The sequence below is a fragment of the Methylobacillus pratensis genome (assembly GCF_054072455.1).
This window is the reverse complement of the sequence record NZ_JBSUSR010000007.1, coordinates 169,868-221,192: the sequence shown is the minus strand read 5'-3', so window position 1 is coordinate 221,192 and position 51,325 is coordinate 169,868. Positions and strand designations below refer to the sequence as shown.

At 59.1% G+C, this 51,325-nt stretch carries 47 protein-coding genes and 1 tRNA gene (1 of these 48 only partly in view); 34 read left to right on the top strand and 14 right to left on the bottom strand.

What is annotated here, in order from left to right:
* From ACW4YW_RS14345 to ACW4YW_RS14335, 3 genes are all read left to right on the top strand, one after another.
* Window positions 1-2,024, top strand: a 2,024-nt coding sequence (locus ACW4YW_RS14345) for a phospholipase effector Tle1 domain-containing protein (protein WP_457138171.1), incomplete at its 5' end; no start/stop codon positions are given.
* Between the two features lie 11 nt (window positions 2,025-2,035).
* Window positions 2,036-2,494 (top strand): hypothetical protein, encoded by a 459-nt coding sequence (locus tag ACW4YW_RS14340; protein WP_457138170.1) that lies wholly within the window; start codon window positions 2,036-2,038, stop codon window positions 2,492-2,494.
* A gap of 38 nt (window positions 2,495-2,532) precedes the next feature.
* The gene (locus ACW4YW_RS14335) at window positions 2,533-2,859 is read left to right on the top strand and encodes a hypothetical protein (RefSeq protein WP_457138169.1); all 327 of its coding nucleotides are present in this window, start codon (window positions 2,533-2,535) and stop codon (window positions 2,857-2,859) included.
* A gap of 112 nt (window positions 2,860-2,971) precedes the next feature.
* Here the strand turns inward: ACW4YW_RS14335 and ACW4YW_RS14330 are convergent, their stop codons facing one another.
* Window positions 2,972-5,047 (bottom strand): TonB-dependent siderophore receptor, encoded by a 2,076-nt coding sequence (locus tag ACW4YW_RS14330; protein WP_457138168.1) that lies wholly within the window; start codon window positions 5,045-5,047, stop codon window positions 2,972-2,974.
* Between the two features lie 155 nt (window positions 5,048-5,202).
* Window positions 5,203-6,243 (bottom strand): NADP(H)-dependent aldo-keto reductase, encoded by a 1,041-nt coding sequence (locus ACW4YW_RS14325; RefSeq protein WP_457138167.1) that lies wholly within the window; start codon window positions 6,241-6,243, stop codon window positions 5,203-5,205.
* Between the two features lie 137 nt (window positions 6,244-6,380).
* On the opposite strand from ACW4YW_RS14325, the gene ACW4YW_RS14320 reads away from it, so the two are divergent.
* The 8 genes from ACW4YW_RS14320 (at window position 6,381) to ACW4YW_RS14285 (ending at window position 13,417) form a co-directional block, all read left to right on the top strand.
* The gene (locus ACW4YW_RS14320) at window positions 6,381-7,109 is read left to right on the top strand and encodes a peptidase (protein WP_457138166.1); all 729 of its coding nucleotides are present in this window, start codon (window positions 6,381-6,383) and stop codon (window positions 7,107-7,109) included.
* An 86-nt stretch (window positions 7,110-7,195) separates the two neighbouring features.
* Entirely contained in the window at window positions 7,196-9,136 is a 1,941-nt protein-coding gene (locus ACW4YW_RS14315; protein WP_457138165.1) for an ATP-dependent DNA helicase, read from the top strand.
* Window positions 9,137-9,146: 10 nt separating this feature from the next.
* The gene (gene tsaB / locus ACW4YW_RS14310) at window positions 9,147-9,842 is read left to right on the top strand and encodes a tRNA (adenosine(37)-N6)-threonylcarbamoyltransferase complex dimerization subunit type 1 TsaB (RefSeq protein ID WP_457138164.1); all 696 of its coding nucleotides are present in this window, start codon (window positions 9,147-9,149) and stop codon (window positions 9,840-9,842) included.
* Window positions 9,839-10,300: a ribosomal protein S18-alanine N-acetyltransferase gene (rimI, locus tag ACW4YW_RS14305; protein WP_457138163.1), complete on the top strand. Its 462-nt coding sequence runs from the start codon at window positions 9,839-9,841 to the stop codon at window positions 10,298-10,300. The genes tsaB and rimI overlap by 4 nt, the downstream gene beginning before the upstream one ends.
* 10 nt (window positions 10,301-10,310) lie before the next feature.
* Window positions 10,311-11,306: a uracil-DNA glycosylase family protein gene (locus tag ACW4YW_RS14300; protein ID WP_457138162.1), complete on the top strand. Its 996-nt coding sequence runs from the start codon at window positions 10,311-10,313 to the stop codon at window positions 11,304-11,306.
* A 113-nt stretch (window positions 11,307-11,419) separates the two neighbouring features.
* Window positions 11,420-12,013, top strand: a complete 594-nt coding sequence (locus ACW4YW_RS14295) for a LemA family protein (protein ID WP_309564334.1) — start codon at window positions 11,420-11,422, stop codon at window positions 12,011-12,013.
* A gap of 18 nt (window positions 12,014-12,031) precedes the next feature.
* Window positions 12,032-12,904: a TPM domain-containing protein gene (locus tag ACW4YW_RS14290; RefSeq protein ID WP_457138175.1), complete on the top strand. Its 873-nt coding sequence runs from the start codon at window positions 12,032-12,034 to the stop codon at window positions 12,902-12,904.
* 3 nt (window positions 12,905-12,907) lie between these two features.
* Window positions 12,908-13,417, top strand: coding sequence for a TPM domain-containing protein (locus tag ACW4YW_RS14285; protein WP_457138161.1), 510 nt, complete (start codon window positions 12,908-12,910; stop codon window positions 13,415-13,417).
* 76 nt (window positions 13,418-13,493) lie between these two features.
* Here ACW4YW_RS14285 and ACW4YW_RS14280 read toward each other — a convergent pair whose 3' ends face one another.
* Complete coding sequence (locus ACW4YW_RS14280; protein WP_457138160.1) at window positions 13,494-14,024, bottom strand: hypothetical protein; 531 nt, start codon at window positions 14,022-14,024, stop codon at window positions 13,494-13,496.
* Window positions 14,025-14,272: 248 nt separating this feature from the next.
* Between ACW4YW_RS14280 and ACW4YW_RS14275 the strand changes: the two genes are divergently transcribed.
* From ACW4YW_RS14275 to ACW4YW_RS14260, 4 genes are all read left to right on the top strand, one after another.
* Entirely contained in the window at window positions 14,273-14,680 is a 408-nt protein-coding gene (locus ACW4YW_RS14275; RefSeq protein ID WP_457138159.1) for a hypothetical protein, read from the top strand.
* 95 nt (window positions 14,681-14,775) lie between these two features.
* The gene (locus tag ACW4YW_RS14270) at window positions 14,776-16,497 is read left to right on the top strand and encodes a proline--tRNA ligase (RefSeq protein WP_457138158.1); all 1,722 of its coding nucleotides are present in this window, start codon (window positions 14,776-14,778) and stop codon (window positions 16,495-16,497) included.
* On the top strand, window positions 16,497-17,123 hold the full coding sequence (locus ACW4YW_RS14265; RefSeq protein ID WP_457138157.1) for a lytic transglycosylase domain-containing protein: 627 nt from the start codon (window positions 16,497-16,499) through the stop codon (window positions 17,121-17,123). Before ACW4YW_RS14270 ends, ACW4YW_RS14265 begins: the two co-directional genes overlap by 1 nt.
* Before the next feature lie 9 nt (window positions 17,124-17,132).
* Entirely contained in the window at window positions 17,133-18,239 is a 1,107-nt protein-coding gene (locus ACW4YW_RS14260) for a hypothetical protein (protein ID WP_457138156.1), read from the top strand.
* A gap of 13 nt (window positions 18,240-18,252) precedes the next feature.
* Here the strand turns inward: ACW4YW_RS14260 and ACW4YW_RS14255 are convergent, their stop codons facing one another.
* Complete coding sequence (locus tag ACW4YW_RS14255; protein WP_457138155.1) at window positions 18,253-19,863, bottom strand: inorganic phosphate transporter; 1,611 nt, start codon at window positions 19,861-19,863, stop codon at window positions 18,253-18,255.
* Between the two features lie 99 nt (window positions 19,864-19,962).
* Window positions 19,963-20,991, bottom strand: coding sequence for a tRNA preQ1(34) S-adenosylmethionine ribosyltransferase-isomerase QueA (gene queA / locus ACW4YW_RS14250; RefSeq protein WP_457138174.1), 1,029 nt, complete (start codon window positions 20,989-20,991; stop codon window positions 19,963-19,965).
* A gap of 33 nt (window positions 20,992-21,024) precedes the next feature.
* Here queA and ACW4YW_RS14245 point away from each other — a divergent pair.
* From ACW4YW_RS14245 to ACW4YW_RS14220, 6 genes are all read left to right on the top strand, one after another.
* Window positions 21,025-21,109, top strand: a tRNA-Leu gene (locus ACW4YW_RS14245).
* A 226-nt stretch (window positions 21,110-21,335) separates the two neighbouring features.
* Window positions 21,336-21,992 (top strand): PepSY-associated TM helix domain-containing protein, encoded by a 657-nt coding sequence (locus ACW4YW_RS14240; RefSeq protein ID WP_457138173.1) that lies wholly within the window; start codon window positions 21,336-21,338, stop codon window positions 21,990-21,992.
* 10 nt (window positions 21,993-22,002) lie between these two features.
* The gene (locus ACW4YW_RS14235; protein WP_457138154.1) at window positions 22,003-22,518 is read left to right on the top strand and encodes a DUF2271 domain-containing protein; all 516 of its coding nucleotides are present in this window, start codon (window positions 22,003-22,005) and stop codon (window positions 22,516-22,518) included.
* Between the two features lie 31 nt (window positions 22,519-22,549).
* A complete protein-coding gene (locus tag ACW4YW_RS14230) occupies window positions 22,550-23,356 on the top strand; it encodes a DUF4198 domain-containing protein (protein ID WP_457138153.1) in 807 nt (268 codons plus the stop codon).
* Between the two features lie 2 nt (window positions 23,357-23,358).
* The gene (locus ACW4YW_RS14225) at window positions 23,359-24,375 is read left to right on the top strand and encodes an FAD:protein FMN transferase (RefSeq protein WP_457138152.1); all 1,017 of its coding nucleotides are present in this window, start codon (window positions 23,359-23,361) and stop codon (window positions 24,373-24,375) included.
* A complete protein-coding gene (locus ACW4YW_RS14220) occupies window positions 24,372-25,952 on the top strand; it encodes a flavodoxin domain-containing protein (protein WP_457138151.1) in 1,581 nt (526 codons plus the stop codon). The genes ACW4YW_RS14225 and ACW4YW_RS14220 overlap by 4 nt, the downstream gene beginning before the upstream one ends.
* An 85-nt stretch (window positions 25,953-26,037) precedes the next feature.
* Here ACW4YW_RS14220 and ACW4YW_RS14215 read toward each other — a convergent pair whose 3' ends face one another.
* The 4 genes from ACW4YW_RS14215 to ACW4YW_RS14200 form a co-directional block, all read right to left on the bottom strand.
* A complete protein-coding gene (locus tag ACW4YW_RS14215; RefSeq protein ID WP_457138150.1) occupies window positions 26,038-27,456 on the bottom strand; it encodes a GGDEF domain-containing protein in 1,419 nt (472 codons plus the stop codon).
* Between the two features lie 130 nt (window positions 27,457-27,586).
* Window positions 27,587-29,860 (bottom strand): CHASE2 domain-containing protein, encoded by a 2,274-nt coding sequence (locus tag ACW4YW_RS14210; RefSeq protein ID WP_457138149.1) that lies wholly within the window; start codon window positions 29,858-29,860, stop codon window positions 27,587-27,589.
* A 17-nt stretch (window positions 29,861-29,877) separates the two neighbouring features.
* Window positions 29,878-31,509: a FecR family protein gene (locus ACW4YW_RS14205; protein ID WP_457138148.1), complete on the bottom strand. Its 1,632-nt coding sequence runs from the start codon at window positions 31,507-31,509 to the stop codon at window positions 29,878-29,880.
* 19 nt (window positions 31,510-31,528) lie between these two features.
* Window positions 31,529-32,242 (bottom strand): response regulator transcription factor, encoded by a 714-nt coding sequence (locus tag ACW4YW_RS14200; RefSeq protein WP_457138147.1) that lies wholly within the window; start codon window positions 32,240-32,242, stop codon window positions 31,529-31,531.
* Between the two features lie 354 nt (window positions 32,243-32,596).
* Between ACW4YW_RS14200 and glnK the strand changes: the two genes are divergently transcribed.
* Together glnK and ACW4YW_RS14190 are read left to right on the top strand one after the other, a co-directional pair.
* The gene (glnK, locus tag ACW4YW_RS14195) at window positions 32,597-32,935 is read left to right on the top strand and encodes a P-II family nitrogen regulator (protein WP_230346479.1); all 339 of its coding nucleotides are present in this window, start codon (window positions 32,597-32,599) and stop codon (window positions 32,933-32,935) included.
* 12 nt (window positions 32,936-32,947) lie between these two features.
* Window positions 32,948-34,252 (top strand): ammonium transporter, encoded by a 1,305-nt coding sequence (locus tag ACW4YW_RS14190; protein ID WP_457138146.1) that lies wholly within the window; start codon window positions 32,948-32,950, stop codon window positions 34,250-34,252.
* A 72-nt stretch (window positions 34,253-34,324) separates the two neighbouring features.
* Here ACW4YW_RS14190 and ACW4YW_RS14185 read toward each other — a convergent pair whose 3' ends face one another.
* From ACW4YW_RS14185 to ACW4YW_RS14175, 3 genes are all read right to left on the bottom strand, one after another.
* Window positions 34,325-36,289, bottom strand: coding sequence for an acyltransferase family protein (locus ACW4YW_RS14185; RefSeq protein WP_457138145.1), 1,965 nt, complete (start codon window positions 36,287-36,289; stop codon window positions 34,325-34,327).
* 215 nt (window positions 36,290-36,504) lie between these two features.
* Complete coding sequence (locus ACW4YW_RS14180) at window positions 36,505-36,966, bottom strand: N-acetyltransferase family protein (protein WP_457138144.1); 462 nt, start codon at window positions 36,964-36,966, stop codon at window positions 36,505-36,507.
* Window positions 36,959-37,597: a helix-turn-helix domain-containing protein gene (locus ACW4YW_RS14175; protein ID WP_457138143.1), complete on the bottom strand. Its 639-nt coding sequence runs from the start codon at window positions 37,595-37,597 to the stop codon at window positions 36,959-36,961. Before ACW4YW_RS14175 ends, ACW4YW_RS14180 begins: the two co-directional genes overlap by 8 nt.
* Window positions 37,598-37,794: 197 nt before the next feature.
* Between ACW4YW_RS14175 and ACW4YW_RS14170 the strand changes: the two genes are divergently transcribed.
* From ACW4YW_RS14170 to ACW4YW_RS14150, 5 genes are all read left to right on the top strand, one after another.
* Window positions 37,795-38,520, top strand: a complete 726-nt coding sequence (locus ACW4YW_RS14170; protein WP_457138142.1) for a type 1 glutamine amidotransferase — start codon at window positions 37,795-37,797, stop codon at window positions 38,518-38,520.
* Between the two features lie 120 nt (window positions 38,521-38,640).
* Entirely contained in the window at window positions 38,641-39,759 is a 1,119-nt protein-coding gene (locus ACW4YW_RS14165) for an aminomethyltransferase family protein (RefSeq protein WP_457138141.1), read from the top strand.
* A 3-nt stretch (window positions 39,760-39,762) separates the two neighbouring features.
* On the top strand, window positions 39,763-40,359 hold the full coding sequence (locus tag ACW4YW_RS14160) for a dimethylamine monooxygenase subunit DmmA family protein (RefSeq protein ID WP_457138140.1): 597 nt from the start codon (window positions 39,763-39,765) through the stop codon (window positions 40,357-40,359).
* On the top strand, window positions 40,356-41,309 hold the full coding sequence (locus tag ACW4YW_RS14155; RefSeq protein ID WP_457138139.1) for a PDR/VanB family oxidoreductase: 954 nt from the start codon (window positions 40,356-40,358) through the stop codon (window positions 41,307-41,309). Before ACW4YW_RS14160 ends, ACW4YW_RS14155 begins: the two co-directional genes overlap by 4 nt.
* Window positions 41,310-41,317: 8 nt before the next feature.
* Entirely contained in the window at window positions 41,318-42,367 is a 1,050-nt protein-coding gene (locus ACW4YW_RS14150) for a heme-dependent oxidative N-demethylase family protein (RefSeq protein WP_457138138.1), read from the top strand.
* Window positions 42,368-42,725: 358 nt separating this feature from the next.
* Here ACW4YW_RS14150 and ACW4YW_RS14145 read toward each other — a convergent pair whose 3' ends face one another.
* Window positions 42,726-44,102, bottom strand: coding sequence for a PAS domain-containing protein (locus tag ACW4YW_RS14145; protein WP_457138137.1), 1,377 nt, complete (start codon window positions 44,100-44,102; stop codon window positions 42,726-42,728).
* Window positions 44,103-44,127: 25 nt separating this feature from the next.
* Between ACW4YW_RS14145 and ACW4YW_RS14140 the strand changes: the two genes are divergently transcribed.
* The 3 genes from ACW4YW_RS14140 (at window position 44,128) to ACW4YW_RS14130 (ending at window position 48,577) form a co-directional block, all read left to right on the top strand.
* The gene (locus ACW4YW_RS14140) at window positions 44,128-45,945 is read left to right on the top strand and encodes a histidine kinase (protein WP_457138136.1); all 1,818 of its coding nucleotides are present in this window, start codon (window positions 44,128-44,130) and stop codon (window positions 45,943-45,945) included.
* 37 nt (window positions 45,946-45,982) lie between these two features.
* Window positions 45,983-46,627 carry a two-component system response regulator NarL gene (gene narL / locus ACW4YW_RS14135; protein ID WP_457138172.1) on the top strand — a complete coding sequence of 215 codons (645 nt, stop codon included), beginning with the start codon at window positions 45,983-45,985 and terminating at the stop codon, window positions 46,625-46,627.
* Window positions 46,628-46,888: 261 nt separating this feature from the next.
* Complete coding sequence (locus tag ACW4YW_RS14130) at window positions 46,889-48,577, top strand: APC family permease (protein ID WP_457138135.1); 1,689 nt, start codon at window positions 46,889-46,891, stop codon at window positions 48,575-48,577.
* Between the two features lie 62 nt (window positions 48,578-48,639).
* Here ACW4YW_RS14130 and ACW4YW_RS14125 read toward each other — a convergent pair whose 3' ends face one another.
* A complete protein-coding gene (locus tag ACW4YW_RS14125; RefSeq protein ID WP_407994718.1) occupies window positions 48,640-49,299 on the bottom strand; it encodes a MarC family NAAT transporter in 660 nt (219 codons plus the stop codon).
* 423 nt (window positions 49,300-49,722) lie between these two features.
* Between ACW4YW_RS14125 and ACW4YW_RS14120 the strand changes: the two genes are divergently transcribed.
* The 3 genes in view from ACW4YW_RS14120 to ACW4YW_RS14110 are tightly spaced (at most 45 nt apart) and all read left to right on the top strand, a layout consistent with a single transcriptional unit that may run on beyond the window.
* A complete protein-coding gene (locus tag ACW4YW_RS14120) occupies window positions 49,723-50,964 on the top strand; it encodes an FAD-dependent oxidoreductase (protein ID WP_457138134.1) in 1,242 nt (413 codons plus the stop codon).
* A gap of 45 nt (window positions 50,965-51,009) precedes the next feature.
* Window positions 51,010-51,270 (top strand): sarcosine oxidase subunit delta, encoded by a 261-nt coding sequence (locus ACW4YW_RS14115; protein WP_457138133.1) that lies wholly within the window; start codon window positions 51,010-51,012, stop codon window positions 51,268-51,270.
* Window positions 51,267-51,325, top strand: the 5' end (the start) of a protein-coding gene (locus tag ACW4YW_RS14110) for a 2Fe-2S iron-sulfur cluster-binding protein (protein ID WP_457138132.1). 2,824 nt of this gene lie beyond the right edge of the window; 59 of the gene's 2,883 nt are visible here — the first part of the coding sequence; the start codon lies at window positions 51,267-51,269; its stop codon lies off the right edge, out of view. The genes ACW4YW_RS14115 and ACW4YW_RS14110 overlap by 4 nt, the downstream gene beginning before the upstream one ends.

Below are 51,325 nucleotides of genomic sequence, written 5' to 3'. Positions count from 1 at the left end.
ATAGCTCCACCTTCCGTCCCTACAGTGCAGGGGAAGCCATTGGGGATACCAGCCCAACCTTGCCGACGGCACCAGTGCCTTATGTCAAGAAGAAAAAGGGCAAGTGCGGGGGGATGGGCGGCATTATCGTCATGGTGGTGGCAATCGTGGCGACCATCTATACGGCTGGCGTGGCTAGCGTAGGGTTTGGTGCAGGCTTTGGCACTACCATGGGAGCTGGTGCAACGGCACTGGGTACCAGTGGTGCATTGAGCTTCGGTGGACTGGCATTGGCAGGGGCCGCTGGTTCTATTGCCGGGCAGCTTGCGGGTAATGCATTGGGGGTACAACAAGGTTTCTCCTGGGGAGCGGTTGCCACTGCAGGTTTGACTTCTGGATTGCTGGGTACAGGCCCGATGCAAAGCCTGACACAAGGCATAGGGAAAGTGGCAGGCAACGCCCTCGGCAACTATGGAGCCATTGCCGCCCGCAGCATGGTGGGCAATGTCGTGAACCAAGGCATAGGCAACATCACCGGCAGCCAGAAAGGCTTCAGTTGGAGCAGCGTTGCAATCTCAGGAATTGGTGCTGCAGTCGGAACCGCGACCACCAACCGGATGGGATTGACCCAATTTAATGCACAAGGCCAAGTACAGCCGGTGGGTAGCACATTCGGTGATGACCTGGGCCGCGCTGTGGTGAGTGCAGGATCATTTGCCTTGACACAAGTGGCAGTGCAAGGCGGTAGGCTCAACTGGCAGCAGGTGGCGGCAGATACATTGACAGACTTAATACAGAACAGAGCTGCAAATAATCAAGCTGCTGGAACCAAAATAGAACTCAGCAAAGCCCAACAGCCAGGCATTGCGCTTGATAGTACAAATATGCCATGGAGCAATATTGGCGTATTGGAGGAAAACATATCGCAAATCAGCTTCAACCTTGCCAGCAACACTTCATTTACGGGAGAACGTATTGATATTTCAAATCTTGTGGATATCGCATTCGATAGTTACAAGCTAGTCACTAACGAGACCATCTATGGACTGGACACAGAAAGAACACCTGGATTGCGAGCAACAGGTGTCGTCTTGCAAGACTACCAAAATAAACTAGCACAAATTGAAGCCATGGATATCAAGCAGGTACTTGATCCCAACAAACCCAATCAATATCTGATCATGATTCATACGGATGGTACAAGAAATAATCCAGAGCAGGCTATACCGACAAATGTTTATGAGTTACGTAAATTAATTCAGCAGTCCCAAAATAGTCGAGTACGATCAATTTATGTGAGTGGTGTAGGTTCAGACATTGATGTAGGAGGCTTGAACTCTGCTTCAGGAACAGGAGTAATGAGGCAAATAGAGGAGGCCTATTTAGAAACCGTATATAGAGTAAATGAAATTTATAGACAAAATCCTGATGCCGAATTTGTATTTGGAAGTGTGGGTTTCAGTCGAGGTGCAAACGTGGCAAGGATTCTGCAAAATAGATTAGTGAATGAAGGTATACCTTTATTGAGCTCTGGACGAACAATGAGAACCCCACTGATGACGGAAAACGGTATTCAATATGACAAATATATTGTTGCCAAAGGCCAAGCTAATATTGGAGTTTCTGTACTGTTCGATACAGTGGATACTGGCATGGGTAGCTTGTTTAACCAATCCATTCCTTCGCAAAGCGTGCAAGGCCTGCATCTTACGGCCATCAATGAATACCGCAGTACTTTCCAATTGACTAGTATTCTTAATTCATCAGGAAAATCTCCTCAAGGATGGATAGAAATGCCAGTATATGGGGCTCATACCAATATCGGTGGAGGCAGTTATGATCGGAATGGGATTGGCGCCATGAATCTCCAGTTAGCCTATGCCTACTTACAGAAAGCAGGTGTGCCATTAGCACCACTCCCTGCTGCGAAATTGCCCAATTATGACAGCTCTGTAATTTATGACTCCAGATTCATCAAGAATTCCTCCTTTATCAATCTTGTCAATGATCCTGCACAGCAACGTGCGATCAAATATATGCATTGAGGATAATCCATATGCAATCTTTCAACACCTTGGTCAGAACAACATATATGTTGTTTATAGGAGCATTAATGATGCAATTATCAGGTTGTGTGAGTACCTCTTATACTGATAGTGATGGGGTTGAGCAGGTTTATCATGGGTTTAATCTACAAGTTGATAAATCTATTCAAGAAATCAAAAATATTCGATATTCATATGGTGTATTAGGCGGTAGTGAAAACTCTATTCCAAAAGCATACTTTCCAGGCTCATTCGTAAATGACAAATTATTTATGCCTGTCCCAGATTATTTCGAGATTTCATGGGAAACCCTTGATGGAATATCACATCAAGCCAAGGTACCGGTTAAAGGACACTTACCAGCCTCAGTTAAAAATAAAACTGTGGCATTCGTGATTATGTATGATTCTGTTCAGGGATATCTGGAAAGATATACTCCTCTAGGTATAGAGCGCACAAGGTTTTATTAATTTAAACTAAGCTTGGGCGTGTAATTAAAGAGGAGGACTTGATCTCCGGTTACAACGCCAGCCTGGGTCGCAACCAGCAGCAATGGAAATCCGGCTATGCCGACCTGCGCTACGACATCAACGGCCACCTGGAGAGCGCCTATGACCATGGCGGCAACCGCAGCATCCAGTACACCAGCGATGCACAAGGGTTGATCCTGGTGCGTGACGAAATCACCGGCATCATCGCCCGCCCCAATTACCAATACAACTATAATCCCGGCAGCGTTCGTTGTTCACCAGATGACCCGCTACGCCAACTGCAAGCCGCTCAAGTATTGATTGTGCAATTACCAGGTTGTGTCAGTACTATCTTCCGAATTTGAGTTTATAAAGTGGTCTTTGCTCCAGATTTGAAACTATCAATCGCGATATATTCCTGACCATATCCCATTATGGCTGGATAACAAATTGCTTCCAGCCATTTCCCCATTTCGGTTACCAGTGATAGCTAAGCTGTGCATCCACGGTGCGAGAGGTGCCGTAATAGCAATAGTAGTCACATGCGCTGAGGTATTCCTTGTTCAGCAGGTTGATGGCATTGACCTGCAGGTTCCAGTGCTCTGAGATCGGGTAGCTTGCCATGGCATCGACCAGGGTATAAGACGATACTTTATAGCCGGGATAATAGCGCTCGTCTTCAGTACTGCCGTTATAGCGTACTCCCAGACCCAGCTTGAGGCCGTTCAACAGTGTGCCTTGGGTATGTTTGTAGCTGATCTTGGCGGCAGCTTGATGATCCGGCAGGAGTGGATTTCTCAGTGTTTGTGCAGCATCCAAGTCATACTCTGCATTGTTGCGGGTGTAGCTGAATTTGGCAGACAAGTTGTCATTGATCAGCCAGTCAGATTGCAGTTCAATACCGCGGTTGCGGCGTTCTCCAGCCTGAGTCTGGACATTGGATGCATCCGATATCAAAGCATTTTCTTCTTTCAGGTCAAAAAATGCGAGATTAAAGCTGCCCTTGATCCAAGTCGGTTCATATTTGAAACCAAGCTCTAATTGTTTGCCGCTATAAGGTTTGTATGCGCGCCCATTACCATCAGCTCCTACTTGGGGATTGAATGACGTAGAGTGGCTAACATATGGAGACAAGCCGATGGGCGTATTTACCATGATGCTGGCGTTATGTGTATTTTTGTCACCTTTGTCTGAGTTGTGAGTGAGGCTGACATAGGAGCTGCTGTCGTAGTTGTCCCGCCTGATGCCCAGGTTGACCAAGACAATGTCGTTCCAGTTGAATTTATTGAAGATATAAGTAGCTTCCTGTTTAAGCCTGATTTCATAAGGGTTTCCAGTCACTGTGAATGGAGCCCCATATACAGGATTACGTTCAATTGGAGGGACTGCACCAAAGCCATTGTTTTCTGCATCCGCACGGCTACGCTTGTAGTCCCACCCTAGCATGGTTGTATTCTCGATATTCCCAAACACAAAAGTCTTGCTCAGGCGATTGTCCACGCTATGCACGGTGGATTGTCCATTAAGATAGGCGTATCCGCGATTGATGAGTTGAGTATCTGTCAAACCATAGGCAAATACGCCCAGGAAGTTGTGATCCATCTTGCCATATCGATAATTCTGGGTGAATTTCAGACGCTGACCAAAATCATGACTGAATTCGTAGCCGATGGAATGCTGGCGGCGCTCGAAATAATCGCGGCTAGGCTCACCCAGGTTGGTATCGTAGCCTATCTTGCCGTAAGAGGAAGCAATCAAGGAGCCATAGCCAGGCATGAAGCCATTAGTGGGAGTGCCTTGCTTTTTCAGTGCGCTAGCTAGTATCGTCAGGCTAGTGCGGTCTGTAATATCCCAGGCAATGCTGGGAGCAAAATAATATTGCTCCATGCCAGTATGGTCTTTAAAGAAATTGCCTTTGGAATACAGGCCGACCAGACGGTAGCGAATACCATGCAGCTCACTTAGTATGCCGTTGTAATCTCCACTCACGGTTCTTCGGCTGAAATTGCCAATGCTGAAATTGATTTCACCTTGCTCAATATCTTTGGGTCGTTTGGACACCAGGTTAATTGTTCCGCCGGCATCGGTGGCACCGTAATTGAACGAATTTGCTCCTTTCAGGATTTCGACTTTTTCCAGACCATAGATTTCCTGTTCCCATACGAAAAAGCTGTTGTTAGATATAGCGGTGCCGTCCAGGGTGGTATTGGCTTCAAATCCTCTAACTCTGAACCAGTTAGATTTGTTGTCCATGCCAAATGGCTGGGCCAGAACGCCAGCTTCATATAACAGCAAGTCGTCCAGTTTTTTATTTGCGCCGATGTCCTTAATATCCTGCTCATTGATGATGGAAACGGATTGGGCGGTGGACTTGAAGTTGTCGCCGGTTTTGTCGGCGGAGCCTACTACGGTGAGGACTGGCAGTGCGGCCTGATTCAGTTCTTGATTGAGGTCTTCTTGTGCGAAGGCCAGGGGTTGGCTGAGGTAGATGCCTGCCACGGGCAGCAGTTGCAGGGCTAGTTTGAGTCGTGGAGCGATGTTGCGCTGGCGCATATTATTTACTCCCTGTTAGGCCTCATAAAGAGGTTAATTCTCTAGTTAATAGTATTGCTTATCATTTTTGATTATGGGGTGAAGTCGTGCAGATGTAAACCCTGGCCAAGCCAGGGTTTATGAGGGATATTGCTGATGACTGAAAGCCGGGAAGCTTAAGGCGCAGGGTTCATGTATCGCAGGTGGATCGCCTCGATTTCCTGCAAGATGTCCTGCGAAAGCGGCTTCTGCCAGGCGCCGATATTTTCCTGCAGCTGGTCCAGGCTGGTAGCGCCGATAATGGTGCTGGTCACGAACCAGCGGTGGTAGACGAACGACAGGGCCAGTTCTGCAGGGCTGAGGCCATGCTTGCGAGCGAGCCCTGCATAGGCTGCGCTGGCAGGGGTGACGTTGGGCTTGGTGTAGCGCTGGGCGTAGCCAGGAAACAGGGTGACGCGGCCCTTGGCCTGCGGGTCGTCGATATATTTGCCCGTGAGATGGCCGAATGCAAGGGGCGAGTAGGGAAGCAGGCTCACTTGCTCGCGGTAGACAATCTCGGTCATGCCGAACTCGAAGCCGCGGTTGAGCAGGCTGTAGCTGTTCTGGATCGAGGCGATGCGCGGCAATCCGTATTGCTCGCAAACGCGCAGGAATTCCATCACGCCCCACGGCTGCTCGTTGGAAACGCCGACGTAGCGTACCTTGCCTTCCTTCACCAGTTCGGCCAGGGTTTCCAACTGCTCCTGGATCGACACCCAGGCCTTGGTTTCCTTGGCGGGGTCGAACTGGTATTGGCCGAAGATGGGGACATTGCGCTCCGGCCAATGGATCTGGTAGAGGTCGAGATAGTCGGTCTGCAAGCGTTTGAGCGATGCCTCGATGGCTGACCGTACATTCTCGCGGTCTACCGCGCTAGGGCCGCCGCGGATCCAGTCGAGCTTGCGGTTGCCGCCCGCTACCTTGCTCGCGAGGATGATCTTGTCGCGCGGCTGGCGCTTGAGCCAGGTGCCGATAATGCTTTCGGTGCGGGTATAGGTCTCTGCCTTGGGCGGCACCGGGTACATCTCGGCGGTGTCGATGAAGTTGATGCCTTGCGATAGCGCGTAATCGAGCTGGGCGTGGCCCTCGGCTTCGGTGTTCTGGTCGCCGAAGGTCATGGTGCCCAGGCAGATGGCGGATACGTCGAGGTCTGATTTGCCTAGCTTGCGGTATTCCATGTGACTGGCCTGGATCTGTCTGAAAAGGACAAGTGTACGTCATTTTGCGTAGGCGGGTGGCACTACTCCCCTCGTGGTATTGTCGAGCCCTGCGCGCATGCGTATGATGAACCCAACTCAATCACCGTGTTTTCCGCATGACTTACTGTGTAGGCTTGTTGCTCGACCAGGGTCTGGTCTTGGCGTCCGATACTCGTACCAATGCCGGCGTCGACCAAGTGGCCGTGTTCCCCAAGATGAGCGTGTTCGATGTGCCGGGCGAGCGGGTGATTACCTTGATGACGGCAGGCAACCTTGCCATCACGCAGGCTGTGATCAACCGTTTGCGCGACGCGATCAAGCTCAACGAGGGCGCGACCCTGCACAATGTCGCGAGCATGTTCGATGCCGCCCAGCTAGTGGGCGAACAATTGCGGGTGGTGTATGAGCTCGACCACGAGCATTTGAAGAACCATAACACCGATTTCAACGCCAGCATCCTCGTCGGCGGGCAGATCCGGGGCGAGGCGCCCAAGCTGTTCTCGATTTACGCAGCGGGCAATTTCATCGAAACCAGCCAGGAAACCCCTTACTTCCAGATCGGCGAAACCAAGTATGGCAAGCCCATCATCGACCGGGTGATCACCCACGACAGCGACATCATGGAGGCGGTGAAGTGCGTGCTGATCTCCTTCGATTCGACCATACGCAGCAATATCTCGGTTGCCGCGCCGATCGACTTGCTGATCTACCGCACGGATAGCTTCCATGCGGATTGCAGGCAGCGCCTTACCGAAAGCGATCCCTACTACAACACCATACGTCAGGGCTGGTCTGACGGCCTGCGAGAGGTGTTTGCCGCTTTGCCTAACCCCGACTGGTGTTGATGTGCCGCGGTCAAGAACCGCACGGAATCCAACCGCAAGTCCAGTATAATGTCAGGGTTTTCGATAGATCACCCTGAAAGTCCTGCTTGAGCGACCTAGACCATGTATTTTCCGCGCAAGGCCCGTTGGCGGAAACCATCCCAGGCTATCGCGCGCGCCTGCAACAGCAGGAAATGGCGCAGGCGATCGCCGAGGCGATCAAGCATAACCGCCAGCTGGTAGCCGAGGCCGGCACCGGCACGGGCAAGACCTTCGCCTACCTCGTGCCCGCGCTGCTGTCGGGCGGCAAGGTCATCATCTCCACCGGCACCAAGACATTGCAGGACCAGCTGTTCAACCGCGACCTGCCTGCCGTACGCGACGCGCTCAAGGTGCCGGTCACCGTAGCCATGCTCAAGGGGCGTGCCAATTACGTCTGCCATTTCCACCTGCAGCGCGCGATGAGCGAGGGCAAGTTCTATTCGCGTGAAGACGCCGCCTATGTCCACAAGATCCAGGCCTTTGCCGAGAACAGCGCCACGGGCGACAAGAGCGAGCTGACTTCGGTGCCCGAAAGCGCCACCGTCTGGCCCGCGGTGACTTCCACCCGCGACAATTGCGTGGGGCAGGAATGCGCCTTCTACAAGGATTGCTTCGTGATGGAGGCGCGCAAACGCGCGCTGGCAGCGGACGTGGTGGTCGTGAACCACCATTTGTTCTTTGCCGACGTGATGCTGCGCGACGAGGGCGTGGCCGAGCTATTGCCCGCGGCGAACACCGTGATCTTCGACGAAGCCCACCAGTTGCCCGAAGTCGCGGGCATGTTCTTCGGCGAGGGCTATTCCACCAGCCAGCTCATGGAGCTGGCGCGCGACTCCCATAACGAATACCTCACCACGGTCAAAGACTGCACGGCATTGCCGGAGGCGACGGCCGCGCTGGAAAAAGCCGTGCGCGATTTCCGCCTGATCTTCGCCTACGAGGGCGCGCGCCTGCCGGTGCAGAAAGCCCTGGCATTGCGCAACTTCGAAGCCGCCTATGCGACGATGCAGGAAAAGCTCGCCGAGCTGGCGAACGTGCTGGAAACCCAGGCGGAACGCGATCCCGCCGTCGACAACTGCTGGCAGCGCGCGCTTGCGTTGCAGGCCTTGCTGCAACGCTGGCATGCCGCCGCCGATGCCAATCTGGTGCGCTGGGTAGAAGTGTTCAGCCAGTCGGTGCAGCTCCATGCCACGCCGCTTTCCGTGGCCGAAGGGTTCAGCAAGCAGCTCAATGCCCAGCCGCGCGGCTGGATTTTCACCTCCGCGACTTTGGCGGTAAAAAGCGATTTCAGCCATTACCTCGCGCAGATGGGCCTGCAGGAGGCCACCACCGGCCACTGGGACAGCCCGTTCGAGTACGGCCGGCAAGGCTTGTTCTACGTGCCCCAGGGCATGCCCGAGCCCAATAGCGCCGGATATGCGGCTGCCGTCGCCGCCATGGCATTGCCGGTCATCAAGGCCAGCCGCGGACGCGCGTTCGTGCTCTGCACCAGCCTGCGCGCGATGCGCGAATTGCATGCGCTGCTCAAGGATGCCTTTGCGGCCGAGGGGCTGGAGTATCCGCTGCTGATGCAGGGCGACACCGCGCGCAGCGAACTGCTGGAGCGCTTCCGCCAGCTCGGCAATGCCGTGCTGGTGGGCTCGCAAAGCTTCTGGGAGGGCGTCGACGTGCGCGGCGAAGCGCTTTCTGCCGTGATCATCGACAAGCTGCCGTTCGCGCCGCCTGACGACCCGGTGCTGGCGGCACGCATCGACAAGATGAACGCCGAGGGCAAGAACGCCTTCATGGAGTACCAGTTGCCCTATGCCGTCATCACCCTCAAGCAGGGAGCGGGGCGCCTGATCCGCGACGAACGCGACCGCGGCGTGCTGATGATCTGCGACCCGCGTCTGATCAGCAAGCCCTACGGGCGCCGCATCTGGCAGAGCCTGCCGCCGATGCGGCGGACGCGCAACGTGGAAGATGTAGTAGAATTCTTCGCTTCTTCCCCACTTGATCCGGCGTGATATATCCGGCATGAAACTCCTCGCCCTAGATACCTCTACGGAATACCTGTCGCTGGCCTTGCTGCTCGATGGCAAGCTGGCCGAGCGCGAGCTGTTGGCGGGCCAGTCCCATTCCCAGCGTATCCTGCCTTTGCTGCGCGAGCTGCTGGACGAAGCGGGCGTCGGGTTGCGCGACCTGGACGGCATTGCCTTCGGCGCAGGCCCCGGCTCGTTCACAGGCTTGCGCATAGGTTGCGGCGTCTCCCAGGGGCTGGCCTTTGGGGCCGGGCTGCCCGTCATCGGAGTGAGCACCTTGCTGGCGCTGGCTGAGGATGCCCAGGGCGCCGGCAGGGTGGTCGCCTGCCTGGATGCGCGCATGGGCGAGGTGTACCACGCTGCCTATGAGAAAACAGCGGCAGGCTGGCAGGAAGTCATTGCCCCCGGACTGTATGCGCCGGATGCGGTGCCGGCAATCGAGGGCGCGGGCTGGACCGGGATCGGCAGCGGCTGGAAGGCTTATGCGCAAGCGCTGGAGCAGTGCTATGGCCGGCAACTGGCGCAGTGTCTTCCCCAGGCCTATCCGCGTGCCGTGGCGATTGCGCGATTGGCATTGCCCGGGTTTGAAGCCGGCCTGGGGCGTCCGGCCAGCGAAGCCGCGCCCTTCTATATCCGCAACAAGGTCGCGCTGACCACGCGCGAGCGCGAAGCCAGAGCGGCCGGCGCATGAACGCCGTGCTGAAGCCCGAGGCCAGACTGAGGCCCATGCAGGCGGCAGACCTGGATACCGTGTCCAGAATAGAGCCGACGATTTTCCCTTACCCCTGGACGCGCGGCAACTTCAGCGACTCGCTGAGCGCCGGCCATAGCTGCTGGGTATATGAGCGCGACGGCGATCTTTTCGGCTATGCCGTCATGATGCTGGTGCTCGATGAAGCGCACCTGCTCAATATCAGCATCGCGTCGCCCTGGCAGGGCAAGGGCTATGGACGCAATCTGCTGGCCCATATGATGGATATCGGCCGTCAGCATGGCGCGCTGAACATGTTCCTGGAAGTGCGTCCCTCCAATCAGGCGGCGCTGAGCTTGTACGAAAGCATGGGCTTCAATGAGATGGCGGTCCGCCGCGGTTATTACCCCGCGCCTGAGGGGCGCGAGGATGCCGTGCTGATGGGAGCTGCATTGTGAGGGGGGCGTCATGGGCCTGAGCCGCGAGGATATGTTGCGTGAGCTGGAGTTATTGCCGGTCTGGCGCTTGCGTGACCCGGCAGTATTGCCGCCCGCAGGTCAGCCGCAGGATGAGCGGCGCGAGGCCGCAGCAATTGAGCCTGAGTCGGTAGAGGCGAGGGCAGACGCTTCTGCCAGCGAGGTCGCCAGTGAGCCGTTACAAACCCAGGCGCCTGGCCCGGTTGAAACCGCGCCAGCTCCGATAGCGGCTCAAGCGGAGCCCATTCCCGAGGCAGGCAATCATGAGGCTGGCGATATGCAGCCCGATCCGGAATATTTCGAAGCCATGCAGTCATGGCCGGAGTTCGGTGACAGCGTCGTACCGCCATTGTTCGAAGACGAGGTTTCCGCTCCGCAGGGCGACAGGCGAACCGCCATCATGGCCATGGATTGGCAAGCCTTGCAGCAGAGCGTGTCGGAATGCGAAGCGTGCGACCTGGCACAGAAACGCACGCAAACCGTGTTCGGCGTCGGCGACCCGAATGCGGAATGGCTGTTCGTCGGCGAGGCGCCCGGGGCCGAGGAGGACAGGCGCGGCGAACCATTCGTCGGTCCGGCTGGCCAATTGCTCGACAATATGCTGGCCGCCATCGCACTGAAGCGCGGCGAGAATGTCTATATCGCCAATGTGCTCAAGTGCCGTCCGCCTGCCAACCGCGATCCGCATGGCGAGGAAGTGGTGAAGTGCGACCCTTACCTCAAGCGCCAGGTGGAGCTGATCAAGCCGAAATTGATTGTCGCGCTGGGCAAGTTCGCGGCGCAGTCGCTGCTTGCCAGCGACAAAAGCATTGCCGGCTTGCGCGGCAAGCTGCATGATTTTCACGGGGTGCCGGTGATCATCACTTACCATCCGGCCTACCTGTTGCGCAACATGCCGGACAAGGCCAAGGCCTGGGACGACTTGTGCTTCGCGCGGGAAACCATGCGGGGCTTGCAATCGGCGGCATCGCCCCCATCTTCAGCTTAGTTTAATGATGGGCATGAGCCCGTGTTTAGAGCGTCCGGTGAAATCGCTTCGTTAAGTTTTGCCAGGCGCTTCATCAGTGGATTGAATTGATTCTTGGAACGAAGGGATAGAACATGCAAAAAATCTGGTTGAAGTTGGCGGCGCTATTGATGGTGCTGACCTTGAGCGGTTGTGGCTATAACACTTTCCAGAGCCTCGATGAACAGGTCAAGGCGGACTGGTCGGAAGTGCTGAACCAATACCAGCGCCGTGCCGACCTGGTGCCCAACCTGGTGAACACCGTCAAGGGCTATGCCTCCCACGAGCAGGAAGTGCTGACCCAGGTGGCGGATGCGCGCTCCAGGGTGGGCAGCATCCAGGCAACGCCGGAACTGCTTAACGATGAGCAGGCATTTGCGCGCTTCCAGGCTGCGCAAAGCCAGATGACCTCTGCGCTCTCGCGCCTGATGGCCGTGGCCGAGAATTATCCCCAGCTCAAGGCGGATGCCAACTTCCGCGACTTGCAGGCGCAGCTGGAAGGCACCGAGAACCGCGTGACAGTGGCGCGTAACCGCTACATCAAGTCCGTGCAGGCTTACAACACCGCCGTGCGCCAGTTCCCCAACAACCTGACCGCCAAGATGTTCGACTACCAGCCCAAGCCCAACTTCTCGGTGGAGAATGAAAGTGAAATCTCCAAGGCGCCCGCTGTCAGCTTCGATAAGTAATAGGGCAGCGTGTCGGTTTTGTTGAACAAGCATTCATACACCAGGCTGTTGGCGCCGCTATTGTGGTTATGGCTGGCGATTGCCGGCTGCGTCCATGCGGATGAGGTGGCGGTGCCGGCATTGACCGCCAGGGTGACGGATCTCACAGGCACTCTGAGCCAGCAGGAACAGGCGGCGCTGGAAAGCAGGCTTGCGCAATTCGAGCAGGAGAAGGGCAGCCAGATCGCAGTGCTGCTGGTGCCGACCACGGCGCCGGAAGCGATAGAGCAATATTCCATGCGCGTGGTGGAAGCCTGGAAGCTCGGGCGCGGCAAAGTCGACGACGGCGTCCTGGTGCTGGTGGCCAAGGATGACCGCAAGATGCGCATCGAGGTGGGTTACGGCCTCGAGGGAGCGATTCCCGATGTGATTGCCAAGCGCATCGTGTCCGACGTGATGGCGCCGGCATTCCGCCAGGGAAATTTCTATGGCGGCATCGATGCGGCGCTGGGCTACATCACGCGCCTGATTGCCGGTGAAGGGCTGCCTGCGCCGCCCAAACCGCAGGCTCAGGGTGGCCAAGGCGGTGGCGGGTTTGGTGAAATGCTGCCCTTACTGCTATTCGGCGGCCTGATTCTCGGCGGCGTGTTACGCGCCATATTCGGCAATTTCCTCGGCAGCGCGATCAATGGCAGTTTGGTGGGCGGCGCGGTGATGTTGTTCGGCGGCGGGCTGCTGTTTGCCGCGGCGCTGGGTTTTGTCGCATTCTTCATCACCATGGTCGGCTCCGCCATGGGCGGCGTGCCGATCGGCGGCGGTGGTTTTGGCGGCGGCCGTGGCGGCTGGGGCGGAGGCGGTTTCTCTGGCGGCGGCGGTGGTTTTGGAGGAGGAGGCGCCTCGGGCGATTGGTAAGGCATGAAGAAGCGACATACACTCCTGCGGCTGCTGGCGCATATATTCAATACCCCGTGGCATGTACGGCGGCATTTCCCTGCTGCTGCATTGCAGCGCATCGAGCAGGCGATTGCCGCTAGCGAGAAAACGCATGACGGCGAAATCCGCTTCGTCGTCGAGGGCGACCTGCATCCTCTGGCCGTGCTGCGCGGCGTCACGCCGCGCCATCGGGCGATCCAGCTGTTCTCGCAGTTGGGCATCTGGGATACCGAGCAGAACAACGGCGTGCTGATCTACCTGCTGATGGCGGACCATGACGTCGAGATACTGGCCGACCGCGGCATCAACCGCCACCTGGGCCAGCATGGCTGGGAATGCATCATCAAGGTGATGCAGGAGAAATTCCGCCAGGGGCAGTTCGAGGAAGGCGTGGTCTATGCCATCACGGAAATCGGCAAGTCCTTGCAACAGCATTTTCCCGCAACGGCGGATGACAAGAACGAGCTATCCAACAAGCCCGTGGTATTGTAGAGGCCTGGTTAGGCCCGCACTAAGAACTGTAAACACAGCCATATATATAAAGTAGTGAAAGGCTTTGTTCGCCCGGCTAGGTGTAGTTGAGCACCTCTCCGCGCAATGTGTAGCTGGCGACTCGGCAGGCTTCGACAATTGGGCGCCAGGCGCGGCCGTAGATCTCGCTGCACGGCACATGGTCGATATGGTGCTTCATGTCCGCAGGCTCCGGCGCCAGCAGCGTGTTCGCCGCCTCGATTTGCGAGAAGATGATCATGACCTGCTCGACGGCGGTAATGGTGCCGAGGTTGTGCAGCGGAATGGCGTGCAAAGCCTGTTCAAGGCGGCCCAGCTTGCTGCGGTTGAAGTCGCGCATCTGCCGGGTTTCGTTTTTTAATGGGTTGCTGCGCAACTGTTCGATATTGTGCAATGTCAAATAGATGTCGTAGGCGATCTTGTGGGTGACCGACATCAGCCGTTTGGAATAGCCGCGCTGTTCCATGCTGCGGCGACGGGTATCCACATAGTTTTGCCAGGCAGAGATACCGATGGCGGCGAAAATGGCAACGACGGAGCCGATGGCCTGGACCCAGGCGGCCCATTCAGATGAAGTGAGTGTTGTCATAGCGGTACGGCGTCAATCTTTCTATGTTGTACATGCTTGCATGCGATATGCCATGCGGCAATAAGGTTATAACAGTTTTTTGGTATTGTGGTGAGTGCCCATAAAAAAACAGCAAGCGCATGAGTGCTGTCGTTTGGTGGGAAAGGGGCGGTCGAGGCCAAAAGTCGAGACCGCCAGCATGCCGTCCTCAGCTTTTGTCGCGGCATGCCGTTATATTAAATGGATACCATCCATGGAAAGGCAATAAAATGAAAGCCTTATTTAGAGGTAGTGTCATCAAGGGAATGAGGCTGGTCGGCGTATACGAAGACGAAGACCAGGCCGTTATCGAGCAGTACCTGGACCAGCTGGACGGTCCTGTCACCGACAACGGGGAAAAGCTGTTCCACCAGTTCGTCGACCTCATCCCGTCTTCCCAGTCAACGCAATATGGCGATATTCCCTTGCAGTCCCGCGTGATCCTAGTATCTGGCAGCCTGACGCGCGGCATCGTGGCGTGGGGCCCGTTCCCGGCGCGTTCGATTGCGCTCGGGTACGCGGTGAACCTCAGTTTCGGCCAGACGGCGAATTACTACGTCGTCGACCAGGAACCCGAATTCGTACCGTTGCGGGACAAGCTCTATAGCCTGGTCGAGAATACTGCCGCTGTCGCATAAGGCCTGCTCAAGCTCTTGGCCAGCGCATTGCGGCTGACGCGGCGCACGTTTCCCGATAGAATTCGCAGCATCCGAAATTTCCAAGAAGCGATAACATGCGTGCGTCACAGTTTTTCATAGCAACACAAAAAGAAGCGCCCCAAGAGGCGGAGCTTCCCAGCCACAAGCTCATGCTGCGTGCCGGCATGATCAAGCGCCTGGGCTCGGGCCTGTACAGCTGGATGCCGTTGGGCCTGCGCGTGTTGCGCAAAGTGGAAACCGTCGTGCGCGAAGAAATGAATCGTGCGGGCGCGATGGAATTGCTCCTGCCGGCCGTGCAGCCCAAGGAGCTGTGGGAGGAAACCGGCCGTTGGGCGGTATTCGGTCCGCAGATGCTGAAAATCCGCGATCGTCACGAGCGTGATTTCTGTTTCGGCCCCACGCACGAAGAAGTGATCACCGATATCGCGCGCCGCGAGATCCGTTCCTACAAGCAATTGCCGCTGAACTTCTACCAGATCCAGACCAAGTTCCGCGACGAGATCCGTCCGCGCTTCGGCGTCATGCGCGCGCGCGAGTTCGTCATGAAGGACGCATACTCCTTCCATACCAACCTGGAATCGCTGCAACAGACCTACGACGCCATGTACCAGGCCTACAGCAACGTATTCAACCGCCTGGGCCTGAAGTTCCGTGCCGTGCGCGCGGATACCGGCGCCATCGGCGGCGACGGCTCGCATGAATTCCATGTGTTGGCGGACTCAGGCGAGGATGCGCTGGCCTATTGCGAGAGCTCCGACTTCGCAGCCAATGTGGAATTGGCGGAGGCGCTGGCTCCAGCACACCCAAGAGCCGAGGCGAAAGAAGCCCTGCGCGAGGTGGACACCCCCAAGCAGACCACCTGCGAGGACGTGGTGGCATTGCTCGGCATCACGCTGCAGCAGACCGTGAAGTCGATTGCCGTGGTGGCAACCGACGAGTCCGGCAAGCCCCAGTTTTACCTGTTGCTGCTGCGCGGCGACCATGCGCTGAATGAAATCAAGGCCGCAAAGGTGCCTGGCCTGTCCAGTTTCCGTTTCGCCTCCGAACAGGAAATCCGCGACCATCTCAATTGCCCGCCCGGTTTTATCGGCCCGGTAGGCGTTTCCGAGCAGGTCAAGGTGGTGGCAGACCGCAGCGTGGCGGTGATGAACGACTTTGTTTGCGGCGCGAACAAGCCTAAACTCCACCTGGCCGGCGTCAATTTCGGCCGCGACCTGCCGGAGCCCGTGGCGGTGGCCGATATCCGCAACGTGGTGGAAGGCGACCCCAGCCCGGACGGCAAGGGTTCCATCAGCTTGTGCCGCGGCGTCGAGGTCGGGCACATTTTCCAGTTGCGCACCAAGTATACGGAAGCCATGGAAGCGACCTACCTCGATGAAAACGGCCAGAAGCAGTTCATGGAAATGGGTTGCTACGGCATCGGCGTATCGCGCATCGTCGGTGCTGCGATCGAGCAGGGCAACGACGAGCGCGGCATCATCTTTCCCGTAGCCATGGCGCCGTTCTCGGTGGCGATTGCGCCGATCGGCTATGACAAGAGCGAGGCCGTGCAGTCTGCCGCCCATGCGCTGTATGACGAGCTGTCCGCAGCAGGCATCGATGTGCTGCTGGATGATCGCGGCGAGCGTCCAGGCGTCATGTTTGCCGACCTGGAGCTGATCGGCATCCCTCACCGTATCGTCATCGGCGATCGCGGCTTGAAGGAAGGCCAGGTCGAATACCAGCCACGTACCGCTTCCAGTGCCGAGACCGTGCCACTGGCGGATATCGTGTCCGTGATCAGGAAGGCGCTCTGATGCAGCGGGCTGGCTTACTGTTGTTCGCCAGCCTGTGGTGCGCCAGCATATCGGCTTATGCCGGCGCGCAGAAGGAAGAACCCCTGTCCAACAGCGTGCGTGCGATGATGCAGCGCTCGATCAGCGACAGCGCGGCGCCGCGCTTGGTCGCCGCCAGCCAGGAGGAAGGGGAGGCCTGGCTGCAAATGATGTCCAACCGGTTGCAAAAACGGATTCCCGACATGCGGATGCGCGAGGATTTCCTGCGTACCGTGCATTACGAGGCGACGCGGGCCGGGCTGGACCCGCAATTGGTCCTGGCGCTGATCCATGTGGAAAGCGCATTCAACAAGTATGCGGTGTCGTCGGTCGGCGCGCGCGGCTATATGCAGGTGATGCCGTTCTGGGTCAAGGCCATCGGTGCGAATGACCACAACCTGTTCCACATGCGCCTGAACCTGCGCTACGGCTGCACCATCCTGCGGCATTACCTCGATATCGAGAAAGGCGACCTCTACCGTGCCCTGGGTCGCTACAACGGCAGCCTGGGCAGGCCGGAATATCCCAACCTCGTCGTCAATGCCTGGCGCAAGTCCTGGACTTACCAACCGCCCGCCGTGCCGGTCACGGCAACGGCATTCAACTAGGGAGCCATAGTGGCAGCTGGCTCTGACCGTAACAAGCGCCGCCTGCTTGTCTATATTTCCGGCCATGGCTATGGGCATGTGGCGCAGATTGCGCCCGTGCTCAATCAATTGGTGCAGGACCAGCCGCATCTGGCACTGGTGGTTTGCAGCGCGGTCGGCGAAGGTTTCCTGCGCTCGCGCATTCACGTCCCATTTATATATGAGTCCCGTCGCGCCGATTTCGGCATGCTAATGCAATCAGCGCTAGAGGTTGATATGGCGGCCAGCGTCGCCGCCTACCTGGACTTCCATGCAGACTGGGACATAAAGGTCGAGGCCGAGGCCGCATGGATCGCCGCGCAGCATGCGGATGCCGTGCTCAGCAACGTGGCCTACCTGCCGTTGGCTGCGGCGCTTGGCCTGCCCGCTTTGTCCATGTGCTCGCTGAACTGGGCGGACATCCTCCGCCATTACGCAGCCGACCCCGCTCTTGATCACGTGCAGCAGCAAATGCGCGCTGCTTATGCCAGCGCGCGCGGTTTCCTGCGTATCGAGCCTTCCATGGAAATGCCGTGGCTGGATTGCCATGCAGTGGGACCGGTTGCGGATATGGCGCACGAAAAACGTGCCGCCATCCTGCAAGCAATCGGGCTGCAGCACGGCAGGCAGCATAAGCTGGTATTGGTCGGCATGGGCGGTATCAATACGCAGGTGAATCCTGCCGATTTTCCGCGATTGCCAGATGTGCACTGGTTATTGCCGCAAGCCTGGATGCAGGGCGTGAAGCGTGCAGATTTCCATGCGCAGGAGCCGCTACGGATGCATTTCTCCACCCTGCTGGCGAGCAGCGATCTCGTGCTGACCAAGCCTGGCTACGGCACATTCGTCGAGGCGGCCTGCCATGGCGTTCCCGTACTGTATGTGCCGCGCGACGGCTGGCCGGAACAGGATTGCCTCATTTCCTGGTTGCGGGTGAACGGTCGCTGCCTGCATGTGGATGCAGGCCGGCTGGCAAGCGGGAATTTTGCCGGCAGCCTGCTGGAAATGCTCAATGCGCCGAAACCGCAGCGGGTAGCGCCGCGCGGCAATCGCGAAGCCGCCGGCTGGATTGCCAGGCGGCTTGGCCTTGAGTCTTGATGGAATAAGTCGATTAAATAAACTGCGAGAACAGCCAGTAAAGCGATCCGGAAAGCAGCATCGCCATGGGCAGGGTCAGCACCCAGGCCATCAGCAGGTTGCGGATGGTGCCCATTTGCAGGCCGGAGCGGTTCGCGGCCATGGTGCCCGCCACGCCGGAAGACAGGACCTGCGTAGTCGATACCGGCAAGCCGTAGAGGTCGGCTGCGCCGATGGTCAGCATGGCGACGGTTTCCGCCGAGGCGCCTTGTGCGTAGGTCAAGTGGGTCTTGCCGATGCGCTCGCCCACGGTGACCACGATACGCTTCCAGCCCACCATGGTACCCAGCCCGAGTGCGATCGCAACCGCGATCTTCACCCAGAGCGGGATGAACTTGGTGGCCTTGTCGATTTCCTTCTTGAAGGCCATGAGGTTGGCCTTGGTGTTGGCATCCAAATGCACCGCTTCGGGATTCTTGTCGATCAGGCGGATGGCTTCCGAAGTCAGGTACATGTCGTTACGCACGTTGGCGACCGCATCCGCAGGCACCTTGGCCAGGCTGCCGTAGCCCTTGACTTGCTCCCCGATGCTGCCGGTGACTGCCGCCAGCGCGGGCAGGAGTTCAGGCGTCGCTTCCTTGGTGCGGATGTAGACGGAAAGGGTTTCCAGCGGCTTGTTCGGAGCTGCGCCGGGCGCGGTATTCTGCAGTGCAGCCTGGGTGACCTGCGCCACCGCGGCAAACTGGACCGCCTGGTCGGCAGGCATGGCGCGGTTCAGCGCATATGCCATGGGAACGGTACCCACCAGGATCAGCATGATGAGGCCCATGCCTTTCTGCCCGTCATTGGAACCGTGCGCGAACGAAACGCCGGTACAGGTCAGGATGAGGATGCCCCTGATCCAGGCCGGCGGCGGCTTGTTGCCCTTGGGTTCACGGAAAAGCTCACGGTTCTTGACGATGGTGCGCAGCGCGAGCAGCACGAGCGCTGCGGCAATGAAGCCGACCAGTGGCGAGAGTAGCAGTGAGTAACCGACCTTGCTCGCCTGTGCCCAGTCCACGCCGCTGGTGCCGTCGCGGCCATGCATCAAGGCATTGGCGACGCCGACGCCGATGATGGAGCCGATCAGGGTGTGCGATGAGGAGGCAGGCAGGCCCAGGAACCAGGTGCCCAGGTTCCAGAGGATGGCGGCGATGAGCAAGGAAAACACCATGGCGAAGCCGGCGGCGGAGCCGACTTGCAGGATGAGCTCCACCGGCAGCAGGGAAATGATGCCGAACGCCACGGCGCCGCTGGAAGCCATGACGCCAAGGAAATTGAAAAAGCCGGACCAGACTACCGCTACATTGGCAGGCAGGGAGTGCGTGTAGATGACGGTGGCGACGGCGTTGGCGGTGTCATGGAAGCCATTGACGAACTCGAAACCCAGCGCAATCAGCAGGGCCACGCCCAGCAGGATGAAAGGCAGCCAGGTGGTGGGGGACGTGTCGGAGTTGCTGACGTCGTGGTTCAGGCTGGCAACGGTGAATAACAGCCCTGCAAACAAGGTGCCGAAAAACAGAATTTGGGTAATGAGGCTGGGCTTCAGGCTCAGCTCCGGACGACTACTGACGGGTTTGCTTGAGTGCGACGCTTTGGTATTCATCAAGAGTTGGGTTTTCGCTGGAAGAGCCAGCATTGTGCTGGCGCATTATGACATATTCATGACATTCATGCGTCATTGATGTGTGCTTGTCGCATCCTCCTAGTCTTGCCGCTCGATCAGCATGGCATCCCCATAACTGAAGAAACGGTAGCGGGCGGCCACGGCATGGGCGTAAGCGGTGCGGATGTGCTCCACGCCCGCAAAGGCGGAAACCAGCATCAACAAGGTACTCTTGGGCAGGTGAAAATTGGTGAGCAGGCGTTCCACCACCTTGAAGCGGTAGCCCGGCGTGATGAAGATGTCAGTTTCTCCCTGGCCCGCCTGCAATGCTCCGGAGCGTGCGGCGCTTTCCAGTGCGCGCAACGCCGTCGTGCCCACTGCCGTGACCTTGCCGCCGTCGGCCTGCGTCCGTTGTATCAGGTCCACGGTGCTTTGCGGCACGGAATAGAGCTCGCTATGCATTTTATGCTCGCTGATATTGTCCACGCGCACCGGCTGGAAAGTGCCGGCGCCGACATGCAAGGTGACGTAGGCGATATTGACGCCCAGGTTTCTCAGCCCGTCCAGCATGGCATTGTCGAAATGCAGGCCGGCCGTGGGAGCGGCTACGGCGCCTGGTTCGCGGGCATACACGGTTTGGTAGCGCTCTTCGTCGGCACTTTCTGCATCATGCGTGATATAGGGCGGCAAGGGCAGGCTGCCGTGCCGCTCCAGCAAGTCCAGCAGCGGTATGTCGCCCAGGACCCTCAAATGGAAGAGGTCATCCTGGCGTCCTACCATCTCGGCCTCGAAAGCATCCGCAATGCGCAAGATATTGCCGGGCTTGGGCGCGCGCGAGGCGCGGACATGGGCCAACGCCTCGAAGGGCCCGGTAACGCGCTCGACGAGAACCTCTACCTTGCCGCCGCTGAGCTTTTCGCCATGCAGCCTGGCCTTGATGACGCGGGTGTCGTTGAAAATGAATAGGTCGCCCGGTTCAACTAGATCCGGCAAGTCGAGGAACAGCCGGTCGGCCAGCCGGCCGCTATTGCCTTCCAGGTGAAGCAGGAGGCTTCCCCTGCGTTCCTTGGCGGGAAATTGGGCGATCAGGTCGTCAGGCAAGAAAAAATCGAAATCAGTAGTGCGCATTGTCATAAGGGTTGCTATAATGCACGCCTTGTTGCCGGGGTGGCGGAATTGGTAGACGCAGCGGACTCAAAATCCGCCGCCGCAAGGTGTGGGGGTTCGAGTCCCCCCCCCGGCACCAATCAGGCAATATTCTCCTAAAAAATCCCTTGTTGTTCCGTAAGTTGGTCGTTCTTTTTCCGCGTCGGCATGCTGCCGTCTGGCGGAGGCCGGATTATACCGGAGCTTACGGCAACTTGCCTTCGCTTCATTACACTTCTTTACATTTATCCGACATTCTTTTGCGTGCAGGCGTCATGCTTGATACGGTCGAGGCGATAGTCTTTGCTATAATGAGATAAGTTCTCATTTATCGGGCTCGCCAGCGTTCGTACGTTGACATGCAAAGCAACCAAGCTCAAAAGACACGCTCATTCTGGCTCAAGCATCTATATCGCTGGCACTGGATCAGTTCCGCCATCTGCCTGGTCGGCATGCTGCTATTCGCCGCAACCGGCCTGACGCTCAACAATGCGGGCCGGATCGAGTCCGAGCCGGTGGTCACCAAGAAAAACGGACAGCTTCCCGCCCCATTGCTGCCGAAGCTGCAGCAATCGCAACCTGACAACGCGCCCTTGCCCAAGGTGATTGCGGACTGGATGGCAGGCGCGCTGGGCATCGAGGCGGGTGAAGGGGCCGGGGAATGGTCGGAGGACGAGGTCTATATTTCCCTGCCGCGCCCGGGCGGAGATGCTTGGGTGGTGATCGACCGGGAAAGCGGCGAATTGAATTACGAGCTGACCGAGCGCGGCTGGGTTTCCTATTTCAACGATCTGCACAAGGGGCGCAATGCCGGGCTGGCGTGGAGCTGGTTCCTGGATGTGTTTTCCGTCATGGCGCTGGTGTTCTCAATCACCGGCCTGTGCCTGCTGCACATGCACGCGGGCAACCGTCCGTTTACCTGGCCGTTGGTGGGCCTGGGCCTGGTTCTGCCCCTCATTCTGGCAATATTATTCATTCATTAAGGAGAGCTTGATGCGATACGCAGTAATTCCGGCCTTGCTCGCGGCCATGTTTGCCGGTACCAGCCATGCGGCCGGGCTGGACGTCAAGGTGACGATCCCCAGGATCAACGCCGCCGAGTACCACCGTCCCTATGTGGCGATCTGGGTGGAAACCCCCAACCAGGATATCGCGACCACCTTGTCCGTCTGGTATGCGAAGGACAAGGCAGACAACAAGGGCACCAAGTGGCTCAAGGATTTGCGCCAATGGTGGCGCAAGGGCGGGCGCGACGTGAATATGCCGCTGGACGGCGTTTCGGGCGCAACCAAGCCGGTGGGCGAGCATACGCTTTCCTATACCGAAGGCAAGGCGCCCTTGGAGAAGCTGGCTGCCGGGGAGTACAACCTGGTAGTCGAAGCCTCGCGCGAGAAAGGCGACCGCGAACTGGTGCGCGTCCCATTCAAGTGGCCGGTGCAAAAGGCGGAAACCCTGAAAGCCAGTGGCGAGTCGGAGCTGGGCGCGATTAGCCTGGAACTGAAGCCTTGAATGCCCACATGACAACGGAATCCTGATCGATATGAAATCTATAAAGTCTATAAAATATGCATTGGCTGCTGTCGCGGCCTTGAGCGCAAGTGTCGTCCACGCGCACGGATATTGGCTGCTGCCATCGAGCACCGTGTTGTCCGCACCGCAGTTCGTCACGTTCGACGCTGCGGTTTCGAATGATCCTTTCCACTTCAACCACCGCCCATTGCAGATCGACGAACTGAAGATCGTCGCACCGGACGAGAGCCTGCTGCAGCCTGCCAATGTCAGCAAGGGCGAGCTGCGTACGACGTTCGATGCCTATTTCGAGAAGAACGGCACCTACCGCTTGTCCTTGTACCGAGAAGGCGTGCGCGCCTTCTGGAAGGATGGCGACCAGCCCAAGCGTTTCATGGGTTCTGTCGAGGAGTTCCAGCAGCGCGTGCCTGCAGATGCCAAGGACCTCAAGGTGTCGGAAATCGCCAACCGGCTCGAAACCTACGTGACCGTGGGCTCTCCGAGCAAGATCAAGACAACGGGGCGCGGCCTGGAGGTTGTGGCCGGCACGCATCCGAACGACCTGGTGGCGGGCGAGCCATTGACCCTGCAATTCCTGGTGGACGGCAAGCCGGCGGCGGGGGTTGAGGTCGAGGTCATCAAGGGCCAGACCCGCTACCGCAACCAGAAGGGCGAGCAGAAGCTCAAGAGCGATGCCAATGGCAAGGTGACGATAGCCCTGCCCGAAGCCGGCCTCTACTGGCTGGATGCGGACTATACCGACAACAAGGTGCAAACCAAGGTGGCCAAGGAGCGCAGCCTGGCCTATGTGCTGACGCTAGAAGTATTGCCGCAATAGGCATGCGGCAGGTATTGATCCCGCAGCGGCTTGCGGATTTGCCGCGCGAGCTGCCCAGCGGCCGCATTGTCGCGCTCAGCGGCGAGACCATGGGGACGACCTGGTCCGTTCGCTATGTCGAAGCAGCCGGGCTTGCGGAGAATACAGTGGCAGAGACGGTGGAAGCCGCGCTAGACCAGGTGGTGCAGCAAATGAGCACCTGGCTGGAGGATTCGGCGATCAACCAGTTCAACCACGCTGCGCCTGATACGGAAATGCCGGTGCCGGCCGAGTTTGCCGCAGTGCTGTCCAAGGCGCTGGCAGTTGCCGCGCGGACGGACGGTTGCTTCGATCCTACCCTGGGGAACCTGGTCAACCTGTGGGGGTTCGGCCCGCGGCAGGCGCAGGCGTTACCGCCGACGCAAGCCAGCGTCGATGAGGCGTTGCGGGAAAGCGGTTGGAAGAGGTTGGAATTCGACCCCGCCCGGCGAGCGCTGAAGCAGCCTGGAAAGCTCGCCCTGGATTTTTCCGGCATTGCCAAGGGCTTCGGTGTGGACCAGGTGGCGGCGGCATTGCGCGAGCACGGCTTGCAGCATTACCTGGTTGAAGTCGGCGGCGAGTTCTACGGGCATGGCATCAAGCCGGATGGGCAGCCCTGGTGGGTGGCCTTGGAGCGTGCGCCGGAAGCCTCAGTAATGGATGAGTACGTGGTAGCCGTGCATGGCATGGGTCTCGCCACCTCTGGCGACTATCGCCGTTATTTCGAGCACCATGGGCAGCGCTATGCCCATACCATCGATCCGCAGACCGGCTGGCCGGTTGCCCGGGCCCCGGTTTCCGTCAGCGTGCTCGCACCCAGCTGCATGGAGGCCGATGCGTTTGCCACGGCCCTGACCGTCATGGGCCTGGAGCGTGGCCTGGCGTATGCGCAGACGCATGACATCGCCGCCTTGTTCACGGTGCAGACGCAAGCTGGCCAAGTTGGCAAAACCAGCTTGATGCAACAGGCATCGCCCAGGCTGCGGGAAATGTTGCAGTGACGCGGACATATGCTGCCTTGCTCGGCCTGCTGTTGCTCAGCGGCGAGGCGCAGGCGGCCGTGAACAACCCTGCTTTCAACCGCTATGCAATTGCCTTCGGCATATGCATGGCCTACCTGGTGTTTTGCTTCTGGATCGTCAAGCGCCATCGGCGGCTGTCGGCTGTCCCGGTGCCGTTAGCGGCTGCTAATGTCGAGACAGTGCTGGTGGGCTATGCCAGCCAGGGCGGCTACGCCCGCGAGCTGGCATTGAAGACGGCCGAATCCCTGCAAGAGGCGGGCGTGCCCGCACAGTGCCTGGCATTGGACGCGATTGATGCCGCCGCGCTGGCAAAGGCCCGCCGCGCATTGTTTGTCGTCAGTACCACGGGGGAAGGCGATCCTCCCGACAATGCCCGCGGTTTTGTGCAGGATGCCATGACGGCGACGCCGTCGCTCGCGCATCTGCAATACGGCATCCTGGCACTTGGGGACAGCAGTTACGCCAATTTCTGCGGTTTCGGCCACCAGCTCGATGCCTGGCTGCAGCATGTGCATGCATTGCCTTTGTTCGACCTGGTGCAGGTGGATGCGGGCGATGCCGGGGCATTGCGCCACTGGCAATATCAACTGGGCTTGCTGGCAGGCAGTACCGAGATGCCGGACTGGGAGGCACCGCAATACCAAGCATGGCGCCTAGTGCTGAGACAGCAATTGAATGCAGATAGCTCCGGCGCGCCGGTCTATCACCTGGCGTTGCGTGTCGAGTCGGCCAGCGGGACATGGCAGGCCGGCGATATTGCCGAAATCGGTCCGCGCAATCCCTCGCATGAGGTGGCACATTTCCTTGCGCAACTGGCATTGGACGGCGCGGCTATGGTGGACGGCAGGCGCCTGAGCGATTGGCTGCAGGAGCGCCTGTTGCCCCACGCGGAATCCGAAGTAAAGGCACTCCGGGGCTTATCGCCTGATCTGCTGTTGCAGCAATTGCGTCCCTTGCCTCACCGTGAATACTCGATTGCCTCCTTGCCCGGCGACGGTCAGTTGGAGCTGCTGGTACGGCAGGCATCATATGCCGACGGGCGCCTGGGCCTGGGTTCTGGCTGGCTTACGCAATACGTCGATCTAGGCGGCACGGTGGCATTGCGCATTCGTGAGAATGCGGCCTTCCATCCTCCCTCAGAAGACCGGCCCTTGATCCTGATCGGCAACGGCACCGGCATCGCCGGGTTGCGCGCGCACCTCAAGGCGCGGGCAACCTCTGCAAGGGCGCCCAACTGGCTACTGTTCGGCGAGCGCAACGCGGCGCATGACTTTCATTTCATGGATGAGATACGCGCCTGGCACTCCAGTGGTGTCTTGTCCAGGCTGGATACCGCATTCTCGCGCGACCAGGCGCAGAAGCTGTATGTGCAGCATGTGCTGGCTGCCAACACCGGCCTGTTGACGGAGTGGGTGGCACAGGGGTCCGCCATTTACGTCTGCGGCAGCGCCAACGGTATGGCGCAAGAGGTGCATGCGGTCCTGCTGCAAGCGCTGGGCGAGGATGTTCTCACCCAACTTGCCTCCGAGAGCAGGTACAGGCGGGATGTGTATTGATGCCCGCCTGCTGCGGTATAAAAAGCATGCCTGGAAAAAACGGGGGTCGGACGGACACCAGGCATGCGCAAAACTTCGATAATCCCTAATGCGGCGACATGACGCCCGGCGGAAACAGGGATTTGCTCCAGGCCAAGCTGTGCGCGAGGTCCTCGTAGCGTACGATGCGGTTCCTGCCCAGGCGCTTGGCGGTATATAGCGCGAGATCGGCCTGGGACAGCAGCTCGTTGATAGAGCGGTTTTCGTAAGGGCCTTCCCATGTGGCATGGCCGATGCTCACACACACTTTGCGGTGGTTACCTGCCGATATCTTGAGTTTCTGGACCGCCATATGCAGTTTCCGCGCGATCGCGTGGCAGCCTTCTGCCGTACTGTTCGGTAGCAACACCACGAATTCCTCGCCGCCGAACCGGGCGACAAAATCCCCAGGTCGCTGCATGTTGGCGTGCAATGTCTGGGCAATCTTCTTCAGGCATTTGTCGCCCTTGATGTGGCCGTACTGATCGTTGTATTCCTTGAAGTGGTCGATATCCACCATGAGGATGGATAGCGAGCTGTTATTGCGCTGCGCACGCCGCCATTCGAGCGCAGCGGTGTCGTCGAAATAGCCGCGGTTGTAGATGCCGGTGAGGCTGTCCTTGTGGGCTTTTTCCAGGAGCGCGGAATGCGAGTCAGCCAGGTCGCGGGAGAACTGGCTGAGCTGCAGGATCAATACGGCGAGCAAAGTGGTGGAGGAAAACAGGCTGAGCAGTTGCGCCATGTACCAGTTGGCGCTGAACGGGGTGCTGTCTATCAGCAGGTGTGAGACATAGCACAGATGGGACAGCGCCGCGACGGACAGGAAAATGGTGACCAGCTTGTTGTCGCTGCAAAAGGTGCGCACTAGGGCGAAAGTGGCGGCCGCCATGATCCAGCTGCCCCAGCCCAGCGGCGCGGTGACGATAGACGCGCTGCTCATGATGGCGGAAAACAGGTTGCCGGAATTGAGCGCCAGCATGTAGAGGATGATGCCGAGCAGCGGGGTGAGCATGAACGGCACCGTATTCTTGCCAAGGCTGATGCGGTTCAGTTGCGGAAAGGAGTCGGCCGCCTTGCGGAATATCATGGCAATGATGATGAAGCCGCAGAAGCCGAACTGCCAGTATGCGCCCCAGTTGGACATGGTGCTGGATGAGATGGCAGCGGTGTTGACAGGCGCGACAGATGATCCATGCATCGAGATCAGGCTGGTGATGGCAGCCAGGGCATAGATGGCGTAGGCGCCGGCCAGCGGCACCAGGAAGAATTGTTTCTGGATTTTGAACTGCAACAGCAGGAGCAGGGCAGTGGTCGTGGTGCTGAGCACGACCAGGGTGGCGACGACAGGGGCGAATGCCGCCAGTTGCGGCCATGGACGCGTGGCGTGCAGCATGGCGAGCAGACTGGCCGTGATCAGCAACAACATGAGAAAGCGTGTTGTCCAGCGTAAACGGGATGAAACTGTTTGGTGCAGGATGGCGTCCATCGCCTCCCCTTCTGCTTAATTTACTTTTGGTTTGACGCTATCTTGCAGTAGCCAAATGCCTTGTCATAGGGATCTGACAATTGTTGACATTTGCTGGCGCGCGGGCCGGGGAAACGCTTGGGAAAAGATGCTAGGGGTGCTTGGGGACGAGGATGCGGAAGGTGCTGCCTGCGCCAGGCACGCTAGTCAGCCGCACCTCGCCCTGGTGGCGGGTGGCGACGGCCTGGACAAAGGCCAGGCCCAGGCCGGTGCCCTCGATATGAGGATGGCTTTGTTGGTGCACGCGGCTGAATGACTGGAATAGTTGCGACTGCGCTTCCGGGCTGATGCCGATGCCGGCATCCTGCACCGCGATGCTCCAATACCTGTCTGCCGTGCGGATGCTGCACGAGATGGTGGAGTGGTCCGGGCTGAACTTGATGGCATTGCTCAGCAGGTTGGTGATGGCACGCTTGAACAGGGTGCCGTCGACGCAGGCATGCGCCTCGGATGGCGTATCGGCCAGGGTGATGGTGATGTCGCGCGCATAGGCGAGGATCCAGGCATCGTCGATCGCCTCATGCAGCAGGTCAGCCAGGTTGATGTCGTTTAGCTGGTAATGGCCGGATTTGGCCCGCGTCAGCTGCACAAAGTCGTCTGCCAGCGTCAGGGCGTTGTCGGCATGTTTTTCTATCATGCTCAGCCAGCGCTCCTCGATCTTTTCCGGGCTCAGTTTCTGCAGTTCGACCAGGGAGATGATGGAAGACAGGGGCGCGCGTATGTCGTGCGTGATGAAGCGGAAGGCCTCGTCACGGTCCTTTTCCGCCTGCCAGAGCTTGGAAACGTCGATGATGCTGAATATCCAGCCGATATGCTGTTCAGCGGCATCCTTGCATGGCGCGAGCTTGACGAGCAATTCGCGCTGTTTGTCATCCTGCGCCTCCACCTCGATTTCGAGCTGGGCTTGCAGGATATCCGTGTTGATGACGGGCTGATTGCTCTGCTTGTCCTGGATATGCTGCAACAATGGCAGCAATGGTTGCTGCTGCAGCATGGCGGAGGTATCGACGCCGAAATATCCGGCCGCCGTCTGGTTGGCAATACGGATGATGCCGTCGGGATCGCAGATCAAGGTGGGGTCCGGCAGCCCGTTGACGCTATCGCTGATGAAGCGGTGCATGCCTTGCAATTGATGGGTGGCTTCATGCAGGGCGTTGATGCGCTTGTCGAGGAAATCATGGAACGCAGCGGGAGCCTGCGGTATCGACAGCATAGGAAAGTCGCGCTTGAAGGATTCGAACTCCGCCGCCAGGAAGCGGGCAGCGGTGTCCAGGCGGTGCCAGCTCCAGAGCGGATAGATCAGGATCAGGCCGAGCGCTCCTGCCGATGGCGCCAGCAAGATGCCGAATGCGATGGCTACCCCGTAGGTGACCAAGAGCAGCAGGAGGAGCAGCGAAAAGCTGAGCAGCAAAGCGGAGAGCGGGCTCAATAGCATGAAGCCGAGCAGGGCCAGGCTGACAAAAGCAAGGTTGAGCGCGATATTCTGCCAGACAGTGGCGGGCGCGAGCATGCGGCCGCTCAACTGGCTCTCGAGGATGTTGGCGAGGATTTCAACGCCAGGCATCAATAGGCCATCGCTTGAAACCGGGGTGGCGTATTGGTCGCCGATGCCGGTGGCGGTGGCGCCCACCAGCACCAGCTTGTCCTTGAAACTGTCGTCAGGAATCCTCCCTTCGATCACATCTCGGTAGGAGATGCGGGGAAAATAGCCTTCCTTCCCTGCGTAAGGGATCAGTTGGGCAATGGATTGCTTCGCGCCGCTATGCTGGTATGGGAGTTCTGCGCCTCCCAGTATGGCCTTGCTGAAGTGTGGGTATCGCACTTGGCCTGCCGATTGTTGCATGAGCGCCGAGCGCACCACCCCGTCGTAATCCACCTTGATGTGGACATGCCCGAGGCTGGCTGCTGCTTGCGAGAATATGGGGGCCGGGGTTTGCACATGACGGTTTTGCCCTGCATCGCTGAAGACGACAGGCAGCGTGACCACGCCGCTCTGCCTAATGGCCCGGGCCAGTAATTGGTCGTCCTCAGGATGCTGCAGGTCGGCTTCGCTGAACAGGATGTCGAGGCCGATGGCGGTCGGCCGTTGTTCGCTGATGCGGTTGACCAGCTCTGCATGCAGGCTGCGGCGCCAGGGCCAGCGGCCGAATGTGGCGACGCTGTCGTCGTCAATCGCCACGATCATTAACTTGCCAGTCAGCGGATGCTGCTGGCTGGCAATGATGGCATCCTGGATCAGGTCGTCGGTAATGATGAGTGTGCGCTGGTGGGACAATGCCGCTATCAGGACCAGGATGATCCCCGAGATCAGCAGCCAGAGCCGTTTGCTATATAAGGGAGCCGAAGATAGCGTCGTCGAAGGCATGCAGTGCGTAACGGCGCTCAGGACTTGGGTTTGTCAAACCAGGTGCGGTCGACGCCATCTTCTTCGTGCTTCACCTCGATGATGCGCGCATCGGAGAACGGCCCGGTATGGTTCTCCAGCTTGGTGGCGAGCCTGACGTAATAGCGCCCAGCCGGCAGTGACTGGAGATTGATGCTCGGGCTATCGAGTGCCTGTTCGGCCACCAAGGATTCAAACTGGGGCGTGCGGCTGACCTGGGCTATATAGCGGACATCCTGCAGCGTGCTGGTCCAGTAGGCCTGCCCCGGTATGACGGCTGGGGTGCCGGCATCCTCGCTGATGATGATGTCGACTGGTAAACTGTACGGCCCCAGGGGACTTCCCTCCCGAGAGGCTAGGGCGGCGACGCGCCAGTAGTAGCGTCCTTCCGCGAGCGATTCGAGCTGGTATTGGCAATGGTCGAGGTTGTCGGCGTCCACGACAAGCCGCTGGAACTCGCGGTCGCTGGCAATTTGCAGGTGGTAGCCTTGTGCGCCTTCCACTGGCGAGCAACGCAGGATGCTGTTGCCGGCAACGATTTGCCCCTGTTGGGGGGCCAAGAGCCAGGGGCTGGAGGGATGGCTGTGGATGGTGAAACGGTGCTGGGCTTCATAGCCTACAATGCCATGGATATCCAGCGCGCGGACTGCCAGCAGGTATTCTCCATCCTGCATGCTGGGAAGCTCCGCACCGGCCGAGTTCGATGCCGCGTTCCACAGTACTTGCTCCATGGCTTCGTCCTGGGCGATCCGGTACTGGTATTCGCGGCTGCCATCCAGGGCCGGCCAATTGAACTGCAGTAGTTCTGGTTCGTTGAGCGTAGACGGCAACTGGCTCAAGTCCGGCGCTGCCAGCAATGTTTGCACCTCTCCGAGGCTGTTGTCGTTGGCCGCGATGCCTTGCCCGGCTTGCAGCATTTTCCCGGACTTGGGCTTGCCTGACTTTGCCGGCTGCATTTCCACTTGGCCCTGGGTCACGCTGGTGGTGGAAGTGTCGCCCGCTCCCATGGTGAAGCGCGTGCCGCGCACTGCGGCCACTGCCTGCGGCGTGATGACCTTGAAATGCTGCGGATTGCGCTTGGGCGCAGGCGTCACCGAGACGTCCACGTCGCCCTGTTCCAGGTAGATGACCCTCTGGCCTTGCGGCACCAGGCCGCCTTCCTTGATGCGGTCCAGGCGCACCCGGGTATTGGACAGGATGCGGGCAACGCTGTGGTCGGCAAATTCCAGCGACAGGTAGCTGTTCTGGCCAGTGCGCACGATATTGCCTTCGGTCAATTGGTCGCCATGCGAGATGCTTTTGATCGTGTTGCCTGCATCGTCGACCAGCGATACCTCGCCATGGACGAAGCTGGCAGTGACGGTGCTGCTGACTTGGGGAATGAGCAGGCTGGTGCCTGGCTGCAGGCGGTGCGGGTCGGGAAGGCGGTTGAGCTTCTGGATGTCCGGCCAGGCAAGCGGGTCGCCCATATAGCGGGCGGCAAGATTGTAAAGGTTGTCCCCGGGCTCTACGGTGTGGCTGACCGTATCGGCCTGAGCCGATGCGTGGGCCGCCAATACGAGCCCGACCAGGAAGGCCGGCCGCCAGTTAGGCCGCCATGGCGAATGTCCGTGATTGCGCACTGCGTTCATGTGATCCCCAGTAATAATATTAAGAATTCTCTTCCAGTAACGGCACCAGCGTATCGCTTTCGAGCCGGTAGCCCATGCCATAGACCGCGGCCAGCTTGTAGCCGTTGTTGGGGTGCAGTTTCAGCTTGGAGCGGATCGCGGAAATATGCGTATCCAATGTGCGGGTCTGCAAATCCACCGACTGTATGCCCCAGATCTGTTCCTGGATATGCTGGCGCGACAGCAGGCGGCCCTGGTTCTGGAACAGGAACAACGCCAGCTCGAACTCCTTGTTCTTGAGGGTGACCGGTATGCCCTTATGCTCGAAGCGTTGCTGTGCCACATTACACTTATAGTTGCCCCAGACGAATTCCTGCTGGGTCTTCTGGGGATAGAGCCGTCGCAGGAGCGCGTTGATGCGGGCGTGCAGTTCGCGCACGCGGACCGGTTTGCTCATGAAGTCGTCGGCGCCGGAGGTGAGGCCATGCACCACGTCGCGTTCGTCGCTGCGGTTGGTGATCATGAGGATGGGAATGGCCTCCTTGATGTTGGCGCGCACCCATTGCACGATTTCCGGGCCCGATGTGTCGGGCAGCTCCCAGTCCAGGATGAGGAAATCGAAGGTTTCGTGCTGCAATGTGCGTAGCAAGGATTTGCCATCATTGAAGGTGTGGCAGTCATGTCCCAGTGACACTACCGTTTTCTCTATGAGCTCCAGTTCCGAGTTGTTGTCATCCAAGGCAGCAAAACGCATTTCTTTTCTTCCTTTTTTTGCATTATAGGCGCGCATGACGGAAACATGCCAAGCCATTGCGGCAATATCACGCACCACCATAGCCAATCTTATACCGCCGCCCTCCCGGGAGATTGTCAACAAATGTCAACCGTTCAGCTTGCGTTTGCCGCACCTCAATGGTGCGTTGCGCGATTGTGGTGCATGGAAATCCTTCCAAGGGATGCGGGTAGCCTATCAATTTTTTATATGTTGATGAAAAATAAAAGAAATTAATGCTGGCACAAGAGTTGCTGAACATCGGCTGTTATAACGAAATAAACGGATGCGCCAGGGCTCTGGCGATGATCAACAACTTTGATGCAAGGAGCATGTATGAAATTCATATCCGCTATCATCAAGCCGTTCAAGCTTGACGAGGTGCGGGAAGCTCTTTCCGCTATTGGCGTACAAGGAATTACTGTCACTGAGGTGAAGGGTTTCGGGCGCCAAAAGGGGCATACCGAGCTTTACCGCGGCGCTGAATATGTGGTGGATTTTCTTCCCAAAGTGAAACTGGAGGTCGCCATTGAAGACAGCTTGCTGGATCAGGTGATTGACGCAATCGAGCAATCTGCCAGCACCGGGAAGATCGGGGATGGCAAGATTTTTGTCTTTGATCTTGAACAGGCTTATCGTATCCGCACCGGTGAAACCGGCGCCGATGCGCTTTAAGGGGAGGGCGTCATGAAGCGATTCTTATCCATTTCCACCTTGCTGGGCGGCATGCTGGCGGCAGGCTCCTGTATAGCCGAAGAAGTAGCCGCGGAAGCACCAGCAGTCTTGAACAGCGGCGATACCGCCTGGATGATCGTGGCCACCGTGCTCGTCATCATCATGGCCGTGCCCGGCCTCGCGATTTTCTACGGCGGCATGGCACGCTCCAAAAACATGTTGTCGGTATTGATGCAGGTGCTGGTGACATTCTCCCTGCTGTCCGTATTGTGGGCGGTATATGGCTACAGCCTGGTCTTCACCGAGGGCAACGCCTTCATCGGCGGCCTGAGCAAGGCTTTCCTGGCGGGCATTACGCCGGACAGCCTCGAGGGCACCATTCCCGAACTGCTGTTCGTCACTTTCCAGATGACCTTCGCGGCCATCACCCCGGCCCTGATCGTCGGCGGTTTTGCCGAGCGCATCAAGTTCCCCGCGGTCCTGTTGTTCATGGTGCTGTGGATGACGTTCTCCTACCTGCCGATGGCCCACATGGTCTGGGGCGGCGGCTGGATCGGCGAAATGGGCGCGGCTGACTTCGCTGGCGGCACCGTGGTGCACATGAATGCGGGTATCGCAGCCCTGGTGGGCGCTCTGGTGCTGGGCAAGCGCATCGGTTACGGCAAGGAAGCCATGCCGCCGCACAACATGGTCCTGACCATGGTCGGCGGTTCCCTGCTGTGGGCCGGCTGGTTCGGCTTCAACGTCGGCAGCGAACTGGCTGCTGACGGCATGGCGGGCCTGGCGGTGGTCAACACCCAACTGGCAACCGCTGCCGCCGTCGTCGGCTGGGTGATTGCCGAATGGCTGAGCAAAGGCAAGCCTTCCATGCTGGGCGCGATTTCCGGCGCGATTGCCGGCCTGGTTGCGATCACTCCCGCTTGCGGCTTCGTCGGCCCGATGGGTGCGATCGTACTCGGCTTCATCGCCAGCCTCATCAGCTTCTGGTCCGTCACCAAGCTCAAGAACGCACTCGGCTACGACGACACCATGGACGTGTTCGGCGTCCACGGTATCGCCGGTATCGTCGGCGCGCTGGGCACTGGCATCTTCATGGCGCCATCCCTGGGCGGCGTCGGTTACGACGAAGGCGTGACCATGGGCCACCAGTTCTACGTGCAAGCCGTGTCGGTTGGCTTCACCGTGGTCTACGTTGGCATCGTCAGCTACATCCTGTTCAAGATCGTGGACCTGGTGGTCGGCCTGCGCGTCTCAGAAGAGGACGAGCGCGAAGGCCTGGATACAGCGTCCCATGGCGAGCGTGCGTACCACTCCTAAATAGCCTGGCAGTTTCAGGCATAGAAAAAGCCCGGCGAATGCCGGGCTTTTTATTCGTCGTTGGCGTTGAGCTTATCTAGAATCTTTATCCAGGATTGTGAGGATTTGCCTGGCGCCAGCGATACTCAAGTGATTATCGTCATAGTAGAGCGCCTGGCCCTCGGCTACTGCCGGGCAGTGCCCATTCTTGCAGAGCTGTTCCACCGGTTTGATGGCATGAAGGCGTTCGCCATAGGGCAGGTTATCCAGCTTTTCCAGGATGAAGGCATGGCGGGCAAGGTAGAAATCCCGGCTGGTCATCTGCCCAAGATCTTGCGGCGAGGCCGTGTGCAGGATGGACATCGGCGTGACTGCCTTGGTGATATCCATGGGCAGTTCCGGGATGGGGTACACGACATATACGTCCTTGCCCGCGGCGAGCAGGCGGTCTATGGTGGCTTTCAGGCTTTGCCAGTATTCCTCCCGGAGTTCCTCGCGGCTCATGCCTGCATATTCGGCCGTGAACTTATTGACCGGGCTTTTATCCGGCAATGACGGATAGTGCTCCAGATTACCGAACAGGGCGCGGGTATAGCTGAAGCCGATCAATACGTGCTTGATGTCCTGTCGTTGTTCCAGGTGGGCAACGGCTTCGCGCATCCAGGCGCTGCATCCAGGCTCCTTGGCCTTGAACAGCAAGGCGGGAGGGCAGCCGCTGAAGCTCAGGTGCAGTAGGCCTTCGTCCCGTTGCTTGAGCTTTTCTCCCAAGGCATAGGCCAATTCCACGGTGTGGCTGTCGCCCAATGTGGCCCAGGTAATGCGCTTGCCGAAGTATTCGCACGATTGCATCGGTTTCAGGTAATCGGTGCCGCTGGTGTGGCATTCCTCCCGCAACGGACTGCCGACGGCACTGGTCATGAGTTCCGGCTGCTCGAAGCGATCGGGAAAGCCCTTGCCCTGCATCCCAGCCAGTCCCGCTGCCAGCATCACGCCTAGCGCCACGCCGGAAAACTGGAAGATGCGAGCGCGGGAGTAGCGCTTCTTGTTACGGAAGGGCTGCTCCACATAGAAATAGCTGAGGATGGCGAGCAAGAAGGCGAGCGCAATCGCAATGGAAAACATCAGCGCGCTCGGATGGGACGTACTTTTCATGCGCATGAAGGCAAACAGCGGCTGGTGCCAGAGGTAGAGCGAATAGGAAATCAGGCCGATGCCGACCATGGCCCGGCTGCAAAGCAGTTTTCCCACCGCGCCGTCGGGGTCGCAAAACGCGATGATGAGGCAGGCGCCCAGTACGGGGAATAGCGCATAGAGGCCGGGGAACGGTGTTTGCTGGTCCAGTAGAAAGACCGCGCCGATGATCAGGGCGAGCCCGGTCCAGGCAAGGACGTTGCGCACGCCTTGGTTGAGGCCGCTCCATCTCTGCGGCCCGAGCAGCGCGAGCAGTGAGCCTGCGAGCAACTCCCAGGCGCGGCTGAAAATGAGGTAGAAGTTGGCATCGACCGCGTTCCGGCGCAGCAGGTATTCCGACAAGGCCAATGAAGCCGCGGCCAGGATCAGCATCACCCAGGTGATCCTGGTGCGGCGCATGAACCACAGCCCGGCAAGCAATAGCGGGAACAGCAGGTAGTACTGTTCTTCCACCGCCAGGCTCCAGGTATGGAGCAAGGGCTTTTCTTCCGATGCCGTGGAGAAGTAGCCGCTGCTGAGGTAGAAAAACACATTGGAGCCGAATGCGGCTACCGATACCAGGCTGCGCGCATAGTCGTGCAGCAGCGAGGGCGGCATGAGGAAAAATGCCGCGATGCTGGTGGCGAGCAATACGACCGCCAGGGCAGGAAGGATGCGGCGTGCCCGGCGTTCGTAGAAGTTGATGATGGAAAAGTGTTGCTGCTCGAGCTCGCCGAGCAGGATGGAGGTAATCAGGTAGCCGCTGATGACGAAGAAGACGTCAACGCCGACATAACCACCGCTGAAACCAGAAAAACCGGCATGGAAGAACACCACCGCCAGCACCGCAACTGCACGTAACCCGTCTACCTCCCGCCTGTATTTCAAACTGCTCCTTTCAGTCCGCGCTTGCTCTTGTTGCAAGGTGTGACAATGCGCATAGCCTGAAATTCAGCGAGGCTTGATACCGGCGTGACTGGGGCGCCTATATTTTGGACGCCTGGCAAAATTCACCTGGCGTTGTTGCTCTGTCGTGTCGTACTACTCGTACTGTTGGGCAGAGTGCCCAGCGGGGATTGATTGGCTGAGGTTTGTTGTTGCGCTTATATGAAGAGGTTGCGTGCCTGCAAGCGCGTGGTATTCCAGCCCAGGTGGTCGTAATAGGCGATGGCGGGCTGGTTGTCCATGTCCACCAATAGCTGGACGCGGGTAGCGCCCTGCGTCTTGGCCCAGGCGAGGGCCTGGGTCAGCAGCTGCTTGCCCAGGCCGGCTCCCCGCCATTGCGCATCGATGACCATGTCCTCGATCCAGGCGGCAGGGCTGCCCTGCGCTGTGGAGACGACCAGTTGCGCGCTGACCATGCCGACCACCTGGCCGCCGGCCTGTTGCGCCACCAGGATGGTGCCACGGTCGGGGTGTTCCAGCAGCAGGCGCAATCCTGCGGTTTGCTTCGCCGGGTCGGGGGTGAAATCCTGTTCTATGCTGAAGAGCTGCTGCAGTAGGCCGCACAACGCCGGGATGTCTGCCGGTTCGGCGGGACGAATGATTGTGGCTGGCTCACTCATGTTCGACCGATTCTTCCGTGTCGTAATGGATGATGGCGAGAAAGCGGATCGGCAGCTTGGCATGGTATTCCGGACGGTGCGGAATTTCGCCGCGGAAGGTGAGGGCGTCGCCCGGCTCCAGCATGTAGACTTCCTCGCCCACGCGATATCCAAGCTCGCCTTCGAGCATGTAGAGAAACTCGGTGCCGCTGTGCTCGAAGGAAGGGAATTCCTCGCCCGGGTCTTCCAGGGTGATGAGGAACGGCTCGAACAGTTTCTTCGGGCCCTGGTCATAGGCCAGCAGATGGTAGGTATGCCCATTTCTGGTGCCGCGGCGCACCACTTCCATGCCCTGGCCCTTTTTCACGAGCTGGGCGCCTCCGGTCGGCTGGTTATAGCCCTGGAACAGCCTCGAAATCGTCACCCCCAGGCTGTTGGCAAGCTGTTCCAATGTATCCAGGCTGGTGGAAACCAGGCCGTTCTCGATCTTGCTCAGCATGCCGCGGCTGATATTGGCGCGCTCGGCCACTTCTGCAATCGTGAGCCCATGTTGCTGGCGGATATCCTTGATGACATTGCCCAAGTGCTTGCCGAGCGGCTTGCTTTCATTGTCGGGGCTTGCCGGCAATGCTTTCTTCACATTTCCCGCCATGTCTCGTCTTTCTCGCTTCCTTGTTTACAGAGGCGAACAGTGTGCCGTTCGCCCGATTCTTGCTTTTCTTGTCACCAGAAGGCAGGAAAAGTTTCTTTAAATTAAATAAAGTTTATTAATAATATTCCATGGTGCTGCCTACGACAAGGCAGCCGCTTGCCGCGACTAATAACAGGCTCTACAACAGGAACCATGCCATGAAACCCGTGATGATCGTGCAGTTTAGCGCTTCCGAAGGGCCGGGACACCTGGGGGATTATCTTGCAAGCGAGCATATTCCGTTCCAGGTATTGAGGATGGACCGGGGTGAGGCATTGCCGGCAGGCATCCATGCCTGCAGCGGCCTTGCCATGATGGGCGGGCCCATGAGCGTCAATGACGATTTGCCCTGGATACCGCCGTTGCTGGAATTGATCAGGGGGGCGGTCGCGCAGCGAGTGCCGGTGATCGGGCATTGTCTGGGAGGCCAGATGCTCGCCAAGGCGATGGGGGGGGAGGTGACGGATAGCCCTTTTACCGAGATCGGCTGGGTGCACGGGGTGCCCGAGGCCGTGCCGCAAGCGACGGAATGGCTGGGCGACCATGCCGCGCTGGACTTGTTCCAGTGGCATTACCAGACATTCTCCATCCCGCCAGGCGCGGTGCGTATCCTGCGCAGCGAGCACTGCGCCAACCAGGCCTATGTGCTGGATGACTTGCATATCGGCTTCCAGTACCATATCGAGATGCAGGCAGGGATGGTGCGCGAGTGGTGCGGGATATCTCCGGAAGAGCTCAAGGGAGGAAGTGATGCTGACCCGGCACAGCCCATGATCCAGTCTGCCGCCGAAATACTGCATGATCTCGACGTACGCATAGCTACGCTCAACCAATGGGCGGGGTATGTATATGCACGCTGGGCTAAGAACCTAAAGCGGGATTGAGATGGCCGTAAGCCGCGACTGTCGCGGATACCACCTTGGGAGTACATCTTCGAGAGAATTTTCCGCGACTGGCGTTTTGACTATTGTTGACCTTGAAATGACCACTTCTAAGGATAAAGCATGTCAAGGAATTCGATTCTCAACGAACGCCATCGCGCCCTCGGCTCTAAGCTGGACGGGGAAACCTGGAACGATATGCCCATTCCCTGGAGCTATGACGCCGATGTCCACGACGAAGTCGTCGCGGTACGTTCCAGGGCCGGGCTCTACGATGTATCCGCGTTGAATATCGTCAATGTCACTGGCCCGGATGCGGAGAAGGCAGTGGACCGGCTGGTGGCGCGGGACATTACCAGGCTCAAGCCTGGCCATTCGCTGCTGGCGGCGGAGGTGAACGAGGCGGGGGCGATTTGCGACGACATCATGGTGATCCGCGATTCCGCGACCAAATTCCGCCTCTCCCACGGCAGCGGTGCGACCAAGCAACAGCTGGCGAAGATCGCGCAAGGCCTCGACGTCAAGGTCGAGCCCGACCTCGGCGCGCATATTCTCTCGCTGCAAGGCCCCAAGTCGCTGGCGGTGCTGAACCCGTTGCTGGCGTTCGATCTCAAGGAGCTGGCGTATTTCCAGCACAAGCCGGCCAAGCTGTTCGGCAAGGATGTCTATATCGCCCGCGGCGGATACTCCGGCGAGCTGGGCTATGAAATCTACTGCCGCGAGGAAGATGCTGTGCTGCTGTGGGATGGGGTGCTGAAAGCCGGTGAGTCGTTCGGCGTGATCCCCGCCTCATGGAATTCCTTGGAGCTGACCCGCATAGAGGCGGCGTTGCTGTTCTTCCCGTTCGAGATGATAGAGGGCGATACCACGCCGTGGGAGATCAACATGGCATGGGGCGTCGACTTCGACAAGCCGGGCGACTATATCGGCAAGGCCGCCGTGCTGGCGTCGAAGGGCAAGGAGCGCGTGCGCCAGATAGGCCTGGTCTGCCAGGCGGCGGTTGCCGTGGAAGCCGGTGCGGCGATCCATATCGGCGGCAAGCAGGTGGGCGTGATCACCAGCGCTTCCTACAGCCGTTATCTCATGCAGTCCCTGGCGCTGGCGCATATTGCGCCGGAGTTTGCCGTGAACGGCACCGCAGTTGAGGTCAAGGGCAAGTCTGCTAGCTGGCAGGCCTACGTCGCGCCTATCCCTTTCTACGACCCGTTGCGCTTGCGTACTCACCCGCGGGAAGAGGTCTGAGCCATGCAGCATGGATACTGGATCAGGAGCAAGCCGGTGTATGCCAGCCTGGCCTGGCAGCACCAGGCGCAGGCGCATGTGGTGCTGGCGCAGGGCGAGGCCGGGCGTGCCGTGCTGCGCCTCTACCAGCAGCGCCTGCCCGAACAACCTGGCGCCATCCTGTACCTGACCAGTCAGGAAACGGATTACACCGCCGCGTTGAAATCCTTGGCAGGCGACAGCGTGCAGGTATTCACCAGCCAGGAGGCGCTATGGGCCGCTTTCGATGCCCTGCTTTCCAACGCGTACATGGGTACGCGCCTGTATGCAGCCGGTGATGAGGACTTCCTCTGGCAGGTTTCGACGCTGGCCGCCAAGCATGGCGTGCTCAATGCCGATATCATGCGCGAGCAGCATGTGTCGCTGGCGCGCCCGGTGTACTGCGTGCACTGCAAGACAATTACGCCGCATGTCACGACCAATATCGCGGTATGCGTCGGCTGCCGGCGCCATCTGTTCGTGCGCGACCATTTCTCGCGCCGGCTCGGCGCCTATATGGGGCTGATGGTCGATGCCGAAGCGCCCGGCGAGATACCAGCGGCCGAGGAGATTTATCCATGAGCAGCTTGAAAGTGATCGTTGCCGAGATTGCCGAGGCGGCGGAAGGCATACGCCGCTTCACCCTGATTGCCGCCGATGGCGGCGAATTGCCCGGGTTTTCCGGCGGCAGCCATGTGGTGGTGTCCATGCCGGCAGGGCCGCGTACTCACCGCAACGCCTATTCGCTGCTGAGCCCGCCTTCGGACCGCCGCAACTACCAGATTGCCGTGCGCCTGCAGGAGAACTCGCGCGGCGGTTCGCGCTTCATGCATGAGCAGGTCAAGGTGGGCACGGCGTTGGAAATCTCCTGGCCGGTCAACCTGTTCGGCATTTCGCGTGTCGGCCGCAAGCACATCCTGGTGGCGGGCGGCATCGGCATCACGCCGTTCATGTCGCAAGTGCATGACTTGCTGCGCAGCGGGGCGAATTTCGAACTGCATTACGCCTTCCGCTCCCCGCGCCACGCCGGGTTCGTCGGCGAGCTGCAAGGCTTGCTGGGCGGCAGGCTGGTTTGCTACGACCAGAGCCAGGGGCAGGCGCTCGATACCGCCACATTGCTTTCACGCCAGCCTCTAGGGACGCATGTGTATGTCTGCGGCCCCGGCGGCATGGTCGACGCCGTGCTGAATACCGCCAGCCGACTGGGATGGCCCGAGGCGCATGTCCACCATGAGGAGTTCCTTGCGCCGCCCGTGGGCGAGCCGTTCGCCATTCGCCTCAAGCAGTCGGCGCGGGTGGTGGAAGTGGGGGCCGAGGAAAGCATGCTGGAGGCCATGGAGGCTGCCGGCGTCGACGTGCCCTACCTGTGCCGCGGCGGCGCATGCGGCCGCTGCGAGCTCGAAGTGCTGGCGACGGATGGCGTGATCGAGCATCACGACCATTACCTGTCCGAAGACGAAAGGCGCTCGGGCGGCAAGATCATGCCTTGCGTTTCCCGCGCCAAATGCTCGTTTATTGAACTCAACCTCTGAGGTGCACCATGAACAACCTTGCCTACAAACTCGACGCGGAAACCTTCCGCGGCGCCTATACTTTCCATAACTCTCCCGCGGCGATCCGGCGTTTTCCCTTTCCGTTCGACCAGGACCACTACATGTATTCGGTCAACATCGAGCCGCACAAGCCCGGCGCGCAAGGTTCCGTCTATGAGCACCCGTTCGATATCGACGAGCACTATGCCGACGAGTGCGTGGACAAATGGGCGACCCTGGACCAGGACCGTGGGCGCTATGCGGCATTGCCGCACATGATGGACGCGCAATGGGATTTCCTGGAACTCACCATGGAAAGCCTGGCGCGCGATTACCCGGCGCAATTCAAGCTGAGCAAGCATGGCGAGCGCTGGACCTGGAACAACCTGGTATTGGGCATAGAGGATAGCTTCGTGTTCGGCGACGCCTCCACGTTGCCGATGGAGCCTTTCGAGTACATGGGCCGGCAGGTGCAGGGCGATTTCGTGTTGCTCGACCAGCGCGAGGGAACATTATTCGCCGATGCGGGCTTCATCACCAGCCAGGCCGACTGGTCGCTCGCATTCGATGTCGGCATGTCGTGGCAGGAATGGCATGGTCCTGTGCCGCAGGTAGAGAAAATGGGCATCATGGACCGCGCGCTGAAGTTCCTCATGAGCCTGCAGCAGGGCAGCCCGGTGCGCCGCCTCAACTGGACCATGACCATCAACCCGCGCCTGGATACCTCGCCGGAGCATTACCCGGAATGGGGTCCTGACCGGCTGAAAGTGGATGCCGGCAATGCGGGCGAGAAAGCGCACTTGCGGGTGGAGCTGCAAAGCCTGTTCCGCTTGCCGCGCAGCAACGCCATCCTGTTCAGCATCCGCTGCTACCTCATGAGCCTGGAGGAGATGGCGACCTACCCGCGCTGGGTGAAGCGTTTCCATCGCGTGATCCGCGACCTGCACCCCGACCTGCTGGAATACAAGGGCATCAAGGTGTACCACGAACCCGTGGTGGCGTGGCTGTCGCAGCACGACGATGGCGAGATGTTGCCGCCAGGCACGCAGCCGGAATGATATGGTTGTGTTTTAAAACGTGATAAATGTGCCGCCTTGCCTAGAGCCTGTTCAATGTCTTTTCATCAGGCACGTTGCCCCGGCAGGGTAGTCGAAAAGGCGCAAACCGCAGACGGGCTTATTGCCCGGCGAGGATTTGCAACGCCGCAGCGGCTGCGCTGCCGGGGAAACCCAAAGGGCACGGCTCCAAAACGCGCCCGCTCTGCGTTGCAATCCTTGGCAAGGCATCAGCATTACCTGCGGACTGCGCCTTGACCGGACACGTTTTGGAGCCATGCGTGCCCGATGAAAAGACATTGAACAGGCTCTTACTTCTTCGGCAAGGCAGGGCACAACGCCATGAGAGTTTTGGCCGCTCTCAGTGGCTGAGCTGGTGCTGCAGATGCATGAAGGCCGGGGCCGCCTCGGCATTTTCTCCGCCCAGGGCGGCGATAAAGCCTTCCACGGCGAGCAGTTCGCCGGTGCTGGCATAGATGCCGTTGCCTTGCTCCCAGACCCACTGGTAGGAGCCGTTGCGTGAATACAGGCGGTAGATTGCCTGCAACGCCTGCCGCTGCGTGAGCTGTTCGCGGGCGGTTTCCCACACCTGGTAATCGCCCGGGTGCAGTAGCTTCCTGAAGCTGAGGGCGGGGCTGGCGATCAGCTCATGCGTGCCGTAGCCGGTGAGGTTGAGGCTGCCGTCGCTGACGAACTCGAAATTGAGGCCGTGGTCGGCCTTGCGCCGGTAGATCATGCACGGCACGTTGTTGATCAGGCTGCTGAGGGAGTGGCGGTTGCTCCTGAGGCCGGCTTCGATCTGGCGCGCCTCGGTGATGTCGGTGAGGGTGCCGAGCACGCTGGCGCCCTCGTTTTCCGTCATGGCGGAGCTGCGGGCGCGGATTTCCACCCAGCATGGCTCGCCGTTGCGCTTGATCAGCCGGATCTGCTCGTTGCAGCGCAGGCGCTTGCCGCGGGCGATGGAGTCGAGGCGCGCAATCGCGAGCGGCTTGTCCTCGGGGTGGATGAAGTCGATCAACGGCTTGCCCAGGGATTCTTCGATCGAGTACTCGAGCAGGGCTTCCCAGCTCGGGTTGAGGAAACTCAGCCTGTTGCCGCGTTGCAGCTCGAACACCACTTCCTCCAGGCGGTTGATGAGGAGGTGGTAGTTGAATTGTTCGTTGAAGCGCACGCCGGTGGCCGGCCCGCTGGAAACCAGCGAGAATTGCAGCAGCAGGCGCTGGTGGGTGGCGCCATGCCCCATGGGGGAGAGGGAAAGCTTGCTCGGCAGCACGGTGCCGTCGAAACAAAGCAGGCGCAAAGTGCTATCCTCCCTGGCGGGGGCATCGATATTGGCCAGCAATGCCGCCAGCAGTTGGTGGTCTCCCGGGTGGATGACGTTAGTGAGCGGCATGCCGACGATCTGGTCCGACATGCCGGCCATGCCCAGCTCGTTGAGGAAAGCCTGGTTGGCGAACACCACCGTATGGTTCTCCACCACCGCTGCGGGCGACGAAAGGCGCGAGGAGACTTCGTGCTCCCAGTTGGGGCTGCGCATGCGGGCCTGCATGCGGCCGATGTTCTGCCGTGCCAGCACGGGCGAGAGCGCCGCCATCAGCAGCAGCGTCAGCAATATGCTGCTGACGATGAGGAGCCCGGTGAGGTGGGTGGCAAAGGGCGCGCTGGCGGTCCACCAGCTGTTGAACACCAGCAGGAAGATAATGCTCAGTATCAGTGTGCTGAAAAGATATAGGCTCATGGCAGTGGCTAAAGGCTAGAACAATTTGCAATCCGGAACCATCAAGACAAGGCTGGTCAAGCCGCTCGGCATCCTGCGTGAGCGCTTGCTGCGTCATGCGCTGTACCTGCGCCTCGTCATGCTGCTGTCCTGCGCGGCGATACTGGCCGTCATGATGCAGGCAGGCTCGCTGTTCCTTCTAGATTACATACCCGCCAGCCAATCCGCAATCCAGCAGTTGGCGCAACGCAAGCTCGAATGGAGCCAGTTTCCCGGCAATGCCGAAATGCGGCAGCCTCCGCCTGCCTGGAGCGCTGCGACATTGACCAGCGGCAATACCTCCCGTCAGTGGTATGCAGAGCACCAGTCCCGCAAGCTGGCCGCGCTGATTGCCCGGTTGCAGCAGGATGAAGCCGCTTATCTTGCGGGACCACAAGGGGGTGCTGGTGCAAAAGCTATGCAGTCGATATTGGCAGGCCACGACGCCCTACTCGATGCGTTGCGCCGCGATGTAGATGAAAAGCAGACGGTGCTGGTGATGCTGCAGTTCATGGGTCTGTTGCTACTGTTGTGCTGCCTGGTCGCGGTGGCGTTGCTGGTCAAGCAGATATTGATAGACCGCGTCGCAGCCTTGGTCGCCATGCTGCCGGGCGAGCAGTTGCCTGCGCGGGACAGCCGGCATATGGACGAACTCTCCCAGCTGGAAGGCGTGGTGCAGGCGTTCTCCGCACAGATGCAGGGCTTCAAGTCCGAAACCGAGTGGTTCAACCGCACGCGGAGCGAACTGCTGCGCCGGCTATTGCGCGCGCGCACCTTCCTGCACGGCCTGGTGCTCTCGCTGAATGACAATGTGCTGAACGAGTCCGTGCTCAGGACCATGATCTACTCGATGGAAAGCAGCCTGGACCTACGCAACGTATCCTTGCGCTTCATGCTGGACGGCGGGGAGAGCCGGGGCGAGCGCTTGCTGTTTTCGCAATACGCCCCGGAGGCCTTGCCGGAGGAAGTGCTGCGCGACCTGGCGACGCAGCGTTCGGCCAAATTCATGCTGGGCCACGAATGCATTGCCGCGACATTCGCCTGCCAGGGGGACAATTTCGGCATGCTGATCCTGGAAGCGAAGCCCGGCCAGGAGTTATACGAGTCCGATATCTCGCTGGCGGAAATCACGGCGCAACTGCTTTCATTGGTGCTGGGCGCGCAAAGCCGGGAGGAGCAGGCGCGGCGGCTGGCCTTGTTCGAGGAGCGTGCCGCGATTGCGCGCGAACTGCATGACTCCCTGGCGCAGTCGCTTTCCTACATGAAGATCCAGATCGCGCGGCTGCAAACGCAGAAGTCCGGAGAGCCAGGGGAAACCAGCGAAGTGACTAACGAGATTGCGAGCGAGCTGCGCGAAGGCCTGGATACCGCCTACCGCGAATTGCGCGAGCTGCTTTCCACTTTCCGCATGCATATGGATGTGCGCGGGCTGGGGTTTGCCATCCAGGCGGCGATCGACGAATTCTCCAACCGCTCCTCGGTTGCGATTACGCTGGATAACCGCCTAGTCAACTGCCGTTTGACCGTGAACGAGGAATTCCACATCCTGCACGTGATACGCGAGGCGCTCTCCAATATCATCCGCCATGCGGGCGCGCATAACGTCGTGGTGGCGCTAGCCTACACACCTGGCAGCACCGTCGTGGTCACCATCGACGACGATGGCGTCGGCATGCCTGCCGCGGCGACGGATGAGCCAGGCCATTACGGGCAGAGCATCATGCGCGACCGGGCATACAGCCTGGGCGGGGATATTACGGTCAGCGCACGGCGCCAGGGCGGCACGCGCGTCAGGCTGATTTTCACACCCAAGCTCAACCAGTAGGTTATTTCAATATCTTGCACGAAAGTAAGTGAACACTATGCTGAAGGTATTCCTGATTGACGACCATGCCCTGTTCCGCAAAGGCGTGAGCCAGATGATAGGCGCCGACCCGCTGTTCGAGGTGGTCGGCGAGGCTTCCTCGGGGCTGGAAGGCCTGGAGCGGGCGCCTGCGCTGGCGCCGGATATCGTGCTGATCGACCTCAACATGAAAGGGGTGGACGGGCTGGAGACCTTGCGCAGGTTCAAGGCCGGCGACCTCCAGGCACGCTTCGTCGTCCTGACCGTGTCCGATGCCGAGGACGACCTGCTGGAAGCCCTGCGGGCAGGTGCGGACGGCTATTTGCTCAAGGACATGGAGCCGGAACAGCTTTGCGGCAGCTTGAAGAAAATCGCGGAAGGCGTGACCGTGATCCAGGACCGGTTGACCGAGGTGCTCAGGCAAGCGTTGCAGGAGCAGGTTGGCAAACTCGCACCCGCCACCCCGGACCAGGTTTCCCTGACCGACCGCGAGCAGGAAATCCTGCAATGCCTTGCGGATGGCCTGAGCAACAAGGCGATTGCGCGCAAGCTGGGCATTTCCGACACCACTGTGAAGGTGCACGTCAAGCACCTGCTGAGCAAGCTGCGCCTCACCAGCAGGCTGGAGGCCGCTGTCTGGGCGCACCGTCATAAGAGCCACTAACAAAACCCTTCTGGCGTCGTTGCTCTGCCTTGCCGTACTACTCGTACTGTCTGCATCCTCGCGTCTAGTCTCGGGTTGAGAGATATGAGGCGAGCCAGAGCTGTTGTTGGCAGATGTAAGTAGTGACTTACATTCCGGATAGATACCTCCTAAGTAGTAATCCGTAGTGGGAATTGTGGCAGCCAGCCCATCCGTTATCCAATGCAATCCTGGAGAAGATGCATTCCCGCATCTTGATGTTCATGTTCAGGAGACTGCAAATTGAGTGCTACCCCATCCCTAGATGTCACGGCAGCGACCCTGGCCGACCCGCCCAAGTCCGGCAGCCTGCACCGCAAGATAGGCTGGCAGGGCGCATTCTGGGTTGCCAGCGGCGTGCCGGCCCTGGTGTTGTTTTCGATTGGCGCGATTGCCTCGACCGTGGGCAAGCCCGCCTGGCTGGCCTGGATGCTGTCGATCACCTTCGGCTTCATCCAGGCGTTCACCTATGCCGAGATCGCGGGCATGTTCCCGCACAAGTCCGGCGGCGCCTCTGTATATGGCGCCATTGCCTGGGTGCGCTACAGCAAGTTCATCGCGCCGATCTCGGTGTGGTGCAACTGGCTGGCCTGGACGCCGGTGCTGGCGATCGGTTCCGGCCTGGCGGCAGGCTATATCCTGCTGGCGATGTTCCCGGCGGACGCGGTGATCAATACCTGGCAGATTACTTTGATGGACCTCGGCTTTATCAAGTCAGGGCTTAGCCTGCGCATCGACGCCACCTTTATTCTCGGCGCGGCGGTGCTGCTTGGGGTGTTCGGCATCCAGCACGGCGGCATCCTGCGCTCTTCGCGCGTGACCATGATCCTGGGCTTGGCGGCCTTGATCCCGCTCATGCTGATCGGCATCGTGCCCATCCTCACTGGCGACATTTCCGCAGCCAATTTCCTCCCCGTCGCCCCGCTAGCTTACGACGAGGCCGGCAACGTGGTGAACGGCGCCTGGGATATCGAGGGCTGGAAGCTTATGGCAGGCGGCATGTTCATTGCGGCCTGGTCCACCTATGCTTTCGAAACTTCCGTCTGCTATACGCGCGAGTTCCGTAATCCCAAGACCGACACCTTCAAGGCGATCTTCTACTCAGGCTTGCTCTGTCTCGCCGTGTTCACCCTGGTGCCGATCGCGTTCCAGGCGGACCTCGGCCTCGGCCACCTAGTGACGCCCGCCGTGCTGGATGCCGCAGGCAATGAAACCAGCCCCGCAGTCTACGACGGCATGCTGGCCCCCGACATTTATAGCGGCATGGGCGTCGCGAGCGCGCTAGCGTCCATGTTGGGCGGCAGCCAGCAGCTGGGCAATATCATCGTCATCATGCTGGTGCTGGCCCTGCTGCTTTCCATCATGACCTCCATGGCGGGCTCTTCCCGTACCTTGTTCCAGGGCGCGGTGGATGGCTGGCTGCCCAAATACCTTTCCCATGCCAACGAGCACGGAGCGCCGACGCGCGCCATGTGGACCGACCTCTGCTTCAACCTGGTGCTGCTGCTGATGTCCGATTACGTGTTTGTGCTGGCGGTGTCGAATGTCTGCTACATCATGTTCAACTTCCTCAACCTCAATGCCGGCTGGATCCATCGCCTGGACCGGCCGAAGTGGGAGCGCCCCTACAAGGCGCCGCTGATCCTGATCGTCCTGGGCACCATCTTGAGCTTTGTGAATGTCGCCCTGATGGGCTTGGGCGCCAATATCTGGGGCGAGGGCACCTTATGGTCCGGCGTGGTATGCGCTGCCCTGATCGTACCGGTGTTCCTCTACCGCCACTACGTGCAGGACAAAGGCGTGTTCCCCAAGGCCATGCTGGAGGACATGCACATGGGCGACGAGGCGGGCGTGAAGAAACGCGCGGGCATCATGCCGTTCGTTGCCATTGGCGTGGCGGTGCTGATCGTGGTTTATATGCAGCAGCTATAAGTTTCGGCTAAAGTTTCAGCTACTCAATGACATCAAGGCCTCGCGAGAGGCCTTGACCGTTTCTACATCTTGGCAAACTCGATATAGAAGTCGCGTATGCCCGACGCCAGGAACTGTACCGCCACGCAGGTGAGCAGAAAGCCCATGATCTTGGTGACGGCCTGCATGCCGTGTTCGCCCAGCATTTTCTCGATATAGGTGGCCGAGGACAGCGCCAGGTAGGCGATGCCGGTGGTGATGGCAATCCCGGCAATGACGATGGGGTCGCCGATGAGGTGGGAGCCTTCGGGAATCTGCGAGCCGAAACTCATGATGACCGCGATCGAGCCCGGCCCCGCCATGCTGGGCATCGCCAATGGCGAGAACGAATAATCCAGGTTGGCATGCTTGATTTCGTCAGGCTCTGAATCCACGCTGGAGGACGAATCCAGTCCCGAGAAGATCATGCGCAAGGCCAGGATCAGGATGATGATGCCGCCCGCGACGCGAATCCCGGGCATGGAAATGCCGAACAGGTTGATGATGCCGTTGCCCAGCAACAGGAACGTCGTGAGGATGCAGAACGCGTAGATACAAGCTTTCTTGGCTTGCCGCTTTCTGGTCTCGACTGTCATTTGGCGCGTCAGCGCCATATACAGCGGGATCGTGGTGAGCGGGTTCATGATGGGCAGCAGGCCGATCACGACGATAGAAACGTATTTGAGGGCTTCCAATATGCTCAAGGCTCGATCCTTTTCTGTGCTGAAGAGTATGTCTGGATAGGATTCTAATACGGGATGATGTTCTGACCGTTGAGTCTCGATGTCTTCGACGACTTTTTTGCATGCGCCCTCGCTCGAGACGCACTTTTCTCTTTCCCGAGGTTTTCAATTTTCCCAGACTTTGAAGTGTTACCTGGCATCCAGGTTGCATGGTCTTTGTTATGCCGTGAAATGGATAAAAACATGCACAAATATGGTGCCTATCACCTTGAATTTGCTTGTTTTTGGTGCAAAGTTTCTTTTTATGAAAAAAAGTTTCATAAATGTGTTGACGCTGTTTTTTGACCTCGGTATAAATGCACTAAAGTTTCTTTTAGAGAAAAAAAGTTTACTTAAAGTGTGTAGTGCAGTGTTGATGACTAACGTCTTTTGGAGCCACGATAAATGCCGTTGAGATTGCTTAAATACGCGTTGAGCAGGGAGTATCCCGGAACGCGTTTTTTCCAGGCGCACACCACGCCGAAGAAATCCTATGACGTGGTGATCATCGGCGGCGGCGGCCACGGCCTGGCAGCGGCGTATTACCTGGCCAAGCACCACGGCATCACCAATGTCGCGGTGCTGGAAAAAGGCTATATCGGCGGCGGCAACACTGGCCGCAACACCACCATCGTGCGTTCCAACTACCTCACACCCGAAGGCGTGAAGTTCTACGACGCCAGCGTCAAGATCTACGAAGACCTTTCCGAAGAGCTGGACCTCAACCTGTTCTATTCCACGCGCGGCCACTTCACGCTCGCGCATACCGAATCCGCGATGCGCACCATGCGCTGGCGCGCCGAGGTCAACAAGCATGTGGGCGTGGAAAGCTACGTGGTCGGCCCGGACGAAATCGCCAAGGCCTGTCCGCAACTGGATTTGAGCTGTAGCGGCAAGGCGCCCATCGTTGGTGCTCTCTATCATGCGCCGGGCTCGGTGGCGCGCCATGATGCCGTGGCCTGGGGTTATGCCCGAGGCGCGGACCGACTGGGTGTGGAGATTTTCCAGAACACCGAAGTCACCGGCATCGACGTGAAGGGCGGCCAGGTAGTGGGCGTGAACACCAACAAGGGTTATATCGCCACCAACAATGTGTTGTCCGCGGTGGCGGGCTTCACGCCGAGAATCTGCGAGATGGTGGGCGTGGAAACGCCTATCGTCATCCATCCGCTGCAAGCCTGTGTCACCGAACCGATGAAGCCGTGGCTCGACACTATCCTCGTCTCGGGCAGCCTGCATGTGTATGTGAGCCAGTCCTCGCGCGGCGAGCTGGTGATGGGTTCCTCGCTCGATCCTTACGAAGTGCATTCCACGCGCTCGACTCTGGATTTCGTCGAGGGGCTGACTTCGCACATGCTGGACATGTTCCCCTTCCTTTCCAATATCAAGGTGGTGCGCCAGTGGGCGGGCATGGCCGACATGACGCCGGATTTCGCGCCGGTAATGGGCAAGACGCCGGTCAAGGGCTTTTACCTCGACGCGGGCTGGGGCACCTGGGGCTTCAAGGCGACGCCGATCAGCGGCAAGACCATGGCCGAGACCATCGCGCGCGACCAGGCGCCCGAGCTGATCCATTCCTTCCGCCTGTCGCGCTTCGAGGATTACGAGCTGACTGGCGAAAAGGGTGCGGCCTCAGTAGGTCATTGAGTCAGGACTAGGCCATTGAGCCAGGACATAGATAAGGAATACACGATGAAATTACTGACCTGTCCCGTGAATGGAGCCAGACCGCTGAGCGAATTCGTCTATGGCGGCGAATTGCGCATCCCGCCCGCTGCCGATTGCAGCGACAAGGAGTGGGCCGATTACGTGCACAACCGTCACGGCGCGCCCGGCCTCAAGCAGGAGTGGTGGTACCACGCGCCCAGCGGCACCTGGTTCATCGTCGAGCGCAACACATTGACCGACCAAGTGATTCGTACATATCTGAAAGGGCAGGAGGGCAGCAAATGAGCGCGCGTTTGACCAAGCAACAAGGCGAGTGGATCAACCGTGCCGCTGTCGTCAA

Excerpts from the sequence above, each read along its gene's own strand:
- ACW4YW_RS14340 (WP_457138170.1), top strand. The coding sequence starts at position 2,036 with ATGCAATCTTTCAACACCTTGGTCAGAACAACATATATGTTGTTTATA.
- ACW4YW_RS14330 (WP_457138168.1), bottom strand. The coding sequence starts at position 5,047 with ATGCGCCAGCGCAACATCGCTCCACGACTCAAACTAGCCCTGCAACTG.
- ACW4YW_RS14325 (WP_457138167.1), bottom strand. The coding sequence starts at position 6,243 with ATGGAATACCGCAAGCTAGGCAAATCAGACCTCGACGTATCCGCCATC.
- ACW4YW_RS14320 (WP_457138166.1), top strand. The coding sequence starts at position 6,381 with ATGACTTACTGTGTAGGCTTGTTGCTCGACCAGGGTCTGGTCTTGGCG.
- tsaB (WP_457138164.1), top strand. The coding sequence starts at position 9,147 with ATGAAACTCCTCGCCCTAGATACCTCTACGGAATACCTGTCGCTGGCC.
- rimI (WP_457138163.1), top strand. The coding sequence starts at position 9,839 with ATGAACGCCGTGCTGAAGCCCGAGGCCAGACTGAGGCCCATGCAGGCG.
- ACW4YW_RS14300 (WP_457138162.1), top strand. The coding sequence starts at position 10,311 with ATGGGCCTGAGCCGCGAGGATATGTTGCGTGAGCTGGAGTTATTGCCG.
- ACW4YW_RS14295 (WP_309564334.1), top strand. The coding sequence starts at position 11,420 with ATGCAAAAAATCTGGTTGAAGTTGGCGGCGCTATTGATGGTGCTGACC.
- ACW4YW_RS14285 (WP_457138161.1), top strand. The coding sequence starts at position 12,908 with ATGAAGAAGCGACATACACTCCTGCGGCTGCTGGCGCATATATTCAAT.
- ACW4YW_RS14280 (WP_457138160.1), bottom strand. The coding sequence starts at position 14,024 with ATGACAACACTCACTTCATCTGAATGGGCCGCCTGGGTCCAGGCCATC.
- ACW4YW_RS14275 (WP_457138159.1), top strand. The coding sequence starts at position 14,273 with ATGAAAGCCTTATTTAGAGGTAGTGTCATCAAGGGAATGAGGCTGGTC.
- ACW4YW_RS14270 (WP_457138158.1), top strand. The coding sequence starts at position 14,776 with ATGCGTGCGTCACAGTTTTTCATAGCAACACAAAAAGAAGCGCCCCAA.
- ACW4YW_RS14265 (WP_457138157.1), top strand. The coding sequence starts at position 16,497 with ATGCAGCGGGCTGGCTTACTGTTGTTCGCCAGCCTGTGGTGCGCCAGC.
- ACW4YW_RS14255 (WP_457138155.1), bottom strand. The coding sequence starts at position 19,863 with ATGAATACCAAAGCGTCGCACTCAAGCAAACCCGTCAGTAGTCGTCCG.
- queA (WP_457138174.1), bottom strand. The coding sequence starts at position 20,991 with ATGCGCACTACTGATTTCGATTTTTTCTTGCCTGACGACCTGATCGCC.
- ACW4YW_RS14235 (WP_457138154.1), top strand. The coding sequence starts at position 22,003 with ATGCGATACGCAGTAATTCCGGCCTTGCTCGCGGCCATGTTTGCCGGT.
- ACW4YW_RS14230 (WP_457138153.1), top strand. The coding sequence starts at position 22,550 with ATGAAATCTATAAAGTCTATAAAATATGCATTGGCTGCTGTCGCGGCC.
- ACW4YW_RS14225 (WP_457138152.1), top strand. The coding sequence starts at position 23,359 with ATGCGGCAGGTATTGATCCCGCAGCGGCTTGCGGATTTGCCGCGCGAG.
- ACW4YW_RS14215 (WP_457138150.1), bottom strand. The coding sequence starts at position 27,456 with ATGGACGCCATCCTGCACCAAACAGTTTCATCCCGTTTACGCTGGACA.
- ACW4YW_RS14210 (WP_457138149.1), bottom strand. The coding sequence starts at position 29,860 with ATGCCTTCGACGACGCTATCTTCGGCTCCCTTATATAGCAAACGGCTC.
- ACW4YW_RS14205 (WP_457138148.1), bottom strand. The coding sequence starts at position 31,509 with ATGAACGCAGTGCGCAATCACGGACATTCGCCATGGCGGCCTAACTGG.
- ACW4YW_RS14200 (WP_457138147.1), bottom strand. The coding sequence starts at position 32,242 with ATGCGTTTTGCTGCCTTGGATGACAACAACTCGGAACTGGAGCTCATA.
- glnK (WP_230346479.1), top strand. The coding sequence starts at position 32,597 with ATGAAATTCATATCCGCTATCATCAAGCCGTTCAAGCTTGACGAGGTG.
- ACW4YW_RS14190 (WP_457138146.1), top strand. The coding sequence starts at position 32,948 with ATGAAGCGATTCTTATCCATTTCCACCTTGCTGGGCGGCATGCTGGCG.
- ACW4YW_RS14180 (WP_457138144.1), bottom strand. The coding sequence starts at position 36,966 with ATGAGTGAGCCAGCCACAATCATTCGTCCCGCCGAACCGGCAGACATC.
- ACW4YW_RS14175 (WP_457138143.1), bottom strand. The coding sequence starts at position 37,597 with ATGGCGGGAAATGTGAAGAAAGCATTGCCGGCAAGCCCCGACAATGAA.
- ACW4YW_RS14170 (WP_457138142.1), top strand. The coding sequence starts at position 37,795 with ATGAAACCCGTGATGATCGTGCAGTTTAGCGCTTCCGAAGGGCCGGGA.
- ACW4YW_RS14165 (WP_457138141.1), top strand. The coding sequence starts at position 38,641 with ATGTCAAGGAATTCGATTCTCAACGAACGCCATCGCGCCCTCGGCTCT.
- ACW4YW_RS14160 (WP_457138140.1), top strand. The coding sequence starts at position 39,763 with ATGCAGCATGGATACTGGATCAGGAGCAAGCCGGTGTATGCCAGCCTG.
- ACW4YW_RS14155 (WP_457138139.1), top strand. The coding sequence starts at position 40,356 with ATGAGCAGCTTGAAAGTGATCGTTGCCGAGATTGCCGAGGCGGCGGAA.
- ACW4YW_RS14150 (WP_457138138.1), top strand. The coding sequence starts at position 41,318 with ATGAACAACCTTGCCTACAAACTCGACGCGGAAACCTTCCGCGGCGCC.
- ACW4YW_RS14145 (WP_457138137.1), bottom strand. The coding sequence starts at position 44,102 with ATGAGCCTATATCTTTTCAGCACACTGATACTGAGCATTATCTTCCTG.
- narL (WP_457138172.1), top strand. The coding sequence starts at position 45,983 with ATGCTGAAGGTATTCCTGATTGACGACCATGCCCTGTTCCGCAAAGGC.
- ACW4YW_RS14120 (WP_457138134.1), top strand. The coding sequence starts at position 49,723 with ATGCCGTTGAGATTGCTTAAATACGCGTTGAGCAGGGAGTATCCCGGA.
- ACW4YW_RS14115 (WP_457138133.1), top strand. The coding sequence starts at position 51,010 with ATGAAATTACTGACCTGTCCCGTGAATGGAGCCAGACCGCTGAGCGAA.